The following is a 57,671-nucleotide window of genomic DNA, read 5'->3' as shown; positions in this document are numbered from 1 at the left end:
ACATTATGATGATCCGAAAGCAGAAGAGGAATCCAAGAACCGCTCGATGCTCTTCATCACCGAAGGTGACTCCGCCTCCGGTTCCATTACCAAATCCCGGGATGTGCAGACGCAGGCGGTATTCTCACTTCGCGGAAAGCCGCTCAACTGCTATGGCATGACCAAAAAAGTGGTCTACGAAAACGAGGAATTCAACCTGCTGCAGCATGCGCTCAATATCGAGGACGGCATTGAGGGATTGCGCTACCGGAAAATCGTGATCGCCACCGATGCCGATGTGGACGGGATGCATATCCGCCTGCTGATCATGACATACTTCCTGCAGTTTTTCCCCGACCTGGTCCGAAATGGACACCTGTTTATTCTCGATACGCCTTTGTTCCGGGTCAGAAACAAAAAGGAAACGATCTACTGCTACACCGACGAGGAGCGGCAGCGTGCGATCCACAAGCTTGGAAAAACTGCGGAAATCACCCGTTTCAAGGGCTTGGGGGAGATATCGCCGGATGAATTCGGAAAATTTATCGGAGATGACATCCGCTTGGAACCGATCATCCTGAATAAGGAAACCAAAATATCGGACCTGCTCAATTTCTACATGGGCAAGAATACGCCCGACCGGCAAAACTTCATCATCGAAAACCTCAAGATCGAGAAGGACATTGTCTTTGACGATCCGGCTAAGAAGGAGGAAGAGGAGAGTGAGGCGGCTTGAGATTGGTACTCCATGGTCGCGTTCACTACATGTCTGAGCATCTTAGGCGTGAGATTTTCTTGCGGAATTGATAATGCGAAAAGGGAAAATGAAATTCCTTCAATTTAAAAATGATCAGAAAGCTCAAAAATGACTGATAACCCTTTAGATAAACCCGAAAAAGACGAAAGCCTTCACGAATCGATCCCGGTCACGGGAATGTATAAGGACTGGTTTTTGGATTATGCTTCTTATGTGATTTTGGAACGGGCCGTTCCGGCAATTGAAGACGGTCTGAAGCCGGTACAGCGCCGCATCCTTCACGCCATGAAGGAAATGGACGATGGCCGCTTCAACAAAGTCGCCAATATCATTGGCCAGTCCATGCAATACCATCCGCACGGGGATGCTTCGATAGGGGAGGCCATTGTCAACATGGGACAAAAGGATCTCCTGATCGAAACCCAGGGCAATTGGGGCGATATCCGCACAGGCGATGGCTCCGCGGCGCCGAGGTACATCGAGGCAAGGCTTTCGAAATTTGCCTTGGAGGTGGTTTTCAATCCACAAACTACGGAATGGCAACTTTCCTATGACGGTAGGAAAAGGGAACCGGTGACTTTGCCGGTCAAGTTTCCCCTGCTATTGGCCCAAGGCGTAGAGGGGATTGCTGTGGGCCTTTCGACCAAAATCCTACCCCACAATTTCGTCGAGTTGATTTTGGGTTCGATCCAAATCCTCAAAGGAGAGAAGACTAACATACTTCCGGACTTCCCGACAGGTGGCTTGGCGGATTTTTCGGAATACAATGAGGGCTTCCGAGGCGGTAGGATCAAGGTCAGGGCAAGGATAGAAGAAGAGGACAACAAGACACTGTTGATCAAAGACATACCATTCGGTACGACAACCAATACCCTGATCGAATCCATCATCAAGGCCAACGACAAGGGAAAGATCAAAATCAAAAAGGTGGTCGACAATACTGCCAAGGATGTCGAGATACAAATCCAATTGGCACCAGGCCAGTCTCCCGACATGACCATCGACGCGCTCTACGCGTTCACTGACTGCGAGGTGAGCATATCTCCAAACGCCTGTGTGATTATAGATGAAAAGCCTGTTTTCCTCACGGTCAACGACATCCTTGAGCGAAATACCTTCCAAACGAAGGAATTGCTCAGGCGAGAGCTCGAAATCAGGAAAGCGGAATTGATGGAAAAGCTGCTTTTTTCTTCCCTGGAAAAGATATTCATCGAAAACAGGATCTACAGGGATATCGAAGAGTGCGAAACCTGGGAGGCGGTCATCCAGACAATTGACAAAGGACTCGACCCTTTCAAGCCTGAGTTTTACAGGGAAATCACGACTGAGGATATCGTCCGTTTGACGGAAATCAAGATCAAGCGTATCTCCAAATTTGATGCTTTCAAAGCCGATGAATTGATGCGCAGGCTACAGGAAGAGCTCAAGGAAGTCAATTACAACCTAAAGCACCTAACTGAGTACGCCATCAAGTACTATCAAAACTTGTTGGACAAGTATGGCAAAGGAAGGGAGCGAAAGACTGAAATACGGACTTTTGACACCATTCAGGCTACTGTAGTAGCTGCGAACAATGCCAAACTGTATGTCAACCGTGCGGATGGGTTTGTGGGATATGGCTTGAAAAAGGATGAGTTTGTTTGCGACTGCTCGGATTTGGATGACGTGATCGTGTTCCGGCGGGATGGAAATTGTGTGGTCACCAAAATCCAGGAAAAGGGTTTTGTGGGCAAAGACATTATCCACGTCGCTGTCTTTAGAAAAGGAGACGAGCGGATGGTCTACAACCTCGTGTACCTGGATGGAGGTTCAGGAAAGGCCATGGTGAAGCGTTTCCAGGTTCTGGGCGTGACAAGGGATCGGGAATACGACCTGACCAAAGGAACCAAGGGATCCAAAGTACTCTATCTTTCAGCCAATCCCAATGGTGAAGCCGAGGTGGTCTCCGTCCACTTGACCCAAGGGGCCAAAGCGAGGGTCAAGGTATTCGATTTTGACTTTAGCACAATTGAGATCAAAGGAAGGTCAGCGGGCGGAAACATCCTGACCAAATATCCGATTCGGAAGATTCAATGGAAAATGGCAGGAACCTCAACTTTGGGGGGCTTGGACATCTACTACGACGCTTCGATTGGCAGGTTGAATACCGATGCACGTGGCCGAAAAATCGGGAATTTCCTTGGAGAAGATCGCATCTTGGTGTTTTACAAAAACGGTGAATATGAGCTGACGACCTTTGAGCTCACCAACCGCTACGAAGCAAAGGATGTATTGTTTATCGAAAAATTTAAACCTGAGGCTGTGATTTCAGCCATCTATTGGGATGGTGCATCAAAGAACTACTTCGTGAAGCGTTTCCTGATCGAAACGACCACCATCAACAAGAAATTCAGTATTGTTACCGATCACAAGCAGTCCTATCTCAAAATAGTATCTACCGAAAGCCAACCGCAGGTCAAGGCGAAACTTCAGAAAGGGAAAGATATCGAAGAGCAGGAATTTGATCTCGATATGCTCATCGATGTCAAGGGCTGGAAGGCGATAGGTAACAAACTCAGCACGCATACGGTCTTGGAGGTGCAACTGATAGAATCCACAAAACCCGAAACCTCGGAACCCACCGAAACCACAGAAGAGACCGATGACGAGGACTTGGAAATCGGAGATACGATCGAGTTCAAGATCAAGAAAAAGGACGAAGACGAACAGTTAGGCTTGTTCTAAACAAAAAAGCATCCTCGATTGGATGCTTTTTTGTTGTTGGCCTATTTTCGAATGATCGGCAGACTTACACTGCTCGGATACTTGCTCGAATGGTGAATGGTATTCGTAGCCACGACTCCGGTCGTTTCATCGTAGGTGTTGCCGCCGGTGTTCATGTTTCTGTCAAACCTTGGGAAATTGGAACTCGAGATCTCGATGCGGATTCGATGTCCTTTTTCAAAGTAATTGGAGGTTGACATGGGTGTCATATTCACTTCATAGACTTTTCCCTTTTCCATCCACACTTCTTTCTCGTAACCTTCCCGGTATCGCACCCTTTGGATGGTTTCGTCTAGATTATATGCTTTTCCGTCGGGATAGACGTCAATTAGCTTGATGGTAAGGTCGGTATCCTTGACATCAGAGGATAGGAAAAGTTTGGCCTCGATGAAGCCGCTCACTTCGATTCCTTCTGTCAGTGGCTCTGAAGTGTATACGAGGATGTCGTTCCGCAGCTCCATTTCCTGCTGGTCAAAAGCACCGCCCTGTACTGCATTTCCCGTACAACAAACATTCCCCCCGTAGGACGGAACCGGATTCATTGGGTCGTAGGTGAATGTATCTGGGTTGTCCCTGCCTGCTTTCTTGGCTCCCAAAACGCCATCTCCCAGTCTAGAATTGGCTTTACCGGCGCTATTGAGGTAATAGGTCGTCATGACGGCCTCCTTGGGCGGCCAAGTATCGGAAGTCTGCCATTTGTTGGAGCCCATAGTGAAATAGGTCACGCGGGGCATTTTTCCCGGCGATTGGTTTTGGTCTCCTTTGAGCCAAAAGTCAAACCAGCCATAGGTCATTTCGTTGTAGGGCAACCGCGCATCTCCCATGCTTCTTTCGCCTACAATCGTATTCTCCGTCGCACGGGTAAACGCACAGTGCAACGTCGGCGCAATCACCAAATACTGATTATCACGGACCTCTGGGTCTTTGGCATTTTCCCTCACATGGTTGAACAAAGCAATGTTTGGACCTGCAGACACATCGTACCAAGAGACAAACCAGTAGCTCGGCACGCCAATATCCATGTGGTCATGATAAAGTCCACCTTCATACCACTTTGTGTCATTTGGTTTTCGGGTGATCATTTCTTCATAAATCCCCATCGGGCCTCCGACGTTTTTGATGATGTCCTGAATCGGTAAATGGCTTAACGCTTTTGACCAATCCACCGCAGGATACCTTGGGGCCATATCATAAAAACGCTGCAACCGCAACAAATCCTCCTGCTGAATTCCCTCAGGTAGTTTCGGAGCCATTGGGTCATGCTGTGTACTATACAGCCATGCAGTAAACAACATCTGACCGGCACCACCTCGATACCAGTTTCCCTGCTCGACATAGGGGCCCACTTTTCCTACACCCGCTCCAAAAGCCTGGGGAATCATCGCTGCATGCGCGGGGTGGTTCATGGCGGCGACCGCCATCTGCCATTCGGCTGTGGAAGAACATCCTATTGTCCCGATTTTTCCATTGCTCCAAGCCTGTGCTGCCATCCAGGTGAATGCATCATACCCATCGGTCAGGGGAGTTCCCAAGATATCCCATTCTCCCTCAGAGAAAAATCTTCCTCGTTCGTTTTGCACCACATAGGCGTATCCGCGCTGAACCGCTTCATAGGCTGTTTCCAAAGTTCTTGTGACTAGTTGCCCGTCCCTGTAGCTGTTGAAGTTGTATGGAGTTCTTGAAAAAATGACTGGGACTTTTTGATCGGTTTTTGGACGGTAGATATCTGTGGCCAAACGAACGCCATCACGCATCGGCATCATAACCTTCTGATCAATGATTGCGATTTCTTCGAGTTTTTGAAGAATGGTCTTTTCCTGCCCATTTGCGAAGCCCGTGACGAAAAGCAGCAATAGGAAGTATAGAAGTGTCTTTTTCATGGTTTTGGATTGATATGATCAACAATTTATGGCTTATTCCGGGAAAAATGCAGCCTGTATCTTAGAAAAGGTAGAGATCCTTTACCAGTTTTCAGAATCTTCTTTTCCGCATTCAGGTTCGTTAAAGGTTGGTGCATACAATTCATGCAACACCTCGGGGGAGGCGAGTATTCGGCAACTGCTGAGGAGATGATGGGTCTTGAGGAGGTAACGATGGGTTGCATCGGGGATGTGGATGGGCACACGCATCAGACGCCTGTCATCCTTTCCGAATGATGGCTTAAGGCCGCCACCAAACAAATAAGGCCAAAGTGTCTTTGAACAACTGATAGCAACCCTATCAACGTGGTGTCTTTCCATCAATTCGTTGACTCTGATGTTGATATTTTCAAAAAACTCCAAAGTTTGATGCAATCTCACCCTCGAGCCGGCTCGGGATTTCCCTTTGGTTTTAAGATACTTGATTTGGCTTTTTCCTTGCTTTTTGCGAACCATATATGCCCGGAAGACTTTGTGGCTGCTGATTTCGCCGTTTTCAAAAAAGCCCACACTCCCTATTCCAGCCTTGATGAGGATGATCAGGATATTAAAAATGGATGCCTCGACCACTGATCCTGACACTTCGTCAAAATCCATAAAGTAGGGCAATCGTAGCCGGAACTTCAAATCCCCGTTTTTTTCATATCCCTCAAGGGTTTGTGTTGATTTTGTCCAATTGAACCTTACACCCAGAATTCTTTGCCGATTGAGGAAGTTTTTGGCCAAATTCATGTCTATTTTTTCCCAATGCATAAGTTTTTTGAAGGAGAGATCAAAAATGGCTTAATTTTTGTAATTTACATACGGAAAAACACCATTGATGATATGCCTGTTTTGCGAAGAGGTAATATTCAAATAGCCAATTTCGAAGGAATTTTACTCAGCGACAAACAGACTACCGTCTTAAATCGTTGATGTATAGATAATTAAAATGTCACATTCCTTCCGAATGGTCATAATTTTTGGTGTTTTCATACGTTATGTCTAAAAATAAACTGGAATAATCCATGGAATTGAATAAAATCATATTGCTCCACGAAGACTTTCTTGCCGATTTTGGTTTTTCTCTGGAACAAAAACAACTGCGTTATTCGAAGAGCTTTGGAGAAGGAAAGCAGATTATCTTTTTCCACCATACGCATCATCAAGACGCCTTATATGTCGAGTATCAATTAGGGATTCGGTTTGATCAAGTTGAAGCGATCATTCACAAATTTCTCCCGACTTTGGGAGACTACAAAGATCGCAGCATCACCTTGGTCGAGACGCTCGACCGGATAAATCCTGAAATGCCGAGAAGGTATTTTCTCAAGAACGACTTGGAAATCAGGCCTGTCATTTCCAAAGTTGAGGAATTTCTAGTGAAGGAAGGATTTAGGTGGATGGATAAGTATACTTATGGTCGTCAGTTGGAAAAATTCTTCAATGATGATCCCGATCGTAACATTGCGACGCAGAATTTCACGTATCGTTCTTCTCGAGGTATTGCGTTAGCGAGACTTTACAACCCACATCGTTATAAGGCTGTGAAGGATATATATCTCGCCAAGATGGAGGAAATGCAAGTTACACCTTTTACAGTGGCCTGTTTCCTCAATTTGATTGATTTCCTTGATAATATGGATTGATCAACTTGATTTCAGTTTTAATCCTTCATACGATTTCAACATTCTTTGGGTGGTCATCTTGGTCATCCATTTTTTTATTTGTGCGGGAAGCAGCTTGGAAAAAGTGAATATAATCCTTACGACTTTGCCGGGAATAATCTCTGTTTTTCCCTTTAGTGTTTGAATTATTGCGTAGTCTGCAACCTGTTCCGGATACAGGAGCGATATGGTTTGGAAGAAGTTACACGAATTGTGCATCCTGAAAATCTTGATGTTGGAATTGACTCCACTTGGGCAGAGTACAGAAACCTTTGTGTTTGTATTGCCAAGTTCTAAAGCCAGGCTTTTGGTAAAATAGTGGACATATGATTTGGTAGCACCGTAGATTTGTTTGTAGGGTCCGGCAAAATGCACGATCATGCTACTTACATTAAGAATGAAGGACAACTGTTGCTTAAGTAAAATAGGTAAGATACCATGGGTAATGATGGTCAATGCCTTGATATTCAATTGAATCATCCGATCAAATGTTGCGTAATCTTCTTGTGGAAAATGCGCGTAGCCGCCCATACCGGCATTGTTGATAAGGAAACTGATGGGGTAGCTTTTTGTCAAGACGTGGTTAACCAGTTTTTCGCAGTTGGATTCCACGGTAAGGTCAATTTCGAAGTATTCAACGCGTACTTCGAAGTTGTCTTTAAGGAATTTGCAGAGTTCGGGAAGCCCCGTATCCGGCAGTGACACCAAAAGCAGGTCCATTTGCCTTTGGGCGCATTCGATGGCAAAGGCTTTGCCCAATCCATCTGAGGATCCAGTAATCAATGCAAAGTGTCTCATGGCTTCAATGGTCTTTGAGTGAAATTATTGTCGTTTTGAGGGCCTCTTCAAAAGGGGTGATTTTGTAGCCGATTTCCCCAACTGCCTTTCCGCAATCGCAAGCGGCATTCTGCCCCAATCGGACCACGAAATCCGGTGTTATCGAAGGCTCTCGTTCAAAAGATCTTGCAAGTAAAAATTCAATCCAAGAGAGGGTATTGATGGCTGTTTTTGGAGCACGTAGAACCAATCCAATTTGATTCACATTTTTCCTCATCAAATCAAACAGGCTCTCGTAACTCACGTTTTCTCCGCCTAAGAAGTATTTTTCGCCAGGTTTCCCAACCCTCATGGCTTGAATATGTCCGTCCACGATGTCGTCGATAAAGCCATAATTGCAGACTTTTTTCGGATCATATGGCATGAATACAATACGCTTTTTCATATATCCCGAGATGAGGCGGTTGATTCCCGCACTTGGGGAGGCGATTCCCGGCCCGAAAACCCGCGTAGGTCGGACAATCACGGATGGTAATCCCTCACGAAAAGCCTTCAGGACTTCCTCTTCGGCAAGATATTTTGAGATTTCATAGTTGTTGTTGAAGCTCGCCCACCTTGGCGTGTCTTCGGTATTGGGCATGTTGAGTGAAGGGCCGCTCACGCCTGCTGTGCTCGTGTGTACGAATTTTTTGATGTTCCTTGTCTTGGCCGCTTGCAGAACCACTTTTGTACCTTCCAAATTGATCCGGTAAAAATCGTTTGGATCCTTTGTCCAAAGCCTTGCCAAACCTGCGACATGATAGACTTTCTCGCAGCCCGCCATGGCAGTAAGGACCGCATCAGAGTCTAGTAAGTCCCCCTTGAAAATCCTAGCATTCGGAAATTGAAATTCCCCAAGTACCTCGGGATTAGGTACATATAAATGCACGTGTTCGCCGGCTGAAATCAGTTTTTTCGCAAGCCTGTTACCCAAATAGCCGGTAGCCCCTGTGACAAAGACGCTCATGGTTTCCTCTTTTTTGTATTGAATTTATCGAGGAAAAGTGTTGGCTGGAAATTGAAAAAAATGCCATAGATGGCTCAAAATGAGTGAAAACCGGACTTAAGCAAGCCTTTTCGATGTTTACTGGTAGAAAATGAAAGTGCTCGAGAAAAGGTGGTGCCTTCGACTGATTTTCCGCAAAACTCAAAAATGCATTTTGCGGAAACTGCGATACAAATAAATAGATAGGTTTAAGTTTTTTATCGTATCCGGCGAATAGGATTCTCTATGCCGTCGATTTAGGGTCTTCGCTTCACTCCGCGTACTGCTTCCGCCTCCAAAGGACTATCCGGCCAAGAGTGCTTTGGGTACCTGTTTTTTAATTCTTTTCGAACTTCGAAGTAAGTTTGATTCCAGAAGTTCCTCAAATCGGAAGTAACTTGGACAGGTTTGAATCCAGGAGAGAGCAAATGTATCAATAGCGGGATTTTCCCCCGATTAATCCTTGGTGTGTCCAACCAACCGAAAACCTCTTGTAGTCTCACAGCCAAGACCGGTGGCTCGCCGTGTGAAAAATACTGGATTTCAATCCAAGAGCCGCTTGGTACTTGGATTTTTTCTGGCGCCAAGTCTTGAAGGGCTTGTTGTTGGCTGTATTCCAGCGAATTGTACAGAATTGATTTGAGGTTTAGCTTATCGAGCTGTTCTTGGTTTCGAATGCCGTTCAAGTAGGGTAGGAGCCAATTTTCGGCATGTTGCAATAGTGTGGGAGTCGAAATGTCAGGCCAATTCTCTTCGGGATTCCATATCCTCAGCGACGCAAGCCGGTTTTGCAATTGCTGGACAGCGTCATCGAGGGGAAGCATCTGTTGTCCATTTTCCTTGATTGCTGTGAGTAAAGCTTCAGATTTTTCCGCTTCAGAAATGTTTTTGATTGTTTGCGATTGCAATATGATCGAGCCTATACCCAATTGGTTCTCGGCCACCAAAATTCCCTCCTTATGGTTCCATTGGATTACTCTCTTTTCCTTGACCATTCCGCGCAAGTCTTTTGGATTGAGGGGGGAAGCAAGGAAAATTTTCCCCATCTTATCCCTGGCATCTACATGGCAGACTGCAATCCAAGGCTCGTGGGCCAAGTCGTCCCTGTGCCCTATTTGCGCCAATTTTCCATTCGCCAATTGAAATTGGGCGTTGTTTCCCGGACGGGCGCTGGCAATTCTCTCAGAAAAGGCATTTGCTATTAACAGCCCTGTGATAAAGGGATCGAACGTACCATTTTCTTCCTCAATGTTCAAAATCCTTCTGTATTGATTGGCGATTTTCTCAATCTTGTCCAGTGCTTTGATCGATAGCTTTTCCCTTCTTGCCCTGCGTAGAGCTTCTATGCGAAGGTTGATGTCAACACCACTCTGCTCTTCCAGAGGATCCTTTTCTTCCAAAATGGCTGCGATATCTGTTGCTAGAGCCATTTCTCCATGGTCTTTTGAAATCAAGAGCATGTGGGCGATTCTCGGATGTGCGGGAATCTGGCTGATGGAGACGCCATGGTCGGTCAATTTTCCGCCCTCCAGCGCCTGAATGTTCTCAAGCAATTCCTTGGCTTGAGCTACATGCCCCGCAGGAGGTGGAGTAAGCCAAGTCATCGATTTAATGCCGCTGATTCCCCAGCGTGCCAATTCCAAAACCAATGATGCCAAATCCGCTTCCTGTATCTCAGGGACCCTAAAGTCGGCTAACTTCAATTGGGTGGCTTTTGACCACAATCTCAGACATTTTCCCGGGCCAAGCCGTCCAGCCCTTCCGGTCCGTTGGTCCGCGGCATCCTTAGTGACCCGGATCGTCTCCAGTTTGGAAAGACCGGTCTTAGGGTTGAATTTTGAAGTCCGTGAAAAACCTGAGTCGACAACAATTGATATACCATCTATCGTCAAACTCGTCTCCGCTATCGAAGTCGCTAGTACCACTTTGCGTTTCCCCTGTTTGTTTGGGAAAATCGCCTGTTGTTGCGCCATAGGGCTCAGTTGCCCAAAGAGTGGATGAATAGAGAAATCTGGTAGGTTTTTACGAAGGATGGATTCGGTTTTTTTGATTTCCCCTTGGCCGGGCAAGAATGCCAATATGTCGCCGTTGGTATTATGCGCCAAGGTCCGGACTGTTTTGGCCATCATTTCAGGCAAGGTATCGAAGTCGATATCCCCTGCATATTCGACATCTACCGGAAAGGTCCTCCCTTGGCTTTGAATCACCGGAGCATCCAATAATTTCGAAAGCTCGGGCATGTCCAAGGTGGCCGACATTACGAGAATGCGCAGGTCGGGCCGCAGAACCTGTTGTATTTCCCTGCAAAGCGCCATCGCCAGATCCGCATGGATATTTCTTTCATGGAATTCGTCGAAAATAACCATACCCACATTGTCTAGCACGGAATCATCATGGAGCATTTTCGCCAAAATTCCTTCCGTCAAGACCTCAATTCGGGTTTTAGTCGAAACCATCGATTCAAACCGAATGCGGTAACCGACCGTTTCTCCGGTTTTTTCGCCCAAGAGCTCAGCCATTCGCCAGGAAATCGACTTGGCAGCCAAGCGTCGTGGCTCGAGCATGAGGATTTTCTTCCTCTCCAAAAAACTGCAATCCAACAAGGCCAAAGGCAATAAGGTACTCTTTCCCGCACCAGGTGGAGCACCAACAATCAGGGTGTTGGAATCTTCAAGGGATTGCTTAACAGCGGGAATGACGTCCCGGATGGGCAAATCGATCTTTTCGAAGGAATATGACAATGGTTTGGAATTTTTTGCAAAATTAAAAAAACACCGCTGCCTAGGATATAAGCCAAGACAGCGGTGCAAATTACGTTTGATTATTCGGTAGCGTATTATTCAATTTTGGCGAATACTTTTGCGTACTCCCAGCGCACTTCAAACCCGTCGGGTTTCACTTCGTAGACAAGCCTCTCTTCCAAAGTACTTGTTTGTTGGGAAGGAACATTCACCCGAAGCGCATCCTTTGAAGCATCGTAGGAATAGGCGCCCCATTGTTTTTCCACTTTGTTGAAAATCAACGTGGACTCATATTCACCTGGGATAATGAAGAACGTGTATTTACCCTTTGGAAGCGTTTGCCCTTGCACTTTAATGTCTTTTGAGATTTCAAAGGTGGTGGCATCATTTGCGCCTGCTCTCCATACTTGTCCAAGCGGTACCAAGTCACCCCAAATCACACGACCCTTCACAGCAGGGCTGGAATAATTGATTGTAATTTTGGCGCCATTGATTGTGCCTTCGGCCGTTCTGGGAGGGCTTGGCTTTTCATCCTGGGCAAAAGATACGAAAGATGCAAAAGCAAATACTACAACAAGAAGTGCAGCCTTCGAAATGGTGTTGATTTTTGTTTTCATGGGTTTAATAATTGATAGTTAGGTATTTACAATAATTTACATATAGTCGCACTTTAGATTTTTACCCAAGCTTGCTTCCTGTGGCTCTCGATAATGCGCTCGCAAATAATCAATTCTCTTAATCCATCTTCGAAGGTCGGGAACGTTGGTTTTTCGGGTTGCTTACCTTCTTTGATGGCGGCATAGACTTCCTTGAACATTTGCTTGGAAGTGTCGGGAAATCCTTCGTTGTGGCCTCCGGGGAAGCTGATCAGCGCAGCGGCTTCTCTTGAGAACAGGGAAGGATCCTTCATCAAGTGATGGTTGGCTGTCTCGCGCTTGCCGATCCACATTTCGTTGGGCCTTTCGGAACACCATTCGAAATTGGCTTTGGAGCCTGCGATCTCGATATTCAATCTATTTTTCCTGCCAGCATTAACTTGACTGACGGTCACGGATCCTTTATTACCATTGTCAAATCGCAACATGACTGTGGCATGGTCCTCGGTATTGATTGGAACTTCTTGGTAATCTTCTGCTTGCAGCATTTTACCAGAGTAGGTTTCGATCGCCTTCAACGGCTTCAACCTCGTCTTGTGAACGGTAGAGAAATCTGCCATTACCTCAGTGATCTTCAGCCCAGTGACATATTCTGTCAAGTCCAAAAGGTGGGATCCAATGTCAGCAATCGCACGTGAATCTCCTGATTTGTCAGGTTCTAGCCTCCAGTTGTAATCTGTTTGTAGAAACAGCCAATCCTGAAGATATGAGCCCATGATGCTGTAGATATCGCCGAGCTCGCCATTTTCCCGCATGTTCTTCATTTGGCGGACCATCGGGTAATAGCGCAGGTTGAAATGCACGGCATTCACCAAGCCTTTTTCTTTTGCCAGCGTTACCAACTCCTCGGCTTCCTCGATTTTGGTTGCCAAGGGTTTTTCGCAGATCACGTGTTTCCCCGCAAGAAGGGCTGCTTTGGATTGAGAATGGTGCAGGAAGTTTGGCGTACAAATATGTACTGCATCGATGTCCTTTTGCTGCAGCATTTCGTCAAATGTGTATGCGTTAGGAATACCCAACATTGCGGCTTTTTCCTTGGCCAAATCGATGTTGACTTCACATAGACCTGTCACTTCGATGTTGGGTAGTCTTCGCAAGGCTTCCAGGTGCGCTGGGCCGATAAATCCGGTACCCACGATCGCGACTTTGATTTTTTTCATAGGTTGATTTTGGTTTGATTCGATTTTTAAAGATAGAGGCAAGTTAGGAATTTAAAAACTCCCCGATCAAACTATCGGCGAAAAACAGGTAGCCCCTAAAATGGAAAAAGGCTACTGCAACAAGTGCAGTAGACCCTTTCACCAATTATGATAAGTTGAAAAAATATAGCCAAAAAGACGTCAAAAATACTGTCTCTGAAGGAATTGAAGATTGTTGTTTGAATTACGCAAAGATGATGGAAATCACCGCTGCTGCTGCACAAAGAATGCCTCCGATACGGAGAATTTTGGCAAAAGCAGCCCGCATGAAGTGGGATTTCTGGGCTTCCGAGCTTTCGAAGGTCACCACCCCGTCTTGGTTTCGGTGGTAGAACTCATAAATGTCGGTTTCGAAATGATTCTTGTGGGCCAAAACCAACAAGGTCAGCGAAAGTAAAACAGTTGCCAAAAGGAAATGATTTCTGTTGAAACTGGTCGAGAACACAGACGACGAACTGCTTGAAAACGGAAGAGGCAAAATCTCAGCCTTTTGGGTCAAACCTGTTTCTGCCATATATGCAGCAAGTTCGGCTTTATGACCGTTTTCATCGAAAGAATATTTCGCCGTTTGGGGACCAATCGGATTGGCTTTCACGAATGCACTGCATCCGACAAAAAGCAACAAACAAAATGTTGCTTTGAAAACTCTGGACAAATTTTTCATTTCAAATGGATTAGGCAAGCGTACTTAAATGGGTTTGGGTGATTTAAGTATTTGAAAGTAAGGTAAAAATATCCATTTCGCAAAATTTTATTTATAAAAAAATCTACATTACAGAATTTGTTGGATGAAGTATTTTTTTCAGGATGTGAAAAAGCACAGCAAGAAAATAGATGAGTTGAAATGTCCTTTGGTTGCAAATACACGTAGCCCGCACATTGCCTTTTTTGGATCGAATATTTTTGTTGGAAATGAATGACTCAATTTTTCAATTGAAAATAAATCCGGTAACGTTTCGGGGTGTCATTTTTTCCCTTGCAAAATCCGAATTGGAAACATTCTATTTTTTCAAAAAAAAATTTTATATTTAAGCTTATTTTTAAAATAAATGAACGATTCTTTTCAGATTATTCCCTTCAAAGCCAAAGATGGCTTTCCGCTGAACCTCTGGAGATATGAAAATTCCTTCCGAACAAAAGGGCCTGTGCTCTTGGTGCACGGCGCAGGGGTGAGGGCAAACATCTTCAACGCCCCGACTGACAAAAACATCATCCAGGCGCTTGCCGAAGACGGATACGATGTCTGGTTGGAAAATTGGCGGGCAAGTATCGACCTAGAGCCTAACGAATGGGACTTGGACATCGTGGCTAAAAATGACCACCCAGCTGCTGTGGAAAAAATCCTCGCAGAAACTGGGAAGAAGGAGCTGAAAGCTATCATTCACTGTCAAGGCAGCACCAGTTTTATGATTTCCGTGGCCAAGGGTCTTGTTCCCCAAGTAACCACGATCGTCAGCAATGCAGTGTCGTTGCACCCTGTCGTGCCAAAATGGTCGGTTTTCAAGCTGCGCTTTCTTGTGCCCGTTGTCAATGCCTTATTTGACTATTTGAACCCGCAGTGGGGATTGGAGGCACCGAGTTTCAAAACCAAGTTTCTCCGCAAGGTGGTCAAATGGACACATCCAGAAGATGATACCATGGTCGGGAAATTTGTGAGCTTCACCTATGGTTCCGGCTTCCCGGCGCTGTGGCTGCTCGAAAACCTCAATGAGGAAACCAAACAATGGATCCAACATGAATTTGCGGAGGTGCCGCTCTCATTTTTCAAGCATATCCGCGACTGCGTCAATATCGGTGTCTTGCGACCCAACGATCGTAAAGCCCGCGAAACCTACTTGGACGGGAATTTCAAACCCAAAGCGCGAATCGCACTATTCGGAGGAAGGCAAAACCTTTGCTTTCTACCAGATAGCCAGCAAAATACTTTTGAGTATTTGGAGCGGGTGGACCCTGGAGTCCACAAATTGTACATACTGGAGAATTACAGCCATCTCGATGTCTTTTTTGGCAAAAATTCCCACAGGGATGTATTTCCATTGATGCTAGCCGAACTGAACAAATCCTAGAAAACCACATCTATGCCTCCCAGCAGAGTCAAACGTTACCAAGGTCGGTATGCCTTGGTAGACGGTATTCCGTATCAAATGCCAATCAATGCCAAAAACTCCCCCGCACTCATGGCTGGATTCACCTGCGATTGGGAAAAGGCAAATGCACTCCTCCCCGGCAATGAGGTCCATGCGCTGAAGCTGCCAAATGGAAAAGCGGCGCTATTGATTACCATCATCAATTACCTAGATACGAGCATTGGCAAGTACATCGAATACAGCATCGCCATTGGGTGCACGCATGGACCAAAACCAGCGCCACCGATCCTCAACGCCATGATGCTTAAGACCTATGGGACGGGTCAGTACATTCTCGATCTACCGGTAAGCAGCGAGATTTCGGTCAAGGGCGGAAAAGGAATATGGGGAATGCCGAAACATAAGGCAAGCCTCGATTTCAAGGTAGGAGACGATTGGGTCACAAGTCAATATGAAAAGGACGGCCAATTCGCGTTCAGGGTGGAAATGCGGCTTCCCAAGGGCAGTCCGAGCTTTCGGATGAAGATCGGCGCCACCAACTATTGTCGGTTCAGGAACATGCTCATGGCATCCTATATCTATTTTGATACCAAGGCCGAGGTAAATCTTTTTGGAAAGGCAAAAGCCAACCTATATATAGGTGACCATCCCAACGTGTCGGCGCTGAGAAATATCGGTATCAATCCGGATCCTTTTTTCACGGTATTTATGCCCAAGGCCAACGGAATCCTGGATGATCACTTTGAATGTTGGTTTATGACCTATGACAAACCGCCGACAGCCATGCCCGAAGGACTCGAAAGCGTCGTTGATTTGGGCTTAAGTGAAGATTGGTATCCAGATCCGCAAATAACTGATTTTCAGAAATATAAAATTTGATTTCTTCAACCAAACCCCACTGAATATGAGCTCCTTCAAACAAACAGTTGTCGATATAAGCAATGCGTATATCTTCTTTTGCGCCTCGATTTACTTGGGTATGTTTTGGTCCCTGCATTTCTTTTGGTTCCCGAATTATCCGTCCACGCTGAATTTGAGCAACTACTATGATGCGATCATTCCGCAGACTACGCTGGCGACTAAGTTCTTCTTTATCACGATCCCGATTATGGTGGTTGCTTTGGTGATCATGTTGAATTCAGAATGGAAAACCAAATTCATGTGGGTTCCCTTGGCTTGGATTCCGGGCTTGTTTGCGCCCGTGATTATCCAGCAGGCGTTTATCGAGAAAATCAATGATGAATTTTCTGCAGGCGTGAGCGACGAAGCCAGGCTTCAAGTGCTATTGGATGATTGGATGTACCTCAACGACCTTCGCTGGATCATTCTGACGATCATGTGGGGAATCACCATGTACTTCTTTATCGCCAAAGCGAAAAAGTGAGTCTAGTATCTTGAACTCAGCTGACCAAAAAACCACTCCCATGCAATTCATCAAAAAATACCTTTCTCTCATTGTGTTGCTGATTTCCATCGTGACTATTTTGTCTGGATTGACCCAAGTAGTCGCCCCGGGGTTTGTGCTAGGGGTGATCGGTGCGGAGGTCAATGCGACTTCTGCTCATTTCTTCGGGATCGTGGGCATGTTCATGGCACTGTTTGGTGCGCTAATGATCCACAACATGTATGCGGTTCAGACGAGTCCCGTGACGGTTTTTTGGTGTGGAATGCAGAAGTTGGGAGCCTTTGTTGCCGTGAGCCTTGGGGTTTTCAACGGGGTCTTTTCGGTATTGGCAATGGGAGTGGCCATTTTTGATCTGTTTTCTGCTGGGATTTTCTTTTTCTTCATTAAGACGATCAAGGATACATGATTCGCCTAGCCCATTTTTTCTTCTATACATATGTTGGGCTGGTGATTTTGGCTGGGTTTTGGGGTGCGTTTGTGAATCCCGCTTGGGACATGAAGGTTATGTTTTCAGTCGATCTGGGACAGCTTTCCCCGGACTCTGCCATCAATCTGATGAGTCAATACCGATTCTTGCGGGCTTTGGAACTCGGTTTTGGAATCGTTTCCATCTTATTCGTTGGCAGGATTTTTTCGGAGGAAAGCTATTGGAGGCTTTTTCTTCTGGTCATGGGCCTTGGTGTTTTGGCAAGGGTGTTTTCCTGGTTCTTCGACGGCAATCCCAATCTCTTGACAAAGTTCTTCCTGTTTTATGAGGCTATCGGTTGGCTGATTATATGGAAGGCGGGCTTGAACAAAATTCAAAAAACGGCATCCGATGGAAACTGAAATCCCAAGCCCGAAAAAATCCCTCGTCCTTGCGGGTGGTGGCATGCGTGTCGCCTACCAAGCTGGCGTTGTCTTGGCCTTGGAGGAAGCTGGATTGAGGTTTGACCATGTTGACGGCACTTCGGGTGGCATCTTCAATACCGCAATGCTGGCAAGCGGTCTCCGTGCAAAGCAGATGGCTTCCAACTGGAGGACACTCAAGTTGTCCGGTTTTGTCTCTTTCACCCGCTTCCGAAATTATCTCAATCCTTTCAAAATCAATGGATTTGCCGATGCAGATGGTATCAAGAACAAAGTGTTTCCGCATCTCGGTATCAACATTTCTAAGATAAACGCCCACACTGATTTCCAGACAAGTTTCAATGTGTGCAATTTCTTGGAAAAGTCGGTCGAGGCGATCCCGGGAGAGATTGTAAAGCAGGACCATCTTTTGGCTGGAGTTTCCCTGCCGATCTTCATGCCTGCCTTGCAGATTGACGACACCTGGTACACGGATGCCGTATGGATCAAGGATGCCAATCTGTTAGAGGCGGTGCGACAGGGCTCAACTGACATTTGGCTCGTATGGGCAATCGGCAATACACCCACTTTTCTCCAAGGTTCCTTTTCACAATACGTACACATGATCGAAATGAGCGCCAATGGCGGTCTTTTGGAGGAATACAAGCAAATCGAACTGATAAAAAAACTTCGGAAGCTGGAAGGGGACGACACGCCAATACGGCTGTTTGTGATCAAGGCAAGCATTCCGCTTCCGCTGGATCCTGATTTCTTTTTCAATAAAATCAATGCACGTGAACTCATCAATATCGGCTATTCCAACGCCAAAGACTACCTGAAAGCGGTACCTGAGGGTGGTGAAGTTTTGGATGAATCGTTGACAAAAAACCGAGAGCCGAATTATATCCTGAACTTTAGAAGTTGTTTTTCAGGCAGCATCAAAATGGAAAATGAAACCGTTGGCGTAGGATTCTACCTCTATTTCAGGTTTTGCGAGTTTGGAGCAAGCCATATTTTGGAAATCTATTCAAGCCTGGAAGATCAAGCAAAAGGGGAGGAGCAGCCCTGTTTTTCACATTCTTTTTCGAAAACCAAGTCAGCATCCCAAACCAAATTGGTGATTTGTGGAAAAGTGTTGAGTAGAGATGAGTTCCTGGATTTTGAGGCGGAAACCACGATGACCAATCCCGTTGAGTTGCTTTTGGGATTGAATTTCAAGCGGTTAAATTTCAAATTAAAGAGGGAAAATGGTAAATTGTTTGGTGGTGGAATTCTTTCACAAAATATATTCGAGAGAATCAAGGCCGTATTTTATTCCCAAGTGAAGAGCATTTTTCCCCAAAGGATTGGCATAAACAAGAGAATCGATTTGATCAAAAACTTTATACCATATGAAATTTGACATTAAACCCATGGTGGACTGGTACGACCCCAAGCAATTGGCGGCAACCGGCGTCAAGACCGTGGTATCCACCGTTTTTGGCAATTTTGCTGACCGAAGGGAGATGCAGGCAGCCTTGGATCCGGGAAAGGCCTATTATGATTTTTCGGAAAGGGATGATTTTTGGCTGGACTTTATCTCTGACTTGGGAGATGGATTCAATCCCACCTATACCTTGGCACACCTGCTTGCAAAAGAGGAATTGTTGGTGGATGGTAATTTGACCAAGCGGGGCAATATTTTGGTAATGGGCGGGGATGAGGTCTATCCAACACCGGAGATGGACGAATATCGAAACAGACTTCAGGGGCCTTACCATGCCGCGTTTCCGAAAAAGGCAGATGACAAAGATGCCCCTCGACTTTTTGTCATTCCGGGCAATCACGACTGGTACGACGGATTGACAAATTTCCTGAAAATCTTCTGCCAAGGCAGGTCTCTCGGTAATTGGAGAACAGAGCAGACGAGAAGCTATTTCGCCATCAAGTTGCCACACCGATACTGGCTGCTGGGTATCGATATTCAACTCAATTCGGACATCGATGTGCCACAGCTGAAGTATTTCCAGAATGTCGCAGCGCACCCCGATATGCAGCCTGGAGACAAAGTGATCTTGGCAACTGCTGAACCAGCCTGGGTATATGAGTCATTTGATGAAAAAAACAGCTCCAACAAGCGCTTGAAATTCTTCGTCGACCGCATCATCCGCGGTGCCAAGGACGATCCAGATGATCCCACAGGATTTTACAATGGGAAAAATAAGGACATCCAAATCACCACCATCATCACGGGGGATTTGCACCATTATTCGAGGTACTTGGAAACATTGCCGGATGGCAAGGAACGCCAACTGATCACGGCTGGGGGTGGAGGGGCATTCATGCATACGACCCATAGCCTAAAGCCTGAGATCAAAAAGTCGGAAGGCTTTGATGCGAGGTTCAAGGCCTCGTTTCCAAGTAAATCCGATTCCCTCAACCAAAACACAAAGAACCTGCTATTCTTTTGGTACGGACCATGGATGGTCCTGATTTTGGGCTTGGTGCATGCCCTGACCTTTTACTTCCTCAAAGTGAGCCCAGCGGGTACCAATCGATCATTAAGTCCTTCGGGTTTTGTGTTCGCAGACCTATGGGACGTAGTTGGGATGTCGATCACCACCCCAATGGTCCTGATTTTTCATTTGCTGTTGGCCGTGGGCATTTGGCAGTTTGCCGATGTCAAATCGGGAAACCATAAAAAGCTCAACAGTCTGGTCGGTCTGCTGCATGGTTTGGGCCATGTGCTGATATTCAATTTGCTCGTGGTCAAGCTGCCCGATTGGAACAAAAGCCTTTTTGGCATAGAGGAGCTATCCGGTTATCTGTTTTTCGCAGAAATGCTGATTTTGGGCGGTTTGCTCAGTGGGATCCTTTTTGGGATTTATTTATGGTTCTGTTCCCGAATTCTAGGAAATCACATCACAGAAGCCTCTTCTTCATTCAAGGGGGAAGATTTCAAGAATTTTATCCGTTTTCATATTTCGGACAACGGAGTCACTATCTATCCGGTCGGCATCCGGAAAGTCGTCAAAAACTGGAAAAATGCCGGGACTGACGAGGACCCAAAATTTGAGGGCGACGAGCCAAAAGTAGAACTGATCGAAAAACCCATATTTATACCCAACACATGAAAAGACTATCAAAACCACTTTCAGACCTGAAAAAGCGCTACGATTTTGTGGTGGTGGGTTCAGGTTATGGGGGCAGTATCGCTGCATCCAGAATGGCCCGTTTGGGCAAGTCCGTGTGCCTTTTGGAGCGGGGAAAAGAATTTCTCCCAGGACAATTTCCCAGTACGCTGAAAGATGCAGCGGCTGAAATGAGCTTTCACAAGGGGAAAAAGGAATCCAAAAACAATGGTTTATATGAATTCACGCTTGGTGACGGGATCAACGTGTTCAAAGGCTGCGGTCTGGGGGGAACCTCGCTTATAAATGCCAATGTGTCCATCAAGCCAGAACCAAGGGTGATGGAAATGCCCGAATGGCCGAACGCCATCCGGCAAGATTTGGCTTCTTTTGATGAAGGGCTTGATCGAGCCTGGAAAATGCTCCGTCCAAATCCCTACCCTGAAAACAAAAACGGGTATCCTGTTCTGAAAAAGACCAATGCCATGCGCAAATCAGCAAAGCATATGGCCGAGGAGTTCAGGCTGTTGGACATCAATGTCACTTTTGAAGATAAGCTGGACAACGAGATCGGGATTGCCCAGCCCAAATGCACCAACTGCGGAGATTGCGTCACAGGCTGCAACGTCGGGGCCAAAAACACCACGGCCATGAACTACCTTCCTGACGCCTTCAATCATGGTGCTGAGATCTTCACCGAAGTGGATGTCAGGTATGTGGAGAAGACTGCCCAGGGTTGGAAAGTCAATTTTCAGCCCGCCAATACGGGCAGGGAGGTATTCAAAGCGGCGGACATGTTCGTATTTGCCGACAATGTGATTCTGAGCGCGGGATCTTTGGGTTCGACCGAAATTCTTTTCCGTTCAGCAAAAAATGGCCTTTCCCTCTCCGATAGGCTAGGGAAGCGATTTACGGGTAACGGAGATGTGCTTGGTTTTGGATACAACAATAACGAGCCGATCAATGGCATTGGCCTCGGGAAAAAGGCGACCAGCGAAGTAGCCGATGTAGGTCCCTGCATCACTTCCGTGATCGACATGCGCAAGCGCGCCAACCTGGAAGATGGAATGACGTTGGAAGAGGGCACCGCCCCGGGTCCGATCCGGGGGATTTTGCCAGGCATGTTGGCGGCCGCATCCAGGTTGGTTGGCAAAGACACAGATCGGGGCTGGGGAGATCGTTTTCGTGAGCGAATCCGGGAAATCACCAGTTTTTTCAGGGGCCCATTTTATGGCGCGGTGAATCATACCCAAATCTACCTCGTGATGACCCACGATGATGGAAATGGCGAAATGACCTTCGACAATGATACGCTCCAAGTCAAGTGGAAAGGTGTCGGTAAACAGGAGATTTTTAACAAAGTTTCTGGAAAACTCTACAGTGCGACAGAGGCGCTCGGCGGTACAAAAATTCCGAATCCGACTTGGAACAAGGCGATGGATTACGACTTGGTTACCGTGCATCCACTGGGCGGCTGTGGGATGGCGGACAGTGCAGAGGCTGGAGTGGTCGACCACAAAGGGCAGGTTTTTTCAGGAAAAACAGGCACCAATTTGCACGATGGACTTTATGTGCTGGACGGCGCAATTCTACCAAGACCAGTAGGTACCAATCCTTTGTTGACGATTTCCGCACTATCGGAACGTGCCTGCAAACTGATTGCCGAGCAGCATCATGCGGTACTCGATTATGGATTCCCTGCCCGTAAGGAGAAAGATCAGGCTCCTGAGACCAAACCCGGCGTGCAGTTTACGGAAACGATGAAGGGATCTTTTTTCCTGAACGAACAGGAGGATTTCGGGAAGGGATTTGATTTGGGGAAAAAGGAAAACTCACCTTTTGAGTTTACGCTCACCATCAGGTCCGAAGATGTGGCAAGCTTGGTCAATGTGCCAACGCACCAAGCAGGTATGTTTGGGAGTATGACTGCCCCGGCGCTTTCCGCCGCACCGATGACGGCATTGGAAGGCACTTTCAATCTTTTCATTGCCGATCAGAATTCGCCCGACAAAAAGAAAATGGTCTACAATGCGACGCTTGTCAGCCAGGAAGGGAAGACCTACTATTTCCAAGGCTTTAAGGATGTCGACAACAACAAAGGCATCGATGTCTGGAAAGATACCACCACGCTTTTTATCACTATCCAGAAAGAAAATGCCAAAGGCCCGGTTATTGGAAAAGGAAAACTGATCATCGAGCCGGCTGATTTTGCCAAGCAAATCACCACGATGAAGGCGCTCAACTGCGATAGAAAAGTGGAGGAAATACAAGCGCTTACCTCCTTCGGCAAGTTCTTCGCCGGTAACGTGTTTGAAACCTATTTCAAAAACCGGGGAAAAGATTAAGGATTAAATTCCCTAGAGTTTTTTCTTCAACCGGCTATACCAATCCGGCGGATTCGTCCTCTCCTCGAGTTTGCCATTGATATAGCCGGTGAATTTTCTGAAGAGATTGCGGTTTTGATATTGCTGGTTTTGCTCCCCGATTTGGGTCAGATAACGGTAGAGTTCGCTGCTTTGGACCGAAATTGTAACCGTTTCAAGAGAATCCTTTTTACCATCATCAAAGATGATCGTGTATCCAGCGTTGGACCTATTTTGTTGTGGTTGAATCTTCAAGCCACCAGATTGTTTGTAAGAAGCGGCCAATGTGGGATAGATCAATCGCTCATACCTTGCCGGAAAACCATATGCATAGGCTCCCGTATCGGGAACAATGTAAAAATAATCAAGGCTGTCTTTTTTGAATTCCGACTTCTGAACCCTACGCAGGTCTTTGCTGGCGACCGCCGAATCAAGCAACTTCCTATCAAACTGGAAAGGATAAAAGACCGCCATAAGCAATTCTCCGGCATTACTCCCTGAATCCAATACGTAATTCACCAACACAGAATCCACACTGAATTGATGGATATTGATGACAGTAAGGGTGTCAAAAATCCCGGGATCACTACTGACTTGGCTCAGGCTATATTTTGATTGATGGATATCGCCACTTGCCAGGTTTCGCTTGGATAGACTTCTGATCGCGCTGTTGAATTGCTGGCTGTAGGACGCAAAATCCTCAAACCACAGGTGCATTTCCCATTCCTTTTCCTTCCAAATCCCGCTTTGGTCATGGTTAACAGTCAATGGCGCCTCCCTTCTCCAGACGTCTTGCAACAAGGTAAGCTCACTTGGATCAATGGTGCCGTCCCCGGCGATATTCAGGATCTGATAGGAGAAATAATTGAACGGTTCTCCCAAATCGTATACAGTCAGTTTTTTTAGCCTGTTGATGCCAAATTTCAGTTGGGAGGCGAGTAGCGTAATTGAATTTTTTGTCCGCGAATCTTGGATAGGCAAGTTTCTGAGACTATCGAGCTGCCTGATTTTCTGTTGGTAAATGGAATCAAATAGCGAAAGCTCGCCCAGGCTGACAATGCTGTCTTTTTCGATCTCGTGTACCTGTTGGACAAATGGGTCATGGTGAAATACGACCTTTTTGATTTCCTGCCCAATCAAGAGCGTGAATAGGTTTTTGAGGGTTTCTTCTCCCTGTTTTTCTGCGTTTTGAAGGATGTTTGCACGGTTGGCGAAGTCCTTCAGTTTTCTGACGCAGTACTCTTTGACCTTTTTGGCGTCTTCAAAGTCGATCCTGCCGTTGACATCCAGAATCTCAAAACCGGGTACTCCCTTTTCCGGAATAAACCAAGGATTGATATCTGCATTCAAAACCGTCGGGGCAAGGCCCATGATGTGGATTTCCTGCTGATCTGGGTAATAGACCAAAGCCGAAGGATCCAAATCGGTGAAGTCGAACCCAGCTTTCACCCAACCTCGGCCCACCATTGCGATCTTCCGCCGCAGTTCTTTTTTTGTAAATTCTTTCTTCTTGGTGTCATAGTAAAAGGCCATGAAGTTGCCCGGCAATGCTGATCCTTTGGCCAGATTCGCCTCATATATCGCCATCAGCGCTTGGTCCTGGGTTTTCGGATCGAAATCAAAGTTTCTCTTATCCAGCTTTTCCGTGGCGCTGCGGTACCAATATTCCAAGACCTCCAAAAACATCGGTTCTGCTTCCAAGTCTTCCAAATAACCGAGATAATCCATTTTTTCCCGGATGTTGTTCCGATCCACATCTTGCCGTACGATCCTGCGCCGTTGCCGCCGATCCATGTCAGTGTAGTTGAGTACAAATTGCTCGCGCTCGGCTGTAGATTTTTCCTCAAACTTCCTCAGATTGTCCATGGCGGCGACCAAGTCTGAGAATACCGCTTTTGCCCTTTCTTGGACGTTTTCATCTTCAATAAATTCCATTCTAGCCTCTTCGAGCGAAGAAATGACTTCACCGTAGTATTCCGCCGTCACCAATTGGCCGATACTTCGGATCTCGGTTACCATATTGGCGGTATCGAGAAGTTTTGCCTTTCCTCCAAAAATCCCAAATGGGTTCCAAATAAATAAAGCCACAATGAGCACCAAGACGATGATCACGTCCAATATGAACTTCCAGTTTTTGAGAAATGAAAATATCATGGCGTAGTGGCTAGCGAATCCGGTGCGGCGAGGAGGTTGACTTTGGAAAGAATGAGCGCATCACTTTCGAAGGTGATGTAGATTTCGTCGTATCCTAAAGTCGAAAGCAAAACCCGAAACAATTGTCTGGTATTGTTTTGGGAAGTCTTGACAATGCCCATGTATTGTAGGTTGTCGCGAATGTCCAGTTCGGCATCACGGAAGAACTGTTCCTGATCACGGACGTTGATCCGGTTGAGGAAAACCTTAGGGTCGGATATCGTTGAGTCAGCGACAAAGCTTGAAGGTGGATAGGAGAAATTGATCACCTCAATAGGAGGGAGGCGGAGAAAAATTTTGCGGCCATCTATCCTGACGTCATTTTCTTTGATCTTATTCAGGTCAATCCCTGTTTTGATTTTGGCTTGGGAGTAGGCCATGAAGGTGGCTTCGCTGACTTTAATGAGCGCTAGTTTTTTGGTTTTTGTGCCAAATACGATCTTATCTACCACGAATTCCGTCGTTGCCAAATCCGCCGCGTTCTGAATTTTTCCCACTACAAGGGTCCGATCGTCTTTCTTGCAGGATGCAAACAGGAGGATTATTCCCAAGAAAAAGACGCTTAACCTCCGGCTGTCTATGAGTGTGTTCATGAATATATCTTCTTGAATTTCGCGTAGGATTCGGCCAACTTGATATCGTACTTGTTGGCCTTGTAACCTTGACCGTTGTATCCAAATGCAAAGGCTGCCCAATTGTAGGCTGATTCGTCTTCGCCTTGAATGTATTCGTAGAGCTTTTTGCCCTTGTGGGATTTGGTCATGATGAAGGCCAAGAAATCGAGAAAATGGTAGAGCTCGTTTTCATGCTGCTTTTTTTCAAAATCTTTGTAATCAGCATAGTTCCTCGATTTGATATTGTGGTCAAGGTTTTCACCCAATATCTGAAACAGCCCCCAAGAGGCAGAATAAACAGCGGCTTTCTCGTTAATGGCTTTGGCCTTGTTGAGCCTATCGTATTCGCCAAAACCGCCTTTGTAGTAGTCCCTTGTCCAGAATTTATAGAGTATGTCTGGATTGGATTTTGAGAGCACTTCGATTTTTTCCTTTGCTTCTGCCTTGAGTTGGTCTTCAGTCTTGCCTTCTTTTGGCAATTTGCTGTATATGTCGTTGTACACGTGTTTCCAAAACAAATGCCCTTCGAAAAGAATCTTTGCCCTGCCATCGCTCAAGTGCCCCCGTCCTGAGGATTCTACAGATATCACGGCCTTTACCACAGGCATCTTGAGAAGGATCTTTTTGGGACCGTTGGCGAGGTTTTCCAATTCTTCCTGAATCTGATCGTCGTTGAGGATTTTCCTGTTGATATTGTCCTGAATCTGAACAAATGGGAAAAGGTTGGTGGTGGGCACTTCTTCACCTCTTGAAAGCATCAGCGCATTTTTCAACTCGGTTGCAGGGGAACCAGAAGGTACTGCGGTTGGCTTTGATGATTCCAAGCCAAAAGCCTTGTCCTCCTCTTCAAACTCGGCGTCTTCTTCCATCAACTCGTCCATAACCTCAGGCTGTGAACTTGGACGGGGACCGGTTCCAGGCTGTTCGCTGGCCCTCATTTCCTCGCCAGGAGCACTGGGGGGCGTAGCGCTGCCTGTACCTGCATTCGGATTTCTCCAGCGTTCCCGGAAGTATTTCAGAGACCTATCGCCAAAGTAAAAAGCGATCATCATCAGAAAGGCAGTTTCAAAAAACTCGAATTGCTGTATGCGCAGCTGCAATAGATTTGGATCGACATCGGTATTGCCCATGCTGCTGATGAGCAAGGAAATGCCACCGAAAAGCAGGGTAAATGCGATCATGCCTCGTACGGTTCCGGGCGGTAGCCCAAAGGTTTGGCTGCGGTAGGGATTATGGGTAGGCTCCCTTACGCCGCTGTTCGGCAGATCGACTCCGAATTCCCTGGCTTCTTTTTTTGCCTTCGCGATTTCTTTCCATTCCCCGTCCGTAATCCCAAAATTAATATTGTAGTGGTACACAGACCAAACGAAATAAATCATGAACACCGCAATCCAAACGACCATGATGAGCAAGCCCATAATCGCAAAGAGATTGTTTTGATTGAGGTACATTACAAAGCTGTACACCATCGCCAATGCCACCAATACGATGGAGAAGACAATGGTGCCCTTGAAAAAGACATCGTGGTATTTGTTGACATAATAGGAACCCGCCTCGTCCTCACCTCTGTAATGCCGAACCAAAATGGCATACAATAGGCCTACCACAAGCAAAGCTGGAATGATATAGGCCAAAAACTGCAGCTCGTCGTTGGAGTCCAAAGCCATATAGATGCCGTACGTGGCAACAATTCCAAGGGCAAAAACAGCCGCAACCTTGATGATCAATCTGATCTTTTTTTGGGTTAGTTGATTCATGTCTTTATCAGTTTACTTCTATCAAACCAATTCTCATTCAATACTTGTATTGTCACCTGTTCATGTGATTCCAACAGGGCTGAGACAATCCTGTAAAATCGTTCGTAGGCCTTTTCCGAATACTTGAGCGCCTTTTTGACGTCGACATTGATGCCATCAGCAATCAGAATGCACCCGTCAGTATGCTCGTGGGTATTTCCGATGTGGATGTAGATTCCTTCAAATCCAGGGACGTTTCTCAGGTGGATGTGCTTAGTAAACCAGTTGTATTTGGCTTGGTAATCCCGTGTTATCCGCGAATCTGCGGGATTGACAGGACTGAAGCCCAGCTCATACAAGCCCTCTGGAATCCGCGTTTTTCCCTTGATTTTTTCATCCCGATGGGTATCTTCGAGGGCATAGGCAAAAAATTTGTTCCTGAGGAAAAACATTCCCAAGGTCGTCTCGCCGTCATCCATGTACCGCAACAAAGTAAGCGTAGCCTTGCCAAGCGGCTCACCCAATTTGTCACCCGCCTGTTGCAGCTGCTTCTCTAGCTCATGGATTTTTTGTTGGAGTTCTGATTTTTCGGTTTCGCTAACTGTAGTCGTGCCTTGGATGGGATGAACTTTTGCAGGCGCAGATGCCGGAATTGGCTCAACCGGCTTGCCGGGATCTCCCTTAAATGCTTTTCCGATGGATTTTATCCCTTTGTCCGCAAGCGCCAAAATATAGCCGATGAATCCAATGAGGTACAGCCAAATTTTGCCAAGTAAGTCTGGGTTTGTCACAAAAATCAATACGACTACCGCCAACAATGCAATGACAAGAAGTGCCGCAAAATTTTTCATAGAAATCCAAAAACCCGTTATTGAAGGAATAAATTACTAAAACCAGTACTCAAAAAACGCTCTAAGAATTCTAAAATTTAAAAAATCACTTTGTTAAAATCAAGAAAATAATGGAATATCAAAATTTATATTTATTGAAGCGGATTCTAGTAATGTTGAAATCCAGTTATATTCTAATCAGATAGTTTTAAAAATCAGGATGGAAAAAAATTCATACTTCGCCAAGATTGGCATTCTCTCGAAAACTTTCGGATAATAAACCCCTTCCATTTAAATCCGCAAATCACTTTTTGTAAAAAATGAATCAATTTTTAGATCAAAAGACTTAACCACGCCATTCTATTTTCCTAACTTGAAAGTCTAAACAACAATCTTTTCACAATGGCAAACTTTAAACTTCGAATCAACGGCACCGACCATCAGGTTGACGTTGAGGATGATACCCCGCTGCTTTGGGTGCTCAGAGACCATTTGGGCTTGGTAGGCACGAAGTATTCCTGCGGAATAGCCCAATGCGGTGCCTGTACGGTACATATCAATGGAGAAGCAATGTTTTCTTGCACACTCCCAGTGTCGAGCGTTGGAAGCGATGAAGTCACGACGATAGAAGGCTTGTCCGGGGAAGGATCCCATCCTATCCAAAAGGCATGGGAAGAAGTGGATGTAGCCCAATGCGGTTATTGTCAGGCAGGTCAAATCATGACTGCGGCAGCATTTCTCAGAAAAAACCCCAAACCTACGATGGAGGAAATCGAGAATGCGATGAACAGGAACATCTGTAGGTGTGGCACTTACCACAAAATTCGTGAAGCAGTGGCAATGGCAGCTAAATCGAAATAATCATGGCAACAATCACAGATACAAAAAGAAGGGATTTCCTGAAAATGGCTGCTACGGCCACGGGAGGCTTGTTCATTGGTTTCGGCTGGTCGAGCTGCGACTCGCCAAAGGTGAAGGTGCTTAGCACAGACGAGATTCTGGCACAAGCCAAGAACTTCAATGCCTATCTTTCCATTTCCCCAACCGGAGACGTAGTGATCTATTCCCCAAACCCCGAATTGGGACAAAACATCAAGACCTCTTTTCCCATGGTCGTTGCGGAGGAATTGGATGCGGATTGGTCCAAAGTCAGAGTACTCCAAGCCAACTTGGATACTGAAAAATATGACAGGCAGTTGACCGGCGGTTCTGGTGCGATGCCTCATTCTTGGGAAAGACTCAGAAAAGCAGGTGCGACCGCAAGACATCTTATGGTGGCAGCAGCGGCCAAAACTTGGCAAGTTTCAGCCGAAGAAATCACCGTTGAAAACGGGATTATTTCCCACAAAGGAAGTAGCAAAAAGGGACATTTTGGGGAGTTTGTGGCAGAAGCATCCACAATGACAGCTCCTGAGGATATCAAACTTAAAGAAAAGAAGGATTTCAAGATCATTGGAACTCCGGTCAAAAACGTGGATTCCAAGGACATGTACACTGGCAAGCCTCTGTTCGGATTGGACTTCTACCGCGAAGGAATGGTCAATGCCATGATCCAACGTCCACCGTTCGGAATGAAGATTAAGGCTGTGGACGAGTCTGCAGCAAGGGCGGTTCCAGGAGTATCCGACGTGGTGGTCATCGGCAACAGTGTTGCTGTGGTCGGTGAAAAGACCTGGCCGCTGATGAAAGCAAAGAAACTGCTTCGAGTCGAATACGAACCCGATGGCTCTGTAGAAAGTACAGCAGACCATGACCGGCTTTTCCAACAGCTTTTGGCAACGGGAAAAGCTGATGTCAAGAGGAAAGATGGAAATGTGGACGCAGCATTCAAGTCGGCGGCACAAGTTGTCACAGCGGAATATCAGTGTCCATTCCTTGCACATTCGCCGATGGAGCCGGAGAACTTCTTTGCACATGTACAAGGCGACAAAGTGGAACTGGTTGGGCCTACCCAAACCCCGGACCGGGCAAGACAGGACACAGCACAATTGTTGGGAATCCCACCAGAAAACGTAACGGTTCAGATCACGAGACTTGGAGGAGGATTTGGCCGAAGGCTTCGGACTGATTTTGCTTTGGAGGCCGCGCAGATTTCCCAAGCTACAGGAAAACCGGTGAAAGTGACCTGGAGCAGGGAAGATGAATTGACAGGAGGTGCCTATAGACCAGCGGTACGGTACAGGTTTGAAGCTGCATTGGATGCTGAGGGCAATATGATCGGCTACAAACTCAGGGGCGTTGGTATGAATGCCGGGAACTCCACTCGGGAGAACAACTTCCCATCGGGCGCGGTCGATAACGTGCTGATCGAATCAATCGACCACAAATCCAGCATCACAACCAACGCTTGGCGTGCGCCGATTACCAACTTTTTGGCTTATGCGGAGCAGTCTTTCTTAGACGAAGTGGCCTTAGCCGCCAAAAAGGATCCAGTGCAGTTTAGGTTGGAATTGCTGCAAAGGGCAAAAGCCAATCCAGTTGGCGAATTGGGCTATGATGTGGACCGTATGATCGGCGTCGTGAAAACAGCTGCTGAAAAGTCGAATTGGGGTAAAAATCCTGACGTGCAGCAAGGATTCAGTGTTTATTTCTCACACCGATCCTACGTTGCCCAAGTGGCGGATATCGTGATGGAAAACAATACACCAACTTTGAAGAAGATCACTGCAGTGACGGATTGCGGTATGGTTATCAATCCCACTGGTGCAAACCATCAAGTGCGCGGCGGCATCGTAGATGGCATGGGACATGCAATGTATGGCAACCTTACCTTCGAGAATGGCTTGCCGAAACAACGGAATTTCGATACCTATCGCTTGATTCGTCTAAAGGAAGTTCCAGAAATAGATGTTCACTATGTGGATAGCGGTTTTGATCCAACTGGATTGGGTGAACCGGCGCTTCCTCCGACAGGTGGAGCGATTGCCAATGCAATATTCAAAGCAACGGGTAGAAGGTTGAGAAGCCAGCCATTTATCGAGCAAAAGGAATTTTCTGATATCCGACTGGAAATACGAAGAGCTTAGATTCGAAATTTGTTGGATTGGAAAATTCGAAATTTCTTTTGAACCAAACCAATTGTTGAAATGCAAAAAAGCCTCCGAGTTGAATTTGGAGGCTTTTTGCTTTTCTTTTTTATTTTTTCTCTGCTCTCGAAAAACCCTGATTTTTCAACCTTCAAAATTTGTAATTTTCCGACTTTGAAATCTCTCAATTCAACTTTTCAGCTTCAGTCCGAAGCATCTCATTTTCATCCGCTTTTCCAGCAAGGATAAAATCCAGGGCTGCCTGTGTTTTTGCTTGACCTTTGTTCAACAGCACGCCCAAGGCCAACATTACCGCGATCCGTGTCCCTACTTTTTTGGCGGGCGTGTCAAAAAGCGCCTCAAGTTCCTCATAGCTAACTTCCTCTGCGAATACTTTGATCGAATTGATCGCAGATTCCAACTTATCGCCGGAAAGATTGGTGAGCTTTTTCCCAATTTGTTGAATCTCGTTCAAAGCCTTTTTTTGTCCTTGTTGTTGAGCTGCTGCTTGTGGTTTTGGTTGGGCCTGGGTTGGCGTTTGGACGTTTTGCTTTGCCCAAGTGTCCTTCAGTCCAACAGTCTTATTGAATACCAGATGCCCATTCTTTGAATCCGGGTCAAGTGTGAAGTAGCCTAATCGCTGGAATTGGTACTTGCTATCCATCGTGGCATTTGCCAGAAATGGCTCCAAGTAAGCTTTTTTGATCACATTCAGTGAGTTGGGATTGATAAACTCCATGAAACTTTTCTCCTCGTGTGCATCCGGCGCCTCATCCAAAAACAGGCGATCATATTCCCTGACTTCTGCGGTGATGGCATGGGCGATGGAAACCCAATGGAGCGTTCCTTTTACCTTTCGCTCACTGGCTTCGGTTCCGCTTCCAGATTTGGAATCCGGATCGTAGGTGACATGGATTTCCAGGATATTTCCCGCTGCATCTTTAACTACTGACTCACCTTTGATGATATAGGCACTTTTTAGACGGACTTCATTGCCAAGCGAAAGACGGAAAAAGTTCTTGCCGCCATCTTCCTTGAAGTCCTCCCGCTCGATGTACAATTCCCTAGAAAAAGGGACTTCGTGACTTCCTGAATTGGCCTCTTCCGGGTTGTTTTCCAAATGCAGGATTTCTGTTTGGCCTTCTGGATAATTGGTAATAACCAGTTTCACAGGATTGAGCACCGCCATCACACGGGTAGCGGTTTGGTTCAAATCCTCTCGGATACAAAACTCCAGCAAGGAAACATCGGTCACATTATCCCGTTTGGCGATACCCGCCAAATCACTGAATTTGCGGATGGAGGTCGGCGTGTAGCCTCTTCTTCTAAGACCCGAAATGGTTGGCATGCGTGGGTCATCCCAACCTGAGACAATATTCTTTTGGACAAGTTCAAGAAGCTTTCGCTTGCTCATCACCGTATAGCTCAGATTTCTCCTTGCAAATTCCCTTTGCTTTGGTCTCAGCAGCGAAGTATCATAGATTTGATCCAAATACCAATCATACAGCTCCCGATGTGCCCTAAATTCCAAGGTACATAGGGAATGCGAAACCTGCTCGACATAATCGGATTCACCGTGTGCCCAGTCGTACATGGGATAGATACACCATTTGTCACCTGTGCGGTGGTGATGGGCATTGATGATGCGGTACATGATGGGGTCACGCATATGCATGTTGGGCGAAGCCATATCGACCTTCGCCCTCAGTACATAGCTACCCGCTGGAAATTCCCCGTTTTTCATCCGGTTGAAAAGATCCAAGCTCTCGGCGATTGGGCGATTTCTGAAGGGGCTTGCTGTTCCCGGACTTGTCGGCGTGCCTTTTTGCGCAGCGATTTGTTCGGAAGTTTGATGGTCTACATACGCCTTGTCATCCTTAATCATCTCCACAGCCCAATCATACAACTGTTGGAAATAATCCGAGGCATAGCATTCGTTGGCCCATTTGAAACCAAGCCAAGCAATATCCCGCTTGATGGCGTCTACGTATTCTTGTTCCTCCTTGGAAGGGTTGGTGTCGTCAAAGCGTAGGTTGACAGGCGCATCGTACTTTTCCCCCAAACCGAAATTCAGGCAAATGGAAGCAGCATGACCGATATGCAAATAACCGTTGGGTTCTGGAGGGAATCGAAAACGGAGCTTTTCCTGCGGAAAACCGTTTGCCAAGTCTTCTTCGATGATATGTTCAATGAAATTAAGGGATTCTGTAGATTCTTTCATGGTCGAATTTGATGCGCCAAAAATACTTCAATTGCGAGGAATTACAACCAAAAACCATCCCCGACAAATCCTAAATATTCTTTTGTTTAACATCTCATATCTCATGTCTCAATTCTCAGATTTCATCCATCCCGCGCTCCGGCCAATAGGGACCAATCAACTTGAGCTTACTGTTGGCCTCGTCGATTTCGAATTGAACATGGACACTGTCGCGCTCTTGCTCATGGATGGCAAGACAGGCGTTGAAAAACACCAAATCAAAATCCAAGATCAACGACCCACTTGTGCGAGAAGAAAATTGGGGTCCCGATTTGAGTTTGACGTTTTCAGCGACAGCACCTTGCTTTTTATAATAATAGGAAAGAAAAATTCCAAGATCCATTTCCTTTTCGCACAATAGCTTGGAGATGGATTGCTCGGAAATGCTATCAAAGGGAAAATCAAATGTCCAGGTTTCTTGCATTTATTTAAAAAGGTTAGGCTTTGCTTACGCCAAAATTACCAAAACTAACCTTAAGCGCCCTTGTAATAATCGCAAAAAGGCGGATTGAACATCAAAACTGCTCGGCCCATACGATTTTCCGACAAACAATGGCTTGGAAATTGGCTCAGAAAGTCTTTTCACCATGGATGCGGTATGCCGTCGTAATTCACAAAACTTCCTGAATTTTCTAGCCTAGCTTTTCCGAGTACATTTTGGATGATCAATTTGACGGATTCTTCGGGAGTGAACTCCGCCTTTTGGCCTCCCATATCTGTTTTGACCCAGCCGGGATTCACATTGAGGCAGATAATACCATCGCGCGTTAGCTCAAATGCCATTGATTTGTTGAGCACATTCAGCAGGTTTTTGCTGCCGACGTAGCCATAGTGTCCACCGAAGCGGAGATTGGTAACCGATGCCAACCAGCTTGAAATATTCAAGACCACAGGTTGTTGGCCTTTTTTTAAAAGCCAACGGAAGTGTTTTACGACTAGCAGGGGTGCGATGCTGTTGATATGGATGACTTTGAGCATTTCCTCGGCATCCAATTGGTCCAGGTAAAAGGCCTTGGCCATTTTATCTTTATCAGCATAATCCTTTGGATTGACCCCGGCGTTGTTCACGATCAGGTCGATCCTACCAAACATTCCGGCGGACCAGGTCGCCAATTCAGCCAATTGGTCTTCGTTGGTGACTTCCAATTCCCTGGGATAAATTACTATATCCTGCTCGTTAAGTATTGCAGCAGCTGCACGGGCCTTTTCAAAATCCCTTGCCGTCAGGATGACCTTGTAGCCGCATTTTGCCAATTGCCTACACCATTCGAATCCAAGCCCTTTGTAGGCGCCGGTCACCAAGGCTATTTTCACCTTTTCAAAAGTTTAAATCCGATTTCCCGTCCTTGTCCTTGGAACATGGCCAAGTTGATCCAAAACCAGGCGAATTGTTCCATCAACTCGAATTTGTCATTGCCACCGATAGGATAGCATTCCCCAAATCCCGCGTCTTTGGCCAATTGGATGGCTGCGGCTTTCCCCTTTTCACTGTCTCCGGCAACAAACATGTCAATGGCCTGATTGTCATAAACAGGGTTGATCATATTGTTGAAACCAGTAGTATTGAAGCATTTGACGACATCTCTGGTCTGGGTATTCGCCAGAATTGCCGCTGCGGTAGTTTTGAATCCCTGTGGTCCACGTCCCATGACAATGTTCATGGCGTCAATGATGATTTTGCCGGTGGTGTCCCCTAAGGATTGGGCAACCTCGGCGGCGGCTGGAGCGGGCGTTGCGATCAAGATGATGTCAGCTTGTGTTACAGCCTCGCCCACCGTATGTGCAGTGGTATTTGGATTTTTCAGCAGTTCTTTTCCCTTGAAGTTCGTAAGATTCTGCACACCCAAAAAAATCTGATGCCCTGCCTTGGCCCATTTTGTTGCAAGTGCGCCGCCTACATTTCCGGTTCCGATGATTGCGATTTTCATATGATGGTCGGTTGATTGATGTTTAATTTAGTACAAATACCCTTCAAAAGGCTTGGCAGGTGCGGGAAGATCCTTTTCGCCAAGCATTTCTCTCAAGTCCCGTTCAATTGTTATGCAAAGTGCCGTCAATGGTACATCTGTGATTCGGTTTTCAAATGGATCCTCGTTAACCTCGCCGACCTTAGCCAAGATCGCAAATACGAAGGAAATGATCAGCGTAACGGGAATCACGAGATAGCCAATTTCCATGCGGCCAAAGTCGCCGATCAATGAAAACGGAAGCAAAAGCATAAAGGCGTAAAGGAATAGCCTTGTGAAAAAATCGTATTGGCGGAGTAGGGGCGTGTTTTTGATCCGCTCGCAACTTCCCTGGTAGTTAGCCAAAGCAAGTAGCTGCCCCTCCATTTGAAAGGAATCAAATCCTCCCAATGTGCCATTGGCCATGGCCTGATAGATTTTTCTTCCCATCATCAGCTGAAGAAAATTGGGCTTGTTTTGACTATTGGTCAAAGCATCAAAGTCATCTGAAGAAAGATAAGTTTGGAGTTCTTCCCAATTATCCTGTTTTCTCAAGTGAAGCCTAAGTGCGTGTACCCAAGCGATACAATACCACACCATTTCCTTTTTGAAGGATTCGCTTCGTTCCTTTTCGTAATTGGACTGATGGGAATGACTGTCCGTAAACGTGATAATCAACCTGGCCAAGATTCTGCTTGAGTTAACGATTCCGCCCCAAAGGGTCCTTGCTTCCCACCAGCGTCCATAGGAGCTATTGTTCCGAAAGGCAATAAAAATCGCTAAAGCACTTCCGAGGATAGCTGAAATGGAAAAGGGTAATGCAATAGCGCTTATTTTGAATTCAAAAATTATCCAGACCAGGATGGAAACCAGAAATGAAAATATAATCTCTTTACGGACATATCCGAAAACCTTGATCGGGTTGAAATTTCTTTTGAGGATCATAGCGTCAATTTTTCTTGATTTGATAGCTCAGGCCGAAGGTGAGAATTCGATCCACCTGCCGGACTTTTGAAGTGACTACCTGCTCGTAGGTGTAGGTATATTGCAACGCGGCGGCGAGACCCTTCCAAACAGGCAAGTCGATTCCCATCTCCAAGGAAGCGCGGTTGTTGGGTACATCTTCGATGCCTGGTTGCCAATAGGCGGTATAGTAAAGCCTTACTTTTTGCTCAAATAATCTATGCCAACCAGCCAAATAAACCGTTCCCCTCCAGATTGGGATGGAGCTGCGCCCATTGTAAAAGCCTTCATTGAATTGATCGTCTCTAAAGGAAGTATTTTCATAAATCAGACTTCCTGATAGCTTGAGATTGTTTTTGGAATGTTGGATTATCTGCCAAGTGTATCCCGCACCCCCGAAAATCCTATGCTTGATTTCCCTCCGAAAATTGGTCTGAATAAAAACCATGGCAAACGGATAGTATGTGCGAAAAGGTTTGAAATACAGGTAGTTTCTGCTGTTGATATCATTGTCAACTTTGAACCCACTGAATTCTTGGTAAAGGCTGTTGTTTTGGCTTTTGAATACCAAGGCTTTGTTGGTATTACTGACGACATCCAACCTGCCCCTCACAATCAGCAAATCCACGTTTCCTTTTTGCGAAGCCCCCGTTACACCTGTACGAAGTTGGAAACTTGCCGTATCGCTTTCATTCAATTGGGCCTTGGCAAGGAAGGTAAAGGAATAGAGGAAAAGGCAAATCAGTAGCCTTTTGTCTTTCAAAAAACGTAAATCCTTTGCCTCCATTCCTTACATGAAATTATTTGTTGAGTATTTCCACGACCATTTCAGCCGCAGCAGCGCCTGAGTTTTGTTGTTGGCCGGTAATCAGATTTCCGTCTTTGATGGCATAAGAAGCAAAGGGTGCTGCTACTTTAAAGGTTGTTCCCTTGATTTTTCTGGCCTCGTTTTCTATCCGGTAGGGCTGAATTTTCATTCCTACCGCCTGATCGGCAAATTCCTCCTCCGAATCTGCGAATCCTGTCCAGGTTTTTCCAGCTACCAACAATTCCCCGTTGGACTTTTTCGCCTCCAAGAGCAGGGTAGTGGAATGGCAAACAGCTGCACTTGGTTTGCCGGCTTCATAGAAAGCGACAAATAGTTTTTCCAATTCTTCGTTTCCTCTGAATGTATACATCGGACCTTGTCCACCAATAAGGAAAATAGCATCAAAGTCTGCTGGATTTACCGCTGTAAGCTTTTTGGTGTTTTCCAGCATGGCATTGAATTCAGGCTTCTGCATATAGCCTAGAGAAATCACGTCATGGGCTGAGTAACCGCTCGGATCGGTAGGATTGGAGTAGCTGTCCATTTCCAGTTTACCACCTTCCGTGGACACCAACTCCACTTCGTATCCTGCCTCTTGGAAAACCCGCAAAGGATGGGTCAACTCCGCGATCCAAAAGCCAATCGGCCAACCTGTTTGTTTGGAGATGGATGGGGAACTAGCCACCATAAGAATCTTGCCTTTGGATGGCGCACCGTGAAAGTGCACGTAGTTTTGTCTTTCTTGAATCTGGGTCATGATCGTAACTTTTTTGTGTTGAGGATGAACAAAGTTTGGTTTTTACACTACCTTTGACAATATACTTACCCAAGTTCACGATATGCACCTTTTGGTGAGAAATGGAAAAATGACTCATTATGCCTGATTTTATATTTAATAAGAAGCTGTACTACAATCCTGTCGAGTTTGCGATGGACAGGATAGGAGGGACCTGGAAAATGCCCATACTTTGGAGATTGAAAAATCGCGTGATGCGTTACGGAGAGCTGAAGAAGGACATTCCTCACATTACGCACAAGATGCTAACAAGCCAGCTAAGGGAATTGGAGGAAGAAGGTTTTATTGTCAGAAAAGTTTATCCTGTCGTGCCTCCGAAGGTGGAATATTCGATTACAGAACGTGGATTATCCGCCATTCCGATCATTGACACGATCCGCAACTATGGCCTACAGTTGATGAATGAATTTGGAATTGATCATAAATAACCGAAAGCCATGGACTACCCGATCTATCTGGACTACAATGCTACAACTCCCTGCCATCCTGAGGTATTGGAAGCGATGTTGCCTTGGTTTTCACAAAATTTTGGAAATGCAGCAAGCAACAGTCATGCGTACGGATGGGTGGCGGAAGATGCGGTAGAGCGTGCGCGGGAACAAGTAGCGCGGCTGATTGGGGCCAAGCCTAAGGAAATCATTTTCACCTCTGGGGCGACTGAATCCCTCAATTTGGCCATACGTGGGACCTTTGAACACTATTCAAATGAAAGGCAACACTACATCACCTGCAAAACAGAACACAAAGCGGTATTGGACAATTTCCAAAAACTCGAATCCCTTGGCGCAGAAGTTACCTACCTGGATGTTGATAGCGAGGGTACCATTGATTTGGATGAATTGAAAAGGCAAATTAAGCCTGATACTAAAATGATTTGCCTGATGTGGGCCAACAATGAGACGGGGCACCTCCATCCGGTTTCGGAAATCGCCAAGATCGCGGAGGAAGCCGGGATCATTTTTTGCACCGATGCAGTACAAGCTGCGGGTAAAATCCCCGTGTATACGCAGGGAATACACCTGATGGCTATTTCGGCGCACAAGATATATGGGCCAAAAGGGGTTGGCGCGCTCTATATCCGTCACAATCATACCCTGCCAAAACCCCTTCCAATCATCCTTGGAGGTGGGCATGAAAAAGGTTTTCGGAGCGGCACGCTCAATGTGCCAGGAATAGTAGGCTTCGGGAAAGCTGCCGAAATCAGATTGAGAGAAATGGCGAAAGAAGGGGAGAGGCTACGTGTACTGCGCGATAAATTGGAAATCGAGCTTCTAAAGATACCTGGAACACATTTAAATGGTAGTCGCGAAAACAGACTGCCCCACGTCTCCAACATAGCCTTTGAGGGTGTAGAAGGTGAGGAATTGCTCAAACAATTGAACAGAAAAATCGCAGTGAGTTCAGGTTCGGCGTGTACGAGTATTTCACCAAAGCCATCACACGTCCTTTCCGCCATGGGCCTTCCCGCTGACTTGGGTAGGTCGTCCGTACGTTTTTCCCTTGGAACAAACACTTCGGATGCGGAGGTCCAAAACGCCTTGGATTGGGTGAGACAGGTGGTAGGTGAGTTAAAGGGTATTTGAGACTTTAATTGATATTTTGCAACGATTTTTTTAAGATGTATCGTTCAAGTGTTTTGGTATCAGTATATTTAAGGTATGGAATCCAAAAAGCCAGATATTGTCAATGAACCCGAAGCCGAATATGGAATGTATTCGTACGCTGATTATTTGACTTGGCAGTTTGATGAAGTAGTCGAGCTCATCAGGGGAAAGATTTTCAAAAAAGCTGCGGCTGCACCGAAGCGAATTCATCAAAAGGTATCAGGAGAACTTTTGATTAGGCTTGGTATATTCTTGAAGGGTCAAAAATGTCAGGTATATGCAGCACCTTTTGACGTGCGTTTTCCAAGGAAATCAAAAGATGACCGCAAGATTCATGACGTGGTGCAGCCTGACATCTGTGTCATTTGCGATCCAGAAAAGCTCGACGAAAGAGGTTGTATCGGTGCGCCGGATTTGATCGTGGAAATCCTTTCTCCTGGCAACAGCGAAACCGAGCTCAGGCACAAATTCAGACTCTATGAATCCCACGGCGTGAAAGAATACTGGATCATCCATCCCGAAAACCAGAATCTACTGATCTACACACTGGTTGAGGGAAAGTATCAGACAACCCGCCTGCTTACTTCCGGAGATATCGTGGAATCTATGGCTATCAGCGGGTTCAAACTGGATTTAGAGGACTTTTTCAAGGATATCGACTGAAACCGAAACCCAGCTTCAAAATCCCGTCGGCTTTCAGGCTGTCATTCAGAGAGCAAAAAAATCCAACTCAATCCCTCAGACTCCACCTGGTTCGTTTTTGTTTTCATTCTGCAAACCCTGATAATCTACAGGGGTATCGATGTCGATGATACCTTTCGGGAAGTCTAGTTTTTCTACGACGTGAGGGTTGGCAGCAATCAGTTTTCTGGCTCCCTCTTGTCCTTGGAGCGAGAGCAATGAAGGAAACATTTCCCACGAAAAAACGGCGGGCACGCCCACGGTATCTCCATACGAGCAAGCGACAATTGTGCTTCCACTTTCTTGTTGCTTTTTGACCAATTCTTTCATCAGAAAATGGTCCACATAGGGTTGGTCGCAAAGGGTAATCAGCACGCTGTCGAACCGCCTATCATCGGCCAAAGCTTCAACGCCCGCCCGGATGCTTGAGGCCATGCCACTTTGCCATTGTTCATTGATGATGACCACGGTGCCATCCAGTTTGGTTCTTTCCGCAATCAATTCATGGTTGGCGCCAAGGACAACTACCACAGACGCGGCTTTTGTCGACAATGCTTCATCGATCATGTGTTGAAGTAGGGTTTTTCCCTTGTACTCCAACAACTGCTTTGGCTGACCCAATCTAGAGGAGCCGCCGGCAGCCAAGAGCATGATTGCAGTTTTATCCATGGATTGGGCCATCCTTTTCCCTGAGATGAATGGGTTTCTTTCGATTGAGGACAGTGCGGATTTCACTCAGGACAGAAAGCGCGATTTCCTCCGAGCCTTCCGCCCCGATATCTAGGCCGAGCGGGGCGTAAAGGTTTTCCTGTGACACGGCAATACCTTTTCCCGCCAATCGTTCGAATAGCTTCTGGAATTTCTTTTTTGGACCCAGGATGCCAATGTAGGGGAGATTTTCTGACTGGAGTTTTTCAAGAATAACCGCTTCATAGTCAAAATTATGGGTCATGAGCAGGGCGACTGTAAATGGATCAAAATCAAGGGCGTCAAGTACCGAATCGGCAGGTCCTACAACGATTTGGTTCACAGTTCCGAACCTTTGCTTGGTCGCATGGTTTTTTCTTCCATCCAACAGAACAACCTGCCAGCCCAACAAATCCGCCATTTTTGCCACCGGTATCGTATCGTTACCTGCACCAAAAAGCAGTATGCGTATAGCCGGCCTGATTGGTTCGATAAAGGTGAAAAATCCGTCAGTGTTACTTAGATTTTGTGTAGCAAGTTCCTGATTTCCATTTAAATAATTTACTTTTTCCAATACGAAATTGAGGAGATCTTTGGATACCATTTCAGGCTTACCGATGAACTCATTGTCGAGAAAAATGCCGAAGGTCCCAATTTGCTCCGACCGCTGGTTTTCCAGTGAAACGGTGGTCACGATCCAAGAAACGGATCTCGTTTGTATGGTCTTTTCCAAAAGTGCGACGGGATTATTGGGGTCATCGAAATCCACGGGCTCGATCAAAACCTGAATGATACCGTTGCAACCCAGTCCAATACCGAATTTTTGGTCATCCTCGTCCGTCGTATCGTAAGTGACCACCATGGATTTTTGTTGGAAAATCACTGTTTGCGCTTTCCTGAGTGCGTCACCTTCCAAACACCCCCCCGAAATAGCACCGACCAATTCGCCTGACTCCGTCACCAGCATCCTTGCCCCCGGTCTCCGATAGGCCGAACCGTCCACTTTCACCACAGTCGCCAAAGCCACCCTTTGGTTCACGGATTTGCTGTTTCTATATGCATCTACAATGCTGTCGAATTCCCTCATACCTTAGAAATTTGGGGTAATCTATCGTTTTTTGTCCAAAATTAGACCTGAATATCCAATTCAGGCAGTATTTCCGGGACCAGTTGCACAATAAAATAGACAGCGGAAACCCAAAATATTAATTCCGTTAAAAGTTGTTAAAATTCTTGTTTGGTATTGGTAGGAAATCCCCAAAATTTGATTGTATTTTTGTGCATATGGCAAAATCAAGAGACAACTTCGAAAAAGACGAGAAGGAAAAGCTTAGGCTGAAGAAAAAAAAGGAAAAGCTGGAGAAGAAAGAGGCAAGGAAAGCTAATCAGGAGAAAGCAAAGGATTTCGAAGATATGATTGCCTACGTGGATGAATTTGGAAATATTACGTCCACTCCACCGGATAGAAGTAAAAAGGTCGAAATTGACCCAGAGACAATATCAGTTGGAGTCAAAAAGGCACTTCCCCAAGAACCTGAAGACAAAACCAGAAGGGGTAAGGTTACATTTTTCAACTCCAGTAAGGGCTATGGTTTCATCAGGGACGAACAAAGCCAAGAGAGTATTTTTGTCCACATCAACAAATGCCTTGATCCCATCAAGGAAAATGATAAAGTGACATTTACTACGGAGAAGTCCCCTAAGGGTCCAAGTGCTGTAGGCGTCAAACTTGCTACCTAAGTCCAAACCTAATTTCCCTGTTTCTTTGACCATGCGCCACGGGATACTATAGAATTTTCGGGGCTCAATTCCATGTTGCTGGTTATCAGATAAATTGGACAAGCTGTCTCGAATGTAGGTCGACAGGTAGGGGACGAGGCGTTGTATTTCTAGGAATCCCTAGCATGGACACCAAAGATATCCTTTCGATGTCGTGAAAGGCTATAAAGGGAATTTTGTCGTAGGAATTTAAGAACCCACGTTTGGGCAAAATCAGTTATTTGGATCCATTTTTTGAAATCGAAAATTAATTCAGATATTTGCAGTCGATTTCATTAAAACAGCCATAAAATTTGAAAGGAAAACCACCTGTCACCAATCGACAAAGACAAGAAGAGCCCTATAAAATCAACGATCGTATCAGGGCAAGGGAGGTCAGAGTCGTGGGAGATTTCGTAGAAGGAGGCAATGCAGTTCTGCCGTTGGCCCAAGCGATCAAGCTTGCGGAGGATAACGAACTTGACCTTGTAGAGATTTCTCCCAATGCAGTCCCACCAGTTTGCAAAATCATCGATTACGCAAAGTTTAAGTACGAACAGAAGAAAAAGCAGAAGGAAATCAAAGCCAACGCTGCCAAGACTGTTCTAAAAGAAATCAGGTTCGGTCCCAATACTGACGACCATGATTTTAACTTCAAACTGAAGCACGCTATCAACTTCCTGAAAGAAGGAGCAAAAGTCAAGGCCTACGTTCATTTCGTCGGCCGATCGATTGTCTTCAAAGAAAGAGGAGAGATGCTATTGTTGAAGTTTGCACAGGAACTGGAGGATTATGCACAGGTGGAACAACTTCCGAAATTGGAGGGAAAAAGGATGTTTTTGTTCTTGGCCCCTCGACCTGCTAAGAAATAATTTCAACTAATACAAACAGCTATGCCAAAAGTAAAAACTAAATCCGGTGCAAAGAAAAGGTTCAAATTGACAGGAACCGGCAAAATCAGAAGAAAGCATGCCTACAAGCGTCACATCCTAACCAAGAAGTCCACTAAAAGAAAGAGAAATCTGACTCAAATGGGCATGGTTCATCCAGCAGATGAGGCGGGCGTAAGAGCAATGTTGAGAATTTGACGAATCAAATCTCAAAAAACAATTAAGTTTAGGTTTATTTATTCACCAGACGCTCAGGTTATCAAGACCACCATGGCACCTAGGGTCAAAAAATCAAAATTACTATGCCAAGATCAGTAAACGCAGTTGCTTCAAGAGCTAGAAGAAAGAAAGTATTGAAGGCAACAAAGGGCTACTTCGGAAGAGGTAAAAACGTTTGGACAGTAGCCAAGAACAAGTACGAAAAAGGTTTGCAGTATGCGTACAGGGACCGCAAAGTCAAGAAGAGAGAATTCAGGGCATTGTGGATCCAGCGTATCAATGCAGGCGCCAGGGAGTATGGTATTTCATATTCTCAATTCATGGGATTGTTGAAAAAGGCCGATATCGAATTGAACAGAAAAGTTCTTGCTGATTTGGCAATGAATCATCCCGAGGCATTCAAAGCTGTAGTTGAAAAAGTTAAATAAGAAGGCACGCCTTATTTAACATGAAGGAGCCCTGAGAAATCAGGGCTTTTTTATTTCCATTTTTTTGAATGGACAAGGGCAACTTCGGATTTTTTGCTAAATTACAAGAGCGGGATTTTCGACTGATCTAATCTCGTCGATACCAGTTCGGGAATTTCGATGGCCAGACTTGAAAGATAGGGTTCCCGGGCAAACAGTTATTAAGATTGTCCGTTAGCGGGATGAACCCCTGACCACCGGCGCTCTTTGTCGGAAGGATCGGTTTTGGAATCGGGAAAAGTTGATATTAAACTACCTGGCTACAAAATAAAAAAGCCCCAAAAGTGGGGCTCTGCGTAGCGAGGAGGGGAGTTGAACCCCTGACCTCAGGGTTATGAATCCTGCGCTCTAACCATCTGAGCTACCTCGCCAAATCGGAATGCAAATATGAGGGGTTAGACTCTCAAATGCAAACATAAGACTTCAAAAAAAGCCAATTTTACTACCCAAAAAAATTTAAAAAATGGTTAAAAATAAGTTTATCGCTGATTACCAAATCAATACTTCCAGGAAAATGTTGTTTCCCTACCTGAGTACCGCAAGTGGTTTGGCCGAGTGGTTTGCAGACGATGTGACAATCAATGAGGATAAAAACTTCATATTTAAATACGACGGTGAAGATCACTTGGCTAGGATTGCCTCAATCAGAACCAATGCTCATGTGAAGTTTGAGTTCTTTGACCCCCAAAACATTGACGAAAGGGACCATTCCTATATCGAGTTCAAAGTAGAGGAAAACGAACTTACCCAAACCTTATTCCTGAAGGTCATTGACTATAGTGATTCCTATGATGACGAGGAGTTGGAGTCAATTTGGGAAGGGTTGATTGCTACATTGAAGGAAATCATAGGCGGTTGATTTTTCTGGTGGTATAATTGCAAATTTTTGCAAGATTTACGCGTTGAAAAGCAGTGTGGGAGATTTCTGTCCATGAAAAAAATCGATAAACTTGTTCTTGGGTCTTTTATAGGACCCTTCTTTTTGACTTTTCTCGTAGTGGATTTTATCCTACTTACCGTCAATATGCTTAAGTATTTTGACGAGATTTTTGGCAAAGGATTGAGTTTTTGGGTGTACATGGAGCTGATTTCCTATTTTTTGATCAGTATTTCCCCCATGGCTTTGCCGCTCGCAGTGCTGTTGTCATCATTGATGGCTTTTGGCAATTTGGGCGAGCATTTTGAGCTTACCGCACTCAAAAGCAGCGGTATTTCACTCGTGAGAGCCCTGCAGCCTATCGGGATATTTGTGGTATTTCTCACCATACTGGCTTTTTTGTCAAATAACTACTTGGTCCCAAAAGTCAACCTCAAAACCTTTAGCTTGCTCTATGATATTAGGATGAAATCCCCCGCCTTTGACATTCGGGAAGGGGTTTTCTACAGTGGCATCCCAAATTACGCGATCAAGGTAAACCAAAAGATGGATGAAGTACGGTTGAGGGACATTATCATTTATGACCATTCAGACGGCCAAGGCAATACCAACATCATTCTGGCAGACTCCGGTAGGATGGAGCAGTTTATGGATGAGCGCTACATGTCGCTCACCTTATACAATGGAATCCGATACCAAGAGTCAAGGGCACAGCGAGGAATCAATGAAAAACCCGTGGATTTCAGCCGAACTAAATTCCAGGAAAATCAAATGATCTTCAGCTTGGAGTCTTTTCAATTGAGTAGAACACCCGAGGATCTTTGGTCTACCAATAGATCGATTATGGATATCTCTAAATTGAAGCTTGGCTTGGATTCAATGAATTCTGAAATCAATCAGATCGTCTATTACAATTATCTTTTCACGGAATCTTCTTACCCATTTTTTACTAAAAACAGAAAAATAACCCCACCTTCTGATATCGCTGAAAGGAAACAGCGAGATGACTCAATTCGAGCTGAAAAGGCAAAACTCATGCGAAAGACGGCCGCGGATTCGGTTAAATCTGACTCCTTGGCCTCGCTCTTGTCCGCGGATTCGATCGCTGGCAAATCGGATAGTTCACAAGCTTCCAGTAACAGGGATTCCCTGCCCAGCATAACCCAAACAAAGGCGTCTGTCACAGAGGGAGGAAAGGATACAAAAGCAGACTCAGCAACAGGCAGTGTGTCCAAGAAATTAAAGAAGGAAATTAAGCTTCAGTCTATCGGAATCGATTCGGCTTTGGCTTTCCAAGACCCATTCGCAGTACAGCCGATGCCTTCCACCGCCAAATCAGATTCTGTGACTGTCGAAGCCAAGAAAATATCCGAGGAGGGCAGAAAACTTTCGTCGGAAAGAAAGGCAGAACTGGACACTTTGATCGCCCGCGAAAATTATGTCTCCCGCGGTGCAACGGTGGGGCTCAACAATGCGCGCAGTATCAAGAATAACTTGAACAACAAGATGCTTCAGGTAGACAATTTGGAACGCGAGTTTAGGCGATTTGAGATTGCCTGGTATCAGAAATACACCACCGCATTCGCTTGTTTTGTGATGTTTTTGATCGGGGCACCGCTTGGTGCCATTATCAAAAAAGGAGGTCTTGGCATGCCCGTCTTGATGTCAATCATCTTTTTCATCATCTACTATATGTTGACGATTACGGGTGAAAAATGGGCCAAGGAGGCAATCACTGGTACTATCTTCGGTACTTGGTTTTCCAATATCGTGCTGTTGCCTTTTGGGCTATTCTTCTTGAGACAGGCGAGAAAGGATGCAAGGCTTTTCGAAGCAGACACGTATACCGAATTTTTCAAAAAAATCATGGGCTTTTTCAATCGCAAATCCCCCAAAACCCAATCATGATTTTCATAATCAAAATTTTCATCTTACCTTTGTGCCTGTTTAAATCAAATAACATTAACTAGGCATGTATTTAGCACCAGAGAAAAAAGCGGAGTTGTTCAAAAATCATGGCAGGTTAAAATCTGAAAAAGACACAGGATCACCAGAATCGCAGATCGCCCTGTTCACTTACAGAATCCAGCACCTGACCCAGCATTTGAAGACCAACAAAAAAGACCACTCATCCAGATTGGGCCTTCTGAAATTGGTAGGTAAGAGAAGAAGACTTCTCGACTATCTTGTCAAGAATGACATCGAAAGGTACAGATCAATTATCCAAGAGTTGGAGATTAGAAAATAATTCGATTGACGTAAGGTTCTCAATGTGAGGACCTTACTTTTTTACCTCCCCCTGATATTAAGCCTTACTTTTACATCTTATTCACATCATTATCATTTACAAAACTGTATGTTACCAAATGTAATTTCGAAATCTATCGTCCTTGAGGATGGTAGGGAGATCATTATTGAAACCGGCGCATTGGCAAAGCAAGCCGATGGTTCGGTTGTGGTACGAATGGACAACGCGATGTTGTTGGCCACCGTCGTATCGAAGACTGAAGTCATGGAGGGGGTTGATTTTCTGCCACTTTCCGTGGATTACCAAGAAAAATTTGCCGCTTCGGGCAAGATCCCGGGTGGGTTTTTGAAGAGAGAGGGAAGGCTTTCAGATTATGAAATCCTGATCAGCAGACTCGTAGATCGTGCCATTCGCCCGATTTTTCCGGATGATTACCATGCTGATACCCAGGTCAATATCACTTTGATGTCTTCCGACAGCAACGTATTACCTGATTGTTTGGCAGGGTTGGCTGCTTCGGCGGCTCTGGCGGTTTCAGATATCCCCTTCAACGGTCCAATTTCCGAGGTACGTGTCGCAAAGATCAATGGCAAGCTGAAGATCAATCCTTCGCCGGCGGAATTGGAAAAATCCGCATTGGAGTTTATTGTCGCTGGTTCATTGGATTACATCCTGATGGTCGAGGGCGAGGCAAACGAAATCTCGGAAGATGAGATGGTGGAGGCATTGCAGTTTGCACATGAAGAAATCAAGAAGCACTGCCTGATCCAAAAAGAATTGACAATCGCGGTCGGAAAGACCGAAAAGAGGGTGTACAGTCACGAGAAAAGCGATCCTGCTTTGTATGAAAAAATGCATGCCGAATTATACGGAAAATGCTACGAGGCCGTAAGTAGACAGATCGCCAACAAATCCGAAAGATCTGTGATCATCAAGAAGATAAAAGAGGAATTTGTGGCTGGTTTGGGTACTGAACATGGCTTTGAAGCTAGCCTGATTGGGCCATATTTCGCCAAAATCCACAAAGAAGCAGCCCGAAATCTTACTCTTCAGGAGAAGAAAAGGTTGGATGGTCGCAAAACAGATGAAATCAGACCAATTTGGTCCGTGGTTGATTATCTCCCTTCAGCGCATGGTTCATCCATATTCACACGAGGGGAAACCCAATCCATCACCACTTGTACATTGGGCACGAAACTCGATGAGCAAATGATAGATGGAGCGGTGATTTCTGGCTACAGTAAATTTTTCCTCCATTATAATTTCCCAGGATTCTCTACAGGTGAAGTAAAACCAAATAGAGGTCCGGGTAGAAGGGAAGTCGGACACGGCAACCTTGCGATGCGGGCACTTAAGAAGGTACTTCCTCCAGAAGAGGAAAATCCATACACAATTCGTGTTGTATCCGACATTCTTGAGTCCAATGGCTCTTCATCCATGGCTACCGTTTGCGCAGGTTCCTTGGCCTTGATGGATGCCGGCGTGCAAATCAAAGCGCCAGTGACAGGCATTGCAATGGGAATGATCTCTGATGCAAAAACCGGGAATTATGCGATTCTTTCGGACATTCTTGGAGATGAAGATCACCTCGGTGATATGGATTTCAAAGTAACGGGCACCGCAAAAGGCATCACAGCCTGCCAAATGGACCTCAAAGTCGAAGGTTTGGACTACGCAGTCCTTAAGGAAGCATTGTACCAAGCAAAAGATGGACGCCTTCATATCTTGGCCGAGATTTCCAAAACCTTGGCTGCGCCGAAGCCGGATTTGAAGCCGCATGCTCCAAGGTCCTACAATATGAATATTCCGAAAGAGCTCATTGGGGCGGTAATCGGTCCAGGTGGAAAAGTGATCCAGGAAATCCAAAAGGATACTGGCGCTACCATCGTCATCGAGGAAAAAGACAACATGGGCAAGATCAACATCTTCTCCAACAACCAAGAATCAATGGATGGAGCGATTCGACGCATCAAGGCGATCGTTGCGCAGCCTGAAATTGGGGAGACCTACACAGGCAAAGTCAAAAACATCATGCCCTTTGGCGCCTTTGTGGAATTCATGCCAGGAAAAGATGGATTATTGCACATTTCCGAAATTAAGTGGGAAAGACTTGAGAATATGGAGGGTGTATTGGAACCCGGGGAGGAGATCATGGTCAAACTGATCGATGTGGACAAGAAAACTGGGAAGTTCAAGCTTTCCAGGAAAGTGTTGCTCCCAAAACCTGAAAAATCCGAGAAAAAAGACTGAGTTCAATAAAGTATTTATTACTTTGAACTTTGCAATCAGGCAGTTCCGTTATTAAGTGAGTTTAAAAAACGAAAATTGTTAATCTCGAATGAGGCAGCTAAAAATTAGCAAACAGATCACCAACAGGGAAAGTCAGTCCTTGGATAAATACCTTCAAGAAATCGGTAAAGTCGACTTGTTGACTGCCGATGAAGAGGTAATTCTTGCCAAAAGAATCCGTGAAGGCGATCAATTGGCCCTAGAAAAACTTACGAAGGCAAACCTCAGGTTTGTCGTCTCTGTGGCCAAACAGTACCAAAACCAAGGTCTTTCTTTGGGTGATTTGATCAACGAAGGCAACCTCGGATTGATCAAAGCAGCACAAAGATTTGATGAAACCAGAGGTTTTAAATTCATCTCCTATGCTGTATGGTGGATCAGACAGTCTATTTTGCAGGCTTTGGCTGAGCAATCCAGGATTGTCAGGCTTCCGCTCAACAGGGTCGGTTCGCTGAACAAGATCAGCAAAACTTTCAGTGAACTCGAACAGAAGTTTGAAAGGGAGCCATCTCCAGAGGAATTGGCAGAGGTGCTCGAAGTAACTGCCGGCGAGGTGGTCGATACCATGAAGATCTCCGGACGCCATGTATCCATGGATGCACCTTTTGTTCAGGGCGAAGAAAACAGCTTGCTGGACGTATTGGAGAACGACGGTGACGAAAAGCCCGATGACGGTCTCATGACAGATTCCTTGAGGAAAGAAGTACAAAGGGCACTTTCTACACTTACCCAAAGGGAAGCCGATGTGATCACCCTTTACTTCGGACTGAACGGCGAGCATGCCATGACCCTAGAGGAAATCGGGGAGAAATTCAACCTGACAAGAGAGCGGGTTAGACAAATTAAAGAGAAGGCTATCAGAAGGTTACGTCATACTTCAAGAAGTAAAACTTTAAAACCTTACCTTGGTTAATCCAGTTAATTCCTGTGAATTAGAATCAAAGAAGGGGTGATCAAACCCCTTTTTTTATTCCCCAAGTTGGAAAAAATGTAACGTCCTGACTGATTACAGATTGCCCAGTACCTTTGCGCACATTAGGGAATTTTAACACCCGTTAACTTTGTTGTAAAAGGTATTTTAACAAAATTTGCCAACTTCAAAAATAAATCCAATGACTTCCGAGAGAGAGAAAGTGAAGGTTCTGATAATTGGGTCGGGACCTGCAGGATACACCGCAGCCATATATGCGTCCAGAGCGGGCTTAAATCCGGTGCTTTATACGGGACCCCAACCAGGCGGGCAATTGACCATCACCACGGAAGTGGAAAATTACCCGGGATATCCCAATGGCATTCAGGGACCTGAGATGATGGAGGATTTTCGAAAGCAAGCGGAACGATTCGGCACACAAGTCAGATATGGGCTGGTGACCGCAGTTGACTTTTCCTCGCACCCGCATCTAGTGACGGTGGATGACCAACACACAATAGAAGCAGAAACTGTAATCATTTCCACAGGCGCTTCTGCGAAATGGCTCGGATTGGAGAGTGAGACTCGATTGAACGGTAGGGGAGTTTCAGCCTGCGCAGTTTGCGACGGATTTTTCTTTCGTGGACAGGACGTTGCGATCGTCGGGGCAGGCGATACTGCTTGTGAAGAAGCATCCTACTTGGCAAACATTTGCAATAAGGTGTACATGATCGTCCGAAGGGATGAGATGAGAGCCTCTCAGATTATGCAAAAACGGGTGATGAGTAATCCAAAGATTGAGATTCTTTGGAATTCCGAAACCGAGGAAATCCTTGGAGATGAAGAAGTCACAGGCGCACGTTTGTATAACAACGTAACGCACGAAACCAAAGAGATCAAAGTATCAGGGTTTTTCGTGGCTATTGGACATCAGCCAAATACCGATATTTTCAAAGGAATTATTGACATGGACGAAAACGGATACATCAAAACCGTTCCCGGCAGCACGCGTACCAATGTCGAAGGGGTTTTTGTATGCGGAGATGCGCAAGACCATGTCTACAGACAAGCCGTGACGGCGGCAGGAACAGGTTGTATGGCCGCCCTTGATGCAGAAAGGTATATGGCCGCCAAAGAAATGGCATAATTCGTTGAAATGAGGCTAAAAGGGATTTTGATATTTATGGTGGTCTTTTTGGGCATGGGAACTGCCATTTCCCATGCCCAAAATTTTCCGAAGATCATCAAAAAGCCAAAAGCCCAAAAGGAGGCACCGCGTACAAATCCGCTTACGCGTGACTTGCGCCTGTATGACCCACAGAAATACTTGCAAGAGCTCACCAAAGAGACCGATTCGATCCTGTTCAGAAACCACATAGATATTCGAAAACGATTGAGTATCGTTTCGGAGGATACAATTTCCTTGATTTGGGCGCCCACTAATCAACTCGTAGAGGTATCCGAACAGGTTCTGATTGATAGTATCTGGGTTACCGCCTTTGAGTATTTTTCGTCTTGGGACAGTAAAAAGATCAATATTTACGACTTCAATCCCAAGGAATTCAAGGATACGGTAAGTATCAAACTTTTTGATCCTTTGTTTGGTACAGATTGGAAACTGCCCTTGGATGAGACCAGAATTACTTCGGAGTTTGGATTCAGGCGCTATCGCTGGCACCATGGTACCGACCTCAAGCTCAATGTAGGAGATCCCGTCTACAGTACTTTCGATGGAATCGTGCGAATCAGGTCATATGACAGGAACGGTTATGGTTATTACCTTGTCATAAGGCACAAAAATGGACTTGAGACCTTATACGGGCACTTGTCCAAATTCCTAGTCGAGATTGGACAGGAGGTGAAAGCGGGCGAACAGATAGCTATGGGGGGAAATACGGGTAGAAGTACCGGGCCACACCTTCATTATGAAATACGGTACCAGGGCCTTTCTATCAACCCGACGGAGATTTTTGATTTCAACATCGGGCAGATTAAATCCCAACTGTATTCGATTACTTCTTCCAGTTTTGACCATGTGATCAAAACCCAGGAGGCAATATACCACAGGGTAAGAAGCGGCGAGACCCTAAGCAGCATAGCACGACGCTATGGCGTCCGGGTCAGTACGATTACACGTCTCAACAATATTTCGACAAGTACGGTACTGCGTGTCGGGAGGCGGCTGAGGATTAAGTAACGCTTTTTCCGAACATAAAAACCTAAATCAATATGGCCTATCCAAAATTAGATATACTCGTGTTGGCTGCGCATCCTGATGACGCCGAACTAGCTTGCTCGGGAACAGTCGCCAAGCATATTGCAGCAGGCTATTCGGTTGGCATCGTGGATTTCACCCAAGGGGAAATGGGAACACGCGGCACGCCGGAGTTGCGCCTCGAGGAGGCGGATGCAGCCGCAGAGATCCTTGGTTTGTCTGTTCGGGAAAATCTAGGCCTAAAGGATATCTATTTTAAGGATGATGAAGCACACCAGTTGGAGGTAATCAAAGCTATCAGAAAATACAAACCTGAAATCGTCCTCGCAAATGCCGTGACTGACCGACACCCTGACCATGGAAAGGCAGGATCTTTGGCCTCTCACGCGTGCTTTATGAGCGGTTTGAGGAAGATTGTGACTGAAGTCGATGGGGTGGAACAAGAACCATGGAGGCCCAAATTTGTGTACCACTACATCCAAAACAATTACATCAAACCAGATTTTGTGGTGGATGTGAGTGAGTTTTGGGAAATAAAAGTGGCAAGTATCAAAGCATTCCGTTCTCAGTTTCACGATCCAAAAAGCACTGAACCGGCCAGCTTCATTTCTTCGCCCGAGTTTCTAGACTTCATCGATGCCCGCGGAAAGGAATTGGGCCACAGCATCATGGTAAAGTATGGTGAGGGATTCACAGTAGAGCGGATGATCGGTGTCTCGGATCTTTTTGATCTCGTGTAGACTCAAGGCGCAAGACGCTCGATTTTCCAGTTTGCCCCGACGCGAGAATAGAATATCCGGTCGTGGAGACGACTGGGCCTACCTTGCCAAAATTCCACTTCCTCCGGAACAATCCTAAACCCTCCCCAATGCGACGGGCGCTTGAGGGTCTCATGCTCGAATTTATCCCGGAATGTGCGCTCATTTTCCTCCAAATATTCACGACTTGGTATGGCCTTGCTTTGGGGGGAAGCCCAAGCACCGATCTGACTGGAGTATGGCCTAGACACAAAATAGGCATCGGAATCATCATCCGAGACTTTTTCCACCTTTCCAATGAAACGAACCTGGCGCTCCAACTCGGGCCAAAAAAACGTGGCAGCGGCAAATGGATGTTCACGGAGCTCATTTCCCTTGGCACTCTCGTAATTTGTAAAAAATACCAACCCCTGGTCCACATCCTTGAGAAGTACGATTCGACCATTTGGCCGTCCATCTGCACGGACAGTCGACAGCGTCATTGCGTTCCATTCGTTGAGTTTTGCATGGTGCGCTTCGTCAATCCATACCCTGAATTGTTCCAAGGGGTCTGTCAGGACTTCATGCTCGTCAAGTGTCTTTAAGGAGTAATCGATTCTAATGTCAGCTAGCTTCATCGGGGTAATTTTCCTTAAAATTATTACTCTTATTGCATTTTTAAAATTTAGATTTAACTTAAGCGCAGCATCAAGACGAGATTTTTTATGAAGAACAATGCGGCCAATCCACCGAAATCCGGTGACCTGCTGATATCTGAGCCCTTTTTGCAGGATGAAAATTTTGTCCGCTCGGTAATCCTAGTTTGTGAAAACAACGAGAATGGCTCCTTTGGATTGGTTTTAAACAAGCAGTCGATACTAAAGCTAAGCGATTTGTTGGACGGTGCTGATTTTTTGGATGCAGTCGTATACGTGGGTGGTCCTGTCGAACAAAATACACTCCATTTCATCTATCACGATTCCAACCCCCTTCCAGGAAGCATCTCTTTGGCGGAAGAGTTGTGGTGGGGTGGTGATTTTGAAGTCCTCCTGGAGAGGCTCAAGCAGGGTGAAATGTTATCGGATCAGGTGAAATTCTTCATCGGATACTCCGGATGGGCAGCTGGTCAATTGGACAACGAACTCGAAGAAGATACTTGGATCGTCTGTACCTCTGCGGATTACGCGGAGATTTTCGACGATTCTGCGGAAGAAATGTGGCGAGTCATTCTCAAGAACATGGGTGGAGAATACCAGCAAATGGCAAATTATCCGATTGACCCAAGATTAAATTGATCCAAATTTGTTACTTTTGTTTCAGTGACCCTGCCAAAAAGTATCAGTTTTACATTATGAGCACAGAAAAAGAAATGTCTGACGAAGACAAGGTGACCCAAACCAGTGAAGAGATTTTACAGGTGGAAGGTAAAGCAACAGAGATTGAGCCGACAGCGGAAATCGATCATCCCGAACAGGAACATGAAGTCGAAGAAGAGGTAGATTATTCTAATTTTTCAAAAGATCAATTGCTTCATGCCTTGAAGGAATTGGTTTCTTCGGGCAAAATACTTCAGATCGAAAGCCAAATCAACCAAATCAAGTCCCATTTTGACGAAGTCCTCCAAAAGGAAAAAGAGGAGGCCTTGGAAGTTTTTGTAAAGAATGGCGGTGCTGCGGATGATTTTGATTACCGCCTTGCGGATGTCGATCGCTCTCTTTTGGCAGGACTGAATGAATTTAGGGAGAAGAAATCGGATTTTCTCCGAGAGCAGGAAAAGCAGAAGGAAAGAAACTTCATCGCCAAAAACGCGATTCTTGATAGGCTGAGGGAATTGGTGGACGGAGAGGAGACGACCCACAGCATCAATACCATCAAGCAAATCCAGGACGAGTGGAAAAAGATCGGACCTGTGCCCGCCGCCCAAAACAAAAACCTTTGGGCTTCCTACAATGCCCTGATGGATCGTTTTTACGACAACCGGAGCATTTATTTTGAGCTGAAGGAACTAGACAGGAAAAAGAATCTCGAACATAAAACCGAAATCTGCGAAAAGGCAGAGGCCTTGGTTCAACTCCCAGACCTGAAGGAGGCAATCCGGCAGTTGAATGATCTCCATGAAGAGTTTAAGCATGTCGGTCCAGTACCTCGGGATGAACAGGAAACACTTTGGACCAGGTTCAAAACAGCCTCGGATGCGGTGTATGCCCGTAGAAAAGAGTTTTACGAGGGACAGAAAGAAGTCCTCAAGGAAAATCTGCTGAAGAAGGAAGCTTTGATCAAGAAGTTGGAGGAATTCCGGGACTACCAATCCTCCAAAATCAAGGAATGGAACAATAAAACCAAGGATATACTTGCAATCCAGAAAGAATGGGAGACAGTTGGTGCGGTTCCTCGTGAAAACGGCAAAGATATCAACAAGCATTTCTGGGGTCTATTCAAGCAGTTCTTCCACCACAAGAATCTGTTCTTCAAGGAATTGGATGAAATCAGGACCAAGAACAAAAACCTTGCAGAAGAGCTTATCCAAAAGGCCGAATCACTGATGAACGAAACGGATTGGAACAATACCGCCAATCAGATGATTGCGCTGCAACAGGAATGGAAAAAGATCGGTCCGACTCCTGAAAAGGTTCGTGACGAGTTGTTCACGCGATTTAAGACGGCCTGCGATACCTTCTTCGAAAACAGGAGGAACTCGACCAAACAGGTGAACAAGGAATTTGATAACAACCTCAAGGAAAAAGAGGGAGTGATTCAGCAGATTATCGAAGCTGCCAAAGGTACCGGACTATCCGCTGCTGCGTTGGAATCCTTCATCAATCAATACAATGCAATCGGATTTGTCCCGAGAAAAAACATGAAGGAAATCATGTCCCGTTTCAACGAGGCAGTCGATGCTTATGTCAAGCAACTAGGCATCAGCGGAGCGGAGAAGGAGGATTTCCTATTCAGGCTGAATCTCAACAAACTCCAAGCCGATCCAAACAGCAATCGGGTACTCAACAAGAAAGAGCATGGCATCAGAAAGCAGATTGCTGATCTTGAAAATAACATCACGCTTTGGAGAAACAACCTTGAATTCTTTGCTGCATCGCGGACCGCGGATAAGCTTAGGAATCAATTTGAGGAAAAAATTCAGAAGGCGGAAAGCGAAGTAGACAAATTGAAGAAGAAATTGTCTATCATTCGGGAATTTTAATTTGTTCACAAATAAGGAGATAGCGATTGTCTCCTTATTTTTTTCAAAAACTTTTTGCGCAAATATTCTATCCATCTATATTTGCACCACGTTTTCGGGAAAGACAAAGGTTTTCGAAATCAAAATAGGTTAAGCCTCCTTAGCTCAGCTGGTAGAGCAACTGACTTGTAATCAGTAGGTCGCTGGTTCGATCCCGGCAGGGGGCTCAAAAGGGCAGCAGAGATGTTGCCTTTTTTCATTTTCAGCCTATGGAGACCCATTTTGTCTACATACTCTACTCCCCATCAACAGGTAGCTACTACATTGGCCAAACGATGGACTTGGAAAACCGGTTGAAACAGCACAACAGCCACTTTTTCAAAGACTCGCACACAAAGGTTGCCGACGATTGGATATTAAAACTATCGATACCCTGCACATCGAGGAGGATGGCATTGGCTATCGAGAAACACATCAAGGGCAAT

General features: G+C 45.7%; 53 protein-coding genes and 2 tRNA genes (1 of these 55 running past the window's edge). 32 read left to right on the top strand and 23 right to left on the bottom strand.

Annotated elements, in window-relative coordinates; genetic code table 11:
• A protein-coding gene (locus L0U89_RS16570; protein WP_234862536.1) for a DNA topoisomerase IV subunit B crosses the window boundary here: on the top strand, positions 1-715 show its final stretch. It extends 1,181 nt beyond the left edge of the window; the window shows 715 of its 1,896 coding nt (coding positions 1,182-1,896); its start codon lies beyond the left edge, outside the window; its stop codon occupies positions 713-715.
• A gap of 129 nt (positions 716-844) precedes the next feature.
• Positions 845-3,460 carry a DNA gyrase/topoisomerase IV subunit A gene (locus tag L0U89_RS16565; RefSeq protein ID WP_234862535.1) on the top strand — a complete coding sequence of 872 codons (2,616 nt, stop codon included), beginning with the start codon at positions 845-847 and terminating at the stop codon, positions 3,458-3,460.
• 41 nt (positions 3,461-3,501) lie between these two features.
• Here the strand turns inward: L0U89_RS16565 and L0U89_RS16560 are convergent, their stop codons facing one another.
• Together L0U89_RS16560 and L0U89_RS16555 are read right to left on the bottom strand one after the other, a co-directional pair.
• The gene (locus L0U89_RS16560) at positions 3,502-5,379 is read right to left on the bottom strand and encodes a CocE/NonD family hydrolase (RefSeq protein WP_234862534.1); all 1,878 of its coding nucleotides are present in this window, start codon (positions 5,377-5,379) and stop codon (positions 3,502-3,504) included.
• Positions 5,380-5,460: 81 nt separating this feature from the next.
• The gene (locus L0U89_RS16555) at positions 5,461-6,171 is read right to left on the bottom strand and encodes a VLRF1 family release factor (RefSeq protein ID WP_234862533.1); all 711 of its coding nucleotides are present in this window, start codon (positions 6,169-6,171) and stop codon (positions 5,461-5,463) included.
• Between the two features lie 254 nt (positions 6,172-6,425).
• Between L0U89_RS16555 and L0U89_RS16550 the strand changes: the two genes are divergently transcribed.
• Positions 6,426-7,046: a hypothetical protein gene (locus L0U89_RS16550; RefSeq protein WP_234862532.1), complete on the top strand. Its 621-nt coding sequence runs from the start codon at positions 6,426-6,428 to the stop codon at positions 7,044-7,046.
• Here L0U89_RS16550 and L0U89_RS16545 read toward each other — a convergent pair whose 3' ends face one another.
• The 6 genes from L0U89_RS16545 to L0U89_RS16520 form a co-directional block, all read right to left on the bottom strand.
• Positions 7,047-7,862 carry an SDR family NAD(P)-dependent oxidoreductase gene (locus L0U89_RS16545; protein WP_234862531.1) on the bottom strand — a complete coding sequence of 272 codons (816 nt, stop codon included), beginning with the start codon at positions 7,860-7,862 and terminating at the stop codon, positions 7,047-7,049.
• 4 nt (positions 7,863-7,866) lie between these two features.
• A complete protein-coding gene (locus tag L0U89_RS16540; protein WP_234862530.1) occupies positions 7,867-8,847 on the bottom strand; it encodes an NAD-dependent epimerase/dehydratase family protein in 981 nt (326 codons plus the stop codon).
• Positions 8,848-9,122: 275 nt separating this feature from the next.
• Positions 9,123-11,606 carry an ATP-dependent helicase HrpB gene (gene hrpB, locus L0U89_RS16535; RefSeq protein WP_234862529.1) on the bottom strand — a complete coding sequence of 828 codons (2,484 nt, stop codon included), beginning with the start codon at positions 11,604-11,606 and terminating at the stop codon, positions 9,123-9,125.
• A gap of 95 nt (positions 11,607-11,701) precedes the next feature.
• Positions 11,702-12,223, bottom strand: a complete 522-nt coding sequence (locus L0U89_RS16530) for a DUF2911 domain-containing protein (RefSeq protein ID WP_234862528.1) — start codon at positions 12,221-12,223, stop codon at positions 11,702-11,704.
• Positions 12,224-12,276: 53 nt separating this feature from the next.
• Positions 12,277-13,422 carry a Gfo/Idh/MocA family protein gene (locus tag L0U89_RS16525; RefSeq protein WP_234862527.1) on the bottom strand — a complete coding sequence of 382 codons (1,146 nt, stop codon included), beginning with the start codon at positions 13,420-13,422 and terminating at the stop codon, positions 12,277-12,279.
• A 223-nt stretch (positions 13,423-13,645) separates the two neighbouring features.
• Positions 13,646-14,125, bottom strand: coding sequence for a hypothetical protein (locus tag L0U89_RS16520; protein WP_234862526.1), 480 nt, complete (start codon positions 14,123-14,125; stop codon positions 13,646-13,648).
• A 385-nt stretch (positions 14,126-14,510) separates the two neighbouring features.
• Here L0U89_RS16520 and L0U89_RS16515 point away from each other — a divergent pair, with 385 nt between their 5' ends.
• From L0U89_RS16515 to L0U89_RS16480, 8 genes are read left to right on the top strand one after another with little or no spacing between them, the layout of a single operon-like run.
• Positions 14,511-15,527, top strand: a complete 1,017-nt coding sequence (locus L0U89_RS16515; protein WP_234862525.1) for an alpha/beta hydrolase — start codon at positions 14,511-14,513, stop codon at positions 15,525-15,527.
• 12 nt (positions 15,528-15,539) lie between these two features.
• Entirely contained in the window at positions 15,540-16,427 is an 888-nt protein-coding gene (locus tag L0U89_RS16510) for an acetoacetate decarboxylase family protein (RefSeq protein WP_234862524.1), read from the top strand.
• A gap of 25 nt (positions 16,428-16,452) precedes the next feature.
• Complete coding sequence (locus L0U89_RS16505) at positions 16,453-16,932, top strand: hypothetical protein (RefSeq protein WP_234862523.1); 480 nt, start codon at positions 16,453-16,455, stop codon at positions 16,930-16,932.
• Between the two features lie 40 nt (positions 16,933-16,972).
• The gene (locus L0U89_RS16500) at positions 16,973-17,359 is read left to right on the top strand and encodes a patatin (protein WP_234862522.1); all 387 of its coding nucleotides are present in this window, start codon (positions 16,973-16,975) and stop codon (positions 17,357-17,359) included.
• Positions 17,356-17,781: a DUF4345 family protein gene (locus L0U89_RS16495; protein ID WP_234862521.1), complete on the top strand. Its 426-nt coding sequence runs from the start codon at positions 17,356-17,358 to the stop codon at positions 17,779-17,781. The genes L0U89_RS16500 and L0U89_RS16495 overlap by 4 nt, the downstream gene beginning before the upstream one ends.
• Positions 17,771-19,183 carry a patatin-like phospholipase family protein gene (locus tag L0U89_RS16490; RefSeq protein ID WP_234862520.1) on the top strand — a complete coding sequence of 471 codons (1,413 nt, stop codon included), beginning with the start codon at positions 17,771-17,773 and terminating at the stop codon, positions 19,181-19,183. The genes L0U89_RS16495 and L0U89_RS16490 overlap by 11 nt, the downstream gene beginning before the upstream one ends.
• Entirely contained in the window at positions 19,173-20,894 is a 1,722-nt protein-coding gene (locus L0U89_RS16485; RefSeq protein ID WP_234862519.1) for a metallophosphoesterase, read from the top strand. Before L0U89_RS16490 ends, L0U89_RS16485 begins: the two co-directional genes overlap by 11 nt.
• A complete protein-coding gene (locus L0U89_RS16480; protein ID WP_234862518.1) occupies positions 20,891-23,236 on the top strand; it encodes a GMC family oxidoreductase N-terminal domain-containing protein in 2,346 nt (781 codons plus the stop codon). Before L0U89_RS16485 ends, L0U89_RS16480 begins: the two co-directional genes overlap by 4 nt.
• 12 nt (positions 23,237-23,248) lie before the next feature.
• Here L0U89_RS16480 and L0U89_RS16475 read toward each other — a convergent pair whose 3' ends face one another.
• The 4 genes from L0U89_RS16475 to L0U89_RS16460 are packed head-to-tail and all read right to left on the bottom strand — an operon-like array spanning position 23,249 to position 28,648.
• The gene (locus L0U89_RS16475) at positions 23,249-25,408 is read right to left on the bottom strand and encodes a DUF4230 domain-containing protein (protein ID WP_234862517.1); all 2,160 of its coding nucleotides are present in this window, start codon (positions 25,406-25,408) and stop codon (positions 23,249-23,251) included.
• Positions 25,405-26,040 carry a DUF4230 domain-containing protein gene (locus L0U89_RS16470; RefSeq protein WP_234862516.1) on the bottom strand — a complete coding sequence of 212 codons (636 nt, stop codon included), beginning with the start codon at positions 26,038-26,040 and terminating at the stop codon, positions 25,405-25,407. Before L0U89_RS16470 ends, L0U89_RS16475 begins: the two co-directional genes overlap by 4 nt.
• Positions 26,037-27,818 (bottom strand): N-acetylmuramidase family protein, encoded by a 1,782-nt coding sequence (locus L0U89_RS16465; protein WP_234862515.1) that lies wholly within the window; start codon positions 27,816-27,818, stop codon positions 26,037-26,039. The genes L0U89_RS16470 and L0U89_RS16465 overlap by 4 nt, the downstream gene beginning before the upstream one ends.
• Positions 27,815-28,648 carry a DUF5675 family protein gene (locus tag L0U89_RS16460; protein ID WP_234862514.1) on the bottom strand — a complete coding sequence of 278 codons (834 nt, stop codon included), beginning with the start codon at positions 28,646-28,648 and terminating at the stop codon, positions 27,815-27,817. The genes L0U89_RS16465 and L0U89_RS16460 overlap by 4 nt, the downstream gene beginning before the upstream one ends.
• A 381-nt stretch (positions 28,649-29,029) precedes the next feature.
• On the opposite strand from L0U89_RS16460, the gene L0U89_RS16455 reads away from it, so the two are divergent.
• Together L0U89_RS16455 and L0U89_RS16450 are read left to right on the top strand one after the other, a co-directional pair.
• Positions 29,030-29,488, top strand: coding sequence for a (2Fe-2S)-binding protein (locus L0U89_RS16455; protein WP_234862513.1), 459 nt, complete (start codon positions 29,030-29,032; stop codon positions 29,486-29,488).
• Between the two features lie 2 nt (positions 29,489-29,490).
• Complete coding sequence (locus tag L0U89_RS16450; protein ID WP_234862512.1) at positions 29,491-31,653, top strand: xanthine dehydrogenase family protein molybdopterin-binding subunit; 2,163 nt, start codon at positions 29,491-29,493, stop codon at positions 31,651-31,653.
• 184 nt (positions 31,654-31,837) lie between these two features.
• Here L0U89_RS16450 and L0U89_RS16445 read toward each other — a convergent pair whose 3' ends face one another.
• The 7 genes from L0U89_RS16445 to L0U89_RS16415 form a co-directional block, all read right to left on the bottom strand.
• On the bottom strand, positions 31,838-33,874 hold the full coding sequence (locus L0U89_RS16445) for a glutamine--tRNA ligase/YqeY domain fusion protein (RefSeq protein WP_234862511.1): 2,037 nt from the start codon (positions 33,872-33,874) through the stop codon (positions 31,838-31,840).
• Between the two features lie 115 nt (positions 33,875-33,989).
• Positions 33,990-34,337, bottom strand: a complete 348-nt coding sequence (locus tag L0U89_RS16440; protein WP_234862510.1) for a hypothetical protein — start codon at positions 34,335-34,337, stop codon at positions 33,990-33,992.
• Between the two features lie 158 nt (positions 34,338-34,495).
• Positions 34,496-35,227 carry an SDR family oxidoreductase gene (locus L0U89_RS16435; RefSeq protein WP_234862509.1) on the bottom strand — a complete coding sequence of 244 codons (732 nt, stop codon included), beginning with the start codon at positions 35,225-35,227 and terminating at the stop codon, positions 34,496-34,498.
• A complete protein-coding gene (locus L0U89_RS16430) occupies positions 35,224-35,841 on the bottom strand; it encodes an NADPH-dependent F420 reductase (RefSeq protein ID WP_234862508.1) in 618 nt (205 codons plus the stop codon). Before L0U89_RS16430 ends, L0U89_RS16435 begins: the two co-directional genes overlap by 4 nt.
• 27 nt (positions 35,842-35,868) lie before the next feature.
• Positions 35,869-36,804, bottom strand: coding sequence for a bestrophin family protein (locus L0U89_RS16425; RefSeq protein WP_234862507.1), 936 nt, complete (start codon positions 36,802-36,804; stop codon positions 35,869-35,871).
• A 4-nt stretch (positions 36,805-36,808) separates the two neighbouring features.
• Positions 36,809-37,609: a DUF481 domain-containing protein gene (locus L0U89_RS16420; protein WP_234862506.1), complete on the bottom strand. Its 801-nt coding sequence runs from the start codon at positions 37,607-37,609 to the stop codon at positions 36,809-36,811.
• A gap of 13 nt (positions 37,610-37,622) precedes the next feature.
• On the bottom strand, positions 37,623-38,387 hold the full coding sequence (locus L0U89_RS16415; protein ID WP_234862505.1) for a type 1 glutamine amidotransferase domain-containing protein: 765 nt from the start codon (positions 38,385-38,387) through the stop codon (positions 37,623-37,625).
• A 119-nt stretch (positions 38,388-38,506) separates the two neighbouring features.
• On the opposite strand from L0U89_RS16415, the gene L0U89_RS16410 reads away from it, so the two are divergent.
• The 3 genes from L0U89_RS16410 to L0U89_RS16400 all read left to right on the top strand — a co-directional run bounded on the left by L0U89_RS16410 (position 38,507) and on the right by L0U89_RS16400 (position 40,693).
• Positions 38,507-38,854 carry a winged helix-turn-helix transcriptional regulator gene (locus tag L0U89_RS16410; RefSeq protein ID WP_008628963.1) on the top strand — a complete coding sequence of 116 codons (348 nt, stop codon included), beginning with the start codon at positions 38,507-38,509 and terminating at the stop codon, positions 38,852-38,854.
• A 9-nt stretch (positions 38,855-38,863) separates the two neighbouring features.
• Complete coding sequence (locus L0U89_RS16405; RefSeq protein WP_234862504.1) at positions 38,864-40,009, top strand: cysteine desulfurase family protein; 1,146 nt, start codon at positions 38,864-38,866, stop codon at positions 40,007-40,009.
• Positions 40,010-40,084: 75 nt separating this feature from the next.
• Positions 40,085-40,693 (top strand): Uma2 family endonuclease, encoded by a 609-nt coding sequence (locus L0U89_RS16400; RefSeq protein ID WP_234862503.1) that lies wholly within the window; start codon positions 40,085-40,087, stop codon positions 40,691-40,693.
• 75 nt (positions 40,694-40,768) lie between these two features.
• Here the strand turns inward: L0U89_RS16400 and L0U89_RS16395 are convergent, their stop codons facing one another.
• Entirely contained in the window at positions 40,769-41,380 is a 612-nt protein-coding gene (locus tag L0U89_RS16395) for a nucleotidyltransferase family protein (protein ID WP_234862502.1), read from the bottom strand.
• Positions 41,373-42,485, bottom strand: coding sequence for an XdhC family protein (locus tag L0U89_RS16390; protein ID WP_234862501.1), 1,113 nt, complete (start codon positions 42,483-42,485; stop codon positions 41,373-41,375). The genes L0U89_RS16395 and L0U89_RS16390 overlap by 8 nt, the downstream gene beginning before the upstream one ends.
• A gap of 197 nt (positions 42,486-42,682) precedes the next feature.
• Here L0U89_RS16390 and L0U89_RS16385 point away from each other — a divergent pair, with 197 nt between their 5' ends.
• The 4 genes from L0U89_RS16385 (at position 42,683) to rplT (ending at position 44,693) form a co-directional block, all read left to right on the top strand.
• Positions 42,683-43,138: a cold-shock protein gene (locus L0U89_RS16385; protein ID WP_040480702.1), complete on the top strand. Its 456-nt coding sequence runs from the start codon at positions 42,683-42,685 to the stop codon at positions 43,136-43,138.
• Positions 43,139-43,470: 332 nt separating this feature from the next.
• Positions 43,471-44,028 carry a translation initiation factor IF-3 gene (gene infC / locus L0U89_RS16380; protein WP_234862500.1) on the top strand — a complete coding sequence of 186 codons (558 nt, stop codon included), beginning with the start codon at positions 43,471-43,473 and terminating at the stop codon, positions 44,026-44,028.
• A 21-nt stretch (positions 44,029-44,049) separates the two neighbouring features.
• On the top strand, positions 44,050-44,244 hold the full coding sequence (rpmI, locus tag L0U89_RS16375) for a 50S ribosomal protein L35 (RefSeq protein ID WP_008628983.1): 195 nt from the start codon (positions 44,050-44,052) through the stop codon (positions 44,242-44,244).
• Positions 44,245-44,348: 104 nt separating this feature from the next.
• Positions 44,349-44,693 (top strand): 50S ribosomal protein L20, encoded by a 345-nt coding sequence (rplT, locus tag L0U89_RS16370; RefSeq protein WP_008628985.1) that lies wholly within the window; start codon positions 44,349-44,351, stop codon positions 44,691-44,693.
• 336 nt (positions 44,694-45,029) lie between these two features.
• On the opposite strand, the gene L0U89_RS16365 is transcribed toward rplT, so the two are convergent.
• Positions 45,030-45,103, bottom strand: a tRNA-Met gene (locus L0U89_RS16365).
• A gap of 92 nt (positions 45,104-45,195) precedes the next feature.
• On the opposite strand from L0U89_RS16365, the gene L0U89_RS16360 reads away from it, so the two are divergent.
• From L0U89_RS16360 to bshB1, 8 genes are all read left to right on the top strand, one after another.
• Positions 45,196-45,591, top strand: a complete 396-nt coding sequence (locus tag L0U89_RS16360; RefSeq protein ID WP_008628987.1) for an START-like domain-containing protein — start codon at positions 45,196-45,198, stop codon at positions 45,589-45,591.
• Between the two features lie 72 nt (positions 45,592-45,663).
• Complete coding sequence (locus L0U89_RS16355; RefSeq protein WP_234862499.1) at positions 45,664-47,517, top strand: LptF/LptG family permease; 1,854 nt, start codon at positions 45,664-45,666, stop codon at positions 47,515-47,517.
• Between the two features lie 64 nt (positions 47,518-47,581).
• The gene (gene rpsO / locus L0U89_RS16350; RefSeq protein WP_008628991.1) at positions 47,582-47,857 is read left to right on the top strand and encodes a 30S ribosomal protein S15; all 276 of its coding nucleotides are present in this window, start codon (positions 47,582-47,584) and stop codon (positions 47,855-47,857) included.
• Between the two features lie 108 nt (positions 47,858-47,965).
• The gene (pnp, locus tag L0U89_RS16345; protein WP_234862498.1) at positions 47,966-50,107 is read left to right on the top strand and encodes a polyribonucleotide nucleotidyltransferase; all 2,142 of its coding nucleotides are present in this window, start codon (positions 47,966-47,968) and stop codon (positions 50,105-50,107) included.
• 88 nt (positions 50,108-50,195) lie between these two features.
• Positions 50,196-51,059, top strand: a complete 864-nt coding sequence (locus L0U89_RS16340) for a sigma-70 family RNA polymerase sigma factor (protein ID WP_008628993.1) — start codon at positions 50,196-50,198, stop codon at positions 51,057-51,059.
• 199 nt (positions 51,060-51,258) lie between these two features.
• Positions 51,259-52,203, top strand: coding sequence for a thioredoxin-disulfide reductase (gene trxB / locus L0U89_RS16335; protein WP_234862497.1), 945 nt, complete (start codon positions 51,259-51,261; stop codon positions 52,201-52,203).
• A 9-nt stretch (positions 52,204-52,212) separates the two neighbouring features.
• Complete coding sequence (locus L0U89_RS16330) at positions 52,213-53,253, top strand: M23 family metallopeptidase (RefSeq protein WP_234862496.1); 1,041 nt, start codon at positions 52,213-52,215, stop codon at positions 53,251-53,253.
• Positions 53,254-53,285: 32 nt separating this feature from the next.
• The gene (gene bshB1, locus L0U89_RS16325; RefSeq protein ID WP_234862495.1) at positions 53,286-54,011 is read left to right on the top strand and encodes a bacillithiol biosynthesis deacetylase BshB1; all 726 of its coding nucleotides are present in this window, start codon (positions 53,286-53,288) and stop codon (positions 54,009-54,011) included.
• Between the two features lie 2 nt (positions 54,012-54,013).
• Here the strand turns inward: bshB1 and pdxH are convergent, their stop codons facing one another.
• Positions 54,014-54,646, bottom strand: a complete 633-nt coding sequence (pdxH, locus tag L0U89_RS16320; RefSeq protein WP_234862494.1) for a pyridoxamine 5'-phosphate oxidase — start codon at positions 54,644-54,646, stop codon at positions 54,014-54,016.
• 87 nt (positions 54,647-54,733) lie between these two features.
• Here pdxH and L0U89_RS16315 point away from each other — a divergent pair, with 87 nt between their 5' ends.
• The 4 genes from L0U89_RS16315 to L0U89_RS16300 form a co-directional block, all read left to right on the top strand.
• A complete protein-coding gene (locus L0U89_RS16315; RefSeq protein ID WP_008629009.1) occupies positions 54,734-55,303 on the top strand; it encodes a YqgE/AlgH family protein in 570 nt (189 codons plus the stop codon).
• 56 nt (positions 55,304-55,359) lie between these two features.
• The gene (locus tag L0U89_RS16310) at positions 55,360-57,207 is read left to right on the top strand and encodes a DUF349 domain-containing protein (protein WP_234862493.1); all 1,848 of its coding nucleotides are present in this window, start codon (positions 55,360-55,362) and stop codon (positions 57,205-57,207) included.
• 133 nt (positions 57,208-57,340) lie between these two features.
• Positions 57,341-57,413 (top strand) — tRNA-Thr (locus L0U89_RS16305).
• A 42-nt stretch (positions 57,414-57,455) separates the two neighbouring features.
• A partial coding sequence (locus tag L0U89_RS16300) for a GIY-YIG nuclease family protein (RefSeq protein WP_234862492.1) occupies positions 57,456-57,671 on the top strand: 216 nt, incomplete at its 3' end.

It is taken from the genome of Mariniradius sediminis (assembly GCF_021491425.1).
In the GTDB taxonomy this organism is placed as follows: Bacteria; Bacteroidota; Bacteroidia; order Cytophagales; family Cyclobacteriaceae; genus Mariniradius; species Mariniradius saccharolyticus.
Note: the sequence above shows the minus strand (reverse complement) of the source record. Positions and strands in the feature narration are given on the sequence as shown.

What these genes read in the sequence shown, in the direction of transcription:
- L0U89_RS16565 (WP_234862535.1), top strand. Translation starts at nt 845, where the DNA reads ATGACTGATAACCCTTTAGATAAACCCGAAAAAGACGAAAGCCTTCAC.
- L0U89_RS16560 (WP_234862534.1), bottom strand. Translation starts at nt 5,379, where the DNA reads ATGAAAAAGACACTTCTATACTTCCTATTGCTGCTTTTCGTCACGGGC.
- L0U89_RS16555 (WP_234862533.1), bottom strand. Translation starts at nt 6,171, where the DNA reads ATGCATTGGGAAAAAATAGACATGAATTTGGCCAAAAACTTCCTCAAT.
- L0U89_RS16550 (WP_234862532.1), top strand. Translation starts at nt 6,426, where the DNA reads ATGGAATTGAATAAAATCATATTGCTCCACGAAGACTTTCTTGCCGAT.
- L0U89_RS16545 (WP_234862531.1), bottom strand. Translation starts at nt 7,862, where the DNA reads ATGAGACACTTTGCATTGATTACTGGATCCTCAGATGGATTGGGCAAA.
- L0U89_RS16540 (WP_234862530.1), bottom strand. Translation starts at nt 8,847, where the DNA reads ATGAGCGTCTTTGTCACAGGGGCTACCGGCTATTTGGGTAACAGGCTT.
- L0U89_RS16530 (WP_234862528.1), bottom strand. Translation starts at nt 12,223, where the DNA reads ATGAAAACAAAAATCAACACCATTTCGAAGGCTGCACTTCTTGTTGTA.
- L0U89_RS16525 (WP_234862527.1), bottom strand. Translation starts at nt 13,422, where the DNA reads ATGAAAAAAATCAAAGTCGCGATCGTGGGTACCGGATTTATCGGCCCA.
- L0U89_RS16520 (WP_234862526.1), bottom strand. Translation starts at nt 14,125, where the DNA reads ATGAAAAATTTGTCCAGAGTTTTCAAAGCAACATTTTGTTTGTTGCTT.
- L0U89_RS16515 (WP_234862525.1), top strand. Translation starts at nt 14,511, where the DNA reads ATGAACGATTCTTTTCAGATTATTCCCTTCAAAGCCAAAGATGGCTTT.
- L0U89_RS16510 (WP_234862524.1), top strand. Translation starts at nt 15,540, where the DNA reads ATGCCTCCCAGCAGAGTCAAACGTTACCAAGGTCGGTATGCCTTGGTA.
- L0U89_RS16505 (WP_234862523.1), top strand. Translation starts at nt 16,453, where the DNA reads ATGAGCTCCTTCAAACAAACAGTTGTCGATATAAGCAATGCGTATATC.
- L0U89_RS16500 (WP_234862522.1), top strand. Translation starts at nt 16,973, where the DNA reads ATGCAATTCATCAAAAAATACCTTTCTCTCATTGTGTTGCTGATTTCC.
- L0U89_RS16495 (WP_234862521.1), top strand. Translation starts at nt 17,356, where the DNA reads ATGATTCGCCTAGCCCATTTTTTCTTCTATACATATGTTGGGCTGGTG.
- L0U89_RS16490 (WP_234862520.1), top strand. Translation starts at nt 17,771, where the DNA reads ATGGAAACTGAAATCCCAAGCCCGAAAAAATCCCTCGTCCTTGCGGGT.
- L0U89_RS16485 (WP_234862519.1), top strand. Translation starts at nt 19,173, where the DNA reads ATGAAATTTGACATTAAACCCATGGTGGACTGGTACGACCCCAAGCAA.
- L0U89_RS16480 (WP_234862518.1), top strand. Translation starts at nt 20,891, where the DNA reads ATGAAAAGACTATCAAAACCACTTTCAGACCTGAAAAAGCGCTACGAT.
- L0U89_RS16475 (WP_234862517.1), bottom strand. Translation starts at nt 25,408, where the DNA reads ATGATATTTTCATTTCTCAAAAACTGGAAGTTCATATTGGACGTGATC.
- L0U89_RS16470 (WP_234862516.1), bottom strand. Translation starts at nt 26,040, where the DNA reads ATGAACACACTCATAGACAGCCGGAGGTTAAGCGTCTTTTTCTTGGGA.
- L0U89_RS16465 (WP_234862515.1), bottom strand. Translation starts at nt 27,818, where the DNA reads ATGAATCAACTAACCCAAAAAAAGATCAGATTGATCATCAAGGTTGCG.
- L0U89_RS16460 (WP_234862514.1), bottom strand. Translation starts at nt 28,648, where the DNA reads ATGAAAAATTTTGCGGCACTTCTTGTCATTGCATTGTTGGCGGTAGTC.
- L0U89_RS16455 (WP_234862513.1), top strand. Translation starts at nt 29,030, where the DNA reads ATGGCAAACTTTAAACTTCGAATCAACGGCACCGACCATCAGGTTGAC.
- L0U89_RS16450 (WP_234862512.1), top strand. Translation starts at nt 29,491, where the DNA reads ATGGCAACAATCACAGATACAAAAAGAAGGGATTTCCTGAAAATGGCT.
- L0U89_RS16445 (WP_234862511.1), bottom strand. Translation starts at nt 33,874, where the DNA reads ATGAAAGAATCTACAGAATCCCTTAATTTCATTGAACATATCATCGAA.
- L0U89_RS16440 (WP_234862510.1), bottom strand. Translation starts at nt 34,337, where the DNA reads ATGCAAGAAACCTGGACATTTGATTTTCCCTTTGATAGCATTTCCGAG.
- L0U89_RS16430 (WP_234862508.1), bottom strand. Translation starts at nt 35,841, where the DNA reads ATGAAAATCGCAATCATCGGAACCGGAAATGTAGGCGGCGCACTTGCA.
- L0U89_RS16425 (WP_234862507.1), bottom strand. Translation starts at nt 36,804, where the DNA reads ATGATCCTCAAAAGAAATTTCAACCCGATCAAGGTTTTCGGATATGTC.
- L0U89_RS16420 (WP_234862506.1), bottom strand. Translation starts at nt 37,609, where the DNA reads ATGGAGGCAAAGGATTTACGTTTTTTGAAAGACAAAAGGCTACTGATT.
- L0U89_RS16415 (WP_234862505.1), bottom strand. Translation starts at nt 38,387, where the DNA reads ATGACCCAGATTCAAGAAAGACAAAACTACGTGCACTTTCACGGTGCG.
- L0U89_RS16410 (WP_008628963.1), top strand. Translation starts at nt 38,507, where the DNA reads ATGCCTGATTTTATATTTAATAAGAAGCTGTACTACAATCCTGTCGAG.
- L0U89_RS16405 (WP_234862504.1), top strand. Translation starts at nt 38,864, where the DNA reads ATGGACTACCCGATCTATCTGGACTACAATGCTACAACTCCCTGCCAT.
- L0U89_RS16400 (WP_234862503.1), top strand. Translation starts at nt 40,085, where the DNA reads ATGGAATCCAAAAAGCCAGATATTGTCAATGAACCCGAAGCCGAATAT.
- L0U89_RS16395 (WP_234862502.1), bottom strand. Translation starts at nt 41,380, where the DNA reads ATGGATAAAACTGCAATCATGCTCTTGGCTGCCGGCGGCTCCTCTAGA.
- L0U89_RS16390 (WP_234862501.1), bottom strand. Translation starts at nt 42,485, where the DNA reads ATGAGGGAATTCGACAGCATTGTAGATGCATATAGAAACAGCAAATCC.
- L0U89_RS16385 (WP_040480702.1), top strand. Translation starts at nt 42,683, where the DNA reads ATGGCAAAATCAAGAGACAACTTCGAAAAAGACGAGAAGGAAAAGCTT.
- rpmI (WP_008628983.1), top strand. Translation starts at nt 44,050, where the DNA reads ATGCCAAAAGTAAAAACTAAATCCGGTGCAAAGAAAAGGTTCAAATTG.
- rplT (WP_008628985.1), top strand. Translation starts at nt 44,349, where the DNA reads ATGCCAAGATCAGTAAACGCAGTTGCTTCAAGAGCTAGAAGAAAGAAA.
- L0U89_RS16360 (WP_008628987.1), top strand. Translation starts at nt 45,196, where the DNA reads ATGGTTAAAAATAAGTTTATCGCTGATTACCAAATCAATACTTCCAGG.
- L0U89_RS16355 (WP_234862499.1), top strand. Translation starts at nt 45,664, where the DNA reads ATGAAAAAAATCGATAAACTTGTTCTTGGGTCTTTTATAGGACCCTTC.
- rpsO (WP_008628991.1), top strand. Translation starts at nt 47,582, where the DNA reads ATGTATTTAGCACCAGAGAAAAAAGCGGAGTTGTTCAAAAATCATGGC.
- pnp (WP_234862498.1), top strand. Translation starts at nt 47,966, where the DNA reads ATGTTACCAAATGTAATTTCGAAATCTATCGTCCTTGAGGATGGTAGG.
- L0U89_RS16340 (WP_008628993.1), top strand. Translation starts at nt 50,196, where the DNA reads ATGAGGCAGCTAAAAATTAGCAAACAGATCACCAACAGGGAAAGTCAG.
- trxB (WP_234862497.1), top strand. Translation starts at nt 51,259, where the DNA reads ATGACTTCCGAGAGAGAGAAAGTGAAGGTTCTGATAATTGGGTCGGGA.
- L0U89_RS16330 (WP_234862496.1), top strand. Translation starts at nt 52,213, where the DNA reads ATGAGGCTAAAAGGGATTTTGATATTTATGGTGGTCTTTTTGGGCATG.
- bshB1 (WP_234862495.1), top strand. Translation starts at nt 53,286, where the DNA reads ATGGCCTATCCAAAATTAGATATACTCGTGTTGGCTGCGCATCCTGAT.
- pdxH (WP_234862494.1), bottom strand. Translation starts at nt 54,646, where the DNA reads ATGAAGCTAGCTGACATTAGAATCGATTACTCCTTAAAGACACTTGAC.
- L0U89_RS16315 (WP_008629009.1), top strand. Translation starts at nt 54,734, where the DNA reads ATGAAGAACAATGCGGCCAATCCACCGAAATCCGGTGACCTGCTGATA.
- L0U89_RS16310 (WP_234862493.1), top strand. Translation starts at nt 55,360, where the DNA reads ATGAGCACAGAAAAAGAAATGTCTGACGAAGACAAGGTGACCCAAACC.